This is a genomic window from Komagataeibacter oboediens (assembly GCF_018491655.1).
GTDB classification, from domain to species: Bacteria; Pseudomonadota; Alphaproteobacteria; order Acetobacterales; family Acetobacteraceae; genus Komagataeibacter; species Komagataeibacter oboediens.
Genome location: NZ_JABLUU010000019.1, coordinates 1 through 57,671 on the forward strand (window position 1 = coordinate 1; position 57,671 = coordinate 57,671).

At 64.2% G+C, this 57,671-nt stretch carries 48 protein-coding genes (1 of these 48 running past the window's edge); 28 read left to right on the top strand and 20 right to left on the bottom strand.

What is annotated here, in order from left to right:
• Window positions 1-205: 205 nt before the first annotated feature.
• Window positions 206-1,435, top strand: a complete 1,230-nt coding sequence (locus tag HNO79_RS13845; RefSeq protein ID WP_010514047.1) for a mechanosensitive ion channel family protein — start codon at window positions 206-208, stop codon at window positions 1,433-1,435.
• A 141-nt stretch (window positions 1,436-1,576) separates the two neighbouring features.
• On the opposite strand, the gene HNO79_RS13850 is transcribed toward HNO79_RS13845, so the two are convergent.
• On the bottom strand, window positions 1,577-2,419 hold the full coding sequence (locus HNO79_RS13850; RefSeq protein WP_010514046.1) for an undecaprenyl-diphosphate phosphatase: 843 nt from the start codon (window positions 2,417-2,419) through the stop codon (window positions 1,577-1,579).
• Window positions 2,420-2,542: 123 nt separating this feature from the next.
• Between HNO79_RS13850 and HNO79_RS13855 the strand changes: the two genes are divergently transcribed.
• Window positions 2,543-3,001, top strand: a complete 459-nt coding sequence (locus tag HNO79_RS13855) for an MlaD family protein (protein ID WP_042658820.1) — start codon at window positions 2,543-2,545, stop codon at window positions 2,999-3,001.
• 21 nt (window positions 3,002-3,022) lie between these two features.
• On the opposite strand, the gene HNO79_RS13860 is transcribed toward HNO79_RS13855, so the two are convergent.
• Window positions 3,023-4,117, bottom strand: a complete 1,095-nt coding sequence (locus HNO79_RS13860; protein ID WP_200409454.1) for a D-alanine--D-alanine ligase — start codon at window positions 4,115-4,117, stop codon at window positions 3,023-3,025.
• The gene (locus tag HNO79_RS13865) at window positions 4,114-4,689 is read right to left on the bottom strand and encodes a DedA family protein (RefSeq protein WP_010514042.1); all 576 of its coding nucleotides are present in this window, start codon (window positions 4,687-4,689) and stop codon (window positions 4,114-4,116) included. Before HNO79_RS13865 ends, HNO79_RS13860 begins: the two co-directional genes overlap by 4 nt.
• Window positions 4,690-4,957: 268 nt before the next feature.
• On the opposite strand from HNO79_RS13865, the gene HNO79_RS13870 reads away from it, so the two are divergent.
• From HNO79_RS13870 to HNO79_RS13915, 10 genes are all read left to right on the top strand, one after another.
• Window positions 4,958-5,983 carry a lytic murein transglycosylase gene (locus HNO79_RS13870; RefSeq protein ID WP_244987554.1) on the top strand — a complete coding sequence of 342 codons (1,026 nt, stop codon included), beginning with the start codon at window positions 4,958-4,960 and terminating at the stop codon, window positions 5,981-5,983.
• Complete coding sequence (locus tag HNO79_RS13875; RefSeq protein ID WP_214164740.1) at window positions 5,980-7,257, top strand: D-alanyl-D-alanine carboxypeptidase family protein; 1,278 nt, start codon at window positions 5,980-5,982, stop codon at window positions 7,255-7,257. Before HNO79_RS13870 ends, HNO79_RS13875 begins: the two co-directional genes overlap by 4 nt.
• 3 nt (window positions 7,258-7,260) lie before the next feature.
• Window positions 7,261-7,905, top strand: a complete 645-nt coding sequence (gene tmk / locus HNO79_RS13880) for a dTMP kinase (RefSeq protein ID WP_214164739.1) — start codon at window positions 7,261-7,263, stop codon at window positions 7,903-7,905.
• The gene (locus tag HNO79_RS13885; protein ID WP_214164738.1) at window positions 7,898-8,860 is read left to right on the top strand and encodes a DNA polymerase III subunit delta'; all 963 of its coding nucleotides are present in this window, start codon (window positions 7,898-7,900) and stop codon (window positions 8,858-8,860) included. The genes tmk and HNO79_RS13885 overlap by 8 nt, the downstream gene beginning before the upstream one ends.
• Window positions 8,857-10,395, top strand: coding sequence for a methionine--tRNA ligase (metG, locus tag HNO79_RS13890; RefSeq protein WP_214164737.1), 1,539 nt, complete (start codon window positions 8,857-8,859; stop codon window positions 10,393-10,395). Before HNO79_RS13885 ends, metG begins: the two co-directional genes overlap by 4 nt.
• Window positions 10,392-11,189, top strand: a complete 798-nt coding sequence (locus HNO79_RS13895) for a TatD family hydrolase (RefSeq protein WP_214164736.1) — start codon at window positions 10,392-10,394, stop codon at window positions 11,187-11,189. The genes metG and HNO79_RS13895 overlap by 4 nt, the downstream gene beginning before the upstream one ends.
• Before the next feature lie 3 nt (window positions 11,190-11,192).
• Complete coding sequence (locus HNO79_RS13900; protein WP_048856678.1) at window positions 11,193-11,978, top strand: MBL fold metallo-hydrolase; 786 nt, start codon at window positions 11,193-11,195, stop codon at window positions 11,976-11,978.
• Between the two features lie 216 nt (window positions 11,979-12,194).
• Window positions 12,195-13,697, top strand: a complete 1,503-nt coding sequence (gene guaB, locus HNO79_RS13905; protein WP_214164735.1) for an IMP dehydrogenase — start codon at window positions 12,195-12,197, stop codon at window positions 13,695-13,697.
• Between the two features lie 37 nt (window positions 13,698-13,734).
• Window positions 13,735-15,030: an RsmB/NOP family class I SAM-dependent RNA methyltransferase gene (locus HNO79_RS13910; protein ID WP_214164734.1), complete on the top strand. Its 1,296-nt coding sequence runs from the start codon at window positions 13,735-13,737 to the stop codon at window positions 15,028-15,030.
• A gap of 113 nt (window positions 15,031-15,143) precedes the next feature.
• Window positions 15,144-17,009, top strand: a complete 1,866-nt coding sequence (locus tag HNO79_RS13915) for a cation:proton antiporter (RefSeq protein WP_214164733.1) — start codon at window positions 15,144-15,146, stop codon at window positions 17,007-17,009.
• On the opposite strand, the gene HNO79_RS13920 is transcribed toward HNO79_RS13915, so the two are convergent.
• Window positions 16,996-17,451 (bottom strand): L,D-transpeptidase family protein, encoded by a 456-nt coding sequence (locus tag HNO79_RS13920; RefSeq protein WP_010514031.1) that lies wholly within the window; start codon window positions 17,449-17,451, stop codon window positions 16,996-16,998. The two genes, HNO79_RS13915 and HNO79_RS13920, sit on opposite strands and share 14 nt — an antisense overlap.
• A 220-nt stretch (window positions 17,452-17,671) precedes the next feature.
• Here HNO79_RS13920 and HNO79_RS13925 point away from each other — a divergent pair, with 220 nt between their 5' ends.
• On the top strand, window positions 17,672-18,391 hold the full coding sequence (locus tag HNO79_RS13925; protein ID WP_026018684.1) for a response regulator transcription factor: 720 nt from the start codon (window positions 17,672-17,674) through the stop codon (window positions 18,389-18,391).
• An 80-nt stretch (window positions 18,392-18,471) separates the two neighbouring features.
• Here HNO79_RS13925 and HNO79_RS13930 read toward each other — a convergent pair whose 3' ends face one another.
• On the bottom strand, window positions 18,472-19,266 hold the full coding sequence (locus HNO79_RS13930) for an exodeoxyribonuclease III (RefSeq protein WP_029329403.1): 795 nt from the start codon (window positions 19,264-19,266) through the stop codon (window positions 18,472-18,474).
• A 379-nt stretch (window positions 19,267-19,645) separates the two neighbouring features.
• Here HNO79_RS13930 and uvrC point away from each other — a divergent pair, with 379 nt between their 5' ends.
• The 7 genes from uvrC to HNO79_RS13965 all read left to right on the top strand — a co-directional run bounded on the left by uvrC (window position 19,646) and on the right by HNO79_RS13965 (window position 26,964).
• Window positions 19,646-21,532 carry an excinuclease ABC subunit UvrC gene (uvrC, locus tag HNO79_RS13935; RefSeq protein WP_214164732.1) on the top strand — a complete coding sequence of 629 codons (1,887 nt, stop codon included), beginning with the start codon at window positions 19,646-19,648 and terminating at the stop codon, window positions 21,530-21,532.
• Between the two features lie 92 nt (window positions 21,533-21,624).
• The gene (pgsA, locus tag HNO79_RS13940; RefSeq protein ID WP_010514028.1) at window positions 21,625-22,224 is read left to right on the top strand and encodes a CDP-diacylglycerol--glycerol-3-phosphate 3-phosphatidyltransferase; all 600 of its coding nucleotides are present in this window, start codon (window positions 21,625-21,627) and stop codon (window positions 22,222-22,224) included.
• A 92-nt stretch (window positions 22,225-22,316) separates the two neighbouring features.
• Window positions 22,317-22,814 (top strand): hypothetical protein, encoded by a 498-nt coding sequence (locus tag HNO79_RS13945; RefSeq protein WP_232275652.1) that lies wholly within the window; start codon window positions 22,317-22,319, stop codon window positions 22,812-22,814.
• Window positions 22,815-22,863: 49 nt separating this feature from the next.
• A complete protein-coding gene (gene moaD / locus HNO79_RS13950) occupies window positions 22,864-23,118 on the top strand; it encodes a molybdopterin converting factor subunit 1 (RefSeq protein ID WP_010514026.1) in 255 nt (84 codons plus the stop codon).
• Between the two features lie 7 nt (window positions 23,119-23,125).
• Entirely contained in the window at window positions 23,126-23,590 is a 465-nt protein-coding gene (locus HNO79_RS13955) for a molybdenum cofactor biosynthesis protein MoaE (protein ID WP_010514025.1), read from the top strand.
• Window positions 23,591-23,815: 225 nt separating this feature from the next.
• On the top strand, window positions 23,816-25,747 hold the full coding sequence (locus HNO79_RS13960) for a ribonucleoside-diphosphate reductase subunit alpha (protein WP_048856672.1): 1,932 nt from the start codon (window positions 23,816-23,818) through the stop codon (window positions 25,745-25,747).
• Window positions 25,748-25,956: 209 nt separating this feature from the next.
• The gene (locus tag HNO79_RS13965; RefSeq protein ID WP_214164731.1) at window positions 25,957-26,964 is read left to right on the top strand and encodes a ribonucleotide-diphosphate reductase subunit beta; all 1,008 of its coding nucleotides are present in this window, start codon (window positions 25,957-25,959) and stop codon (window positions 26,962-26,964) included.
• An 87-nt stretch (window positions 26,965-27,051) separates the two neighbouring features.
• Here the strand turns inward: HNO79_RS13965 and HNO79_RS13970 are convergent, their stop codons facing one another.
• Entirely contained in the window at window positions 27,052-27,804 is a 753-nt protein-coding gene (locus HNO79_RS13970; protein WP_214164730.1) for a tRNA1(Val) (adenine(37)-N6)-methyltransferase, read from the bottom strand.
• Window positions 27,805-28,003: 199 nt separating this feature from the next.
• On the opposite strand from HNO79_RS13970, the gene HNO79_RS13975 reads away from it, so the two are divergent.
• Entirely contained in the window at window positions 28,004-29,008 is a 1,005-nt protein-coding gene (locus HNO79_RS13975; protein ID WP_010514021.1) for a polyprenyl synthetase family protein, read from the top strand.
• Between the two features lie 200 nt (window positions 29,009-29,208).
• On the opposite strand, the gene murI is transcribed toward HNO79_RS13975, so the two are convergent.
• Window positions 29,209-30,036, bottom strand: a complete 828-nt coding sequence (gene murI / locus HNO79_RS13980) for a glutamate racemase (RefSeq protein ID WP_200409444.1) — start codon at window positions 30,034-30,036, stop codon at window positions 29,209-29,211.
• 15 nt (window positions 30,037-30,051) lie between these two features.
• Entirely contained in the window at window positions 30,052-30,813 is a 762-nt protein-coding gene (locus HNO79_RS13985; RefSeq protein ID WP_010514019.1) for an orotate phosphoribosyltransferase, read from the bottom strand.
• Window positions 30,814-31,039: 226 nt separating this feature from the next.
• Here HNO79_RS13985 and HNO79_RS13990 point away from each other — a divergent pair, with 226 nt between their 5' ends.
• Window positions 31,040-31,294 (top strand): hypothetical protein, encoded by a 255-nt coding sequence (locus HNO79_RS13990; protein ID WP_010508037.1) that lies wholly within the window; start codon window positions 31,040-31,042, stop codon window positions 31,292-31,294.
• A gap of 160 nt (window positions 31,295-31,454) precedes the next feature.
• Here HNO79_RS13990 and gltA read toward each other — a convergent pair whose 3' ends face one another.
• From gltA to HNO79_RS14010, 4 genes are all read right to left on the bottom strand, one after another.
• Window positions 31,455-32,753 (bottom strand): citrate synthase, encoded by a 1,299-nt coding sequence (gene gltA, locus HNO79_RS13995; protein ID WP_010514018.1) that lies wholly within the window; start codon window positions 32,751-32,753, stop codon window positions 31,455-31,457.
• 219 nt (window positions 32,754-32,972) lie between these two features.
• Window positions 32,973-33,524: a SixA phosphatase family protein gene (locus HNO79_RS14000; protein ID WP_214164729.1), complete on the bottom strand. Its 552-nt coding sequence runs from the start codon at window positions 33,522-33,524 to the stop codon at window positions 32,973-32,975.
• Window positions 33,525-33,530: 6 nt separating this feature from the next.
• Window positions 33,531-33,848: a chorismate mutase gene (locus tag HNO79_RS14005; RefSeq protein WP_010514016.1), complete on the bottom strand. Its 318-nt coding sequence runs from the start codon at window positions 33,846-33,848 to the stop codon at window positions 33,531-33,533.
• Window positions 33,849-33,898: 50 nt separating this feature from the next.
• Entirely contained in the window at window positions 33,899-34,669 is a 771-nt protein-coding gene (locus tag HNO79_RS14010) for a metallophosphoesterase (RefSeq protein ID WP_244987555.1), read from the bottom strand.
• Window positions 34,670-35,218: 549 nt separating this feature from the next.
• On the opposite strand from HNO79_RS14010, the gene HNO79_RS14015 reads away from it, so the two are divergent.
• Window positions 35,219-36,736, top strand: coding sequence for an acetyl-CoA hydrolase/transferase family protein (locus tag HNO79_RS14015; RefSeq protein WP_010514013.1), 1,518 nt, complete (start codon window positions 35,219-35,221; stop codon window positions 36,734-36,736).
• A 260-nt stretch (window positions 36,737-36,996) separates the two neighbouring features.
• Here the strand turns inward: HNO79_RS14015 and HNO79_RS14020 are convergent, their stop codons facing one another.
• The 6 genes from HNO79_RS14020 to miaB all read right to left on the bottom strand — a co-directional run bounded on the left by HNO79_RS14020 (window position 36,997) and on the right by miaB (window position 46,356).
• On the bottom strand, window positions 36,997-41,547 hold the full coding sequence (locus tag HNO79_RS14020; protein WP_214164728.1) for an AAA family ATPase: 4,551 nt from the start codon (window positions 41,545-41,547) through the stop codon (window positions 36,997-36,999).
• 16 nt (window positions 41,548-41,563) lie between these two features.
• The gene (locus HNO79_RS14025) at window positions 41,564-42,187 is read right to left on the bottom strand and encodes a thioredoxin domain-containing protein (RefSeq protein ID WP_010514011.1); all 624 of its coding nucleotides are present in this window, start codon (window positions 42,185-42,187) and stop codon (window positions 41,564-41,566) included.
• 141 nt (window positions 42,188-42,328) lie between these two features.
• A complete protein-coding gene (locus HNO79_RS14030; RefSeq protein ID WP_010514010.1) occupies window positions 42,329-43,243 on the bottom strand; it encodes a hemolysin family protein in 915 nt (304 codons plus the stop codon).
• The gene (ybeY, locus tag HNO79_RS14035; protein ID WP_010514009.1) at window positions 43,240-43,752 is read right to left on the bottom strand and encodes an rRNA maturation RNase YbeY; all 513 of its coding nucleotides are present in this window, start codon (window positions 43,750-43,752) and stop codon (window positions 43,240-43,242) included. Before ybeY ends, HNO79_RS14030 begins: the two co-directional genes overlap by 4 nt.
• A gap of 52 nt (window positions 43,753-43,804) precedes the next feature.
• A complete protein-coding gene (locus tag HNO79_RS14040; RefSeq protein WP_010514008.1) occupies window positions 43,805-44,953 on the bottom strand; it encodes a PhoH family protein in 1,149 nt (382 codons plus the stop codon).
• Window positions 44,950-46,356 (bottom strand): tRNA (N6-isopentenyl adenosine(37)-C2)-methylthiotransferase MiaB, encoded by a 1,407-nt coding sequence (gene miaB / locus HNO79_RS14045; protein ID WP_214164727.1) that lies wholly within the window; start codon window positions 46,354-46,356, stop codon window positions 44,950-44,952. The genes HNO79_RS14040 and miaB overlap by 4 nt, the downstream gene beginning before the upstream one ends.
• A 411-nt stretch (window positions 46,357-46,767) precedes the next feature.
• Here miaB and HNO79_RS14050 point away from each other — a divergent pair, with 411 nt between their 5' ends.
• The 3 genes from HNO79_RS14050 to HNO79_RS14060 are packed head-to-tail and all read left to right on the top strand — an operon-like array spanning window position 46,768 to window position 54,185.
• Window positions 46,768-48,726: an autotransporter assembly complex protein TamA gene (locus HNO79_RS14050; RefSeq protein WP_214164844.1), complete on the top strand. Its 1,959-nt coding sequence runs from the start codon at window positions 46,768-46,770 to the stop codon at window positions 48,724-48,726.
• On the top strand, window positions 48,726-52,949 hold the full coding sequence (locus HNO79_RS14055; protein WP_214164726.1) for a translocation/assembly module TamB domain-containing protein: 4,224 nt from the start codon (window positions 48,726-48,728) through the stop codon (window positions 52,947-52,949). The genes HNO79_RS14050 and HNO79_RS14055 overlap by 1 nt, the downstream gene beginning before the upstream one ends.
• Window positions 52,950-52,997: 48 nt before the next feature.
• Window positions 52,998-54,185: an MFS transporter gene (locus HNO79_RS14060; protein ID WP_408885686.1), complete on the top strand. Its 1,188-nt coding sequence runs from the start codon at window positions 52,998-53,000 to the stop codon at window positions 54,183-54,185.
• 112 nt (window positions 54,186-54,297) lie between these two features.
• Here HNO79_RS14060 and HNO79_RS14065 read toward each other — a convergent pair whose 3' ends face one another.
• Together HNO79_RS14065 and HNO79_RS14070 are read right to left on the bottom strand one after the other, a co-directional pair.
• Entirely contained in the window at window positions 54,298-54,894 is a 597-nt protein-coding gene (locus HNO79_RS14065) for a CarD family transcriptional regulator (RefSeq protein WP_026018640.1), read from the bottom strand.
• 144 nt (window positions 54,895-55,038) lie between these two features.
• Window positions 55,039-55,914, bottom strand: a complete 876-nt coding sequence (locus HNO79_RS14070) for a bestrophin family protein (protein ID WP_029329397.1) — start codon at window positions 55,912-55,914, stop codon at window positions 55,039-55,041.
• A 242-nt stretch (window positions 55,915-56,156) separates the two neighbouring features.
• Here HNO79_RS14070 and HNO79_RS14075 point away from each other — a divergent pair, with 242 nt between their 5' ends.
• Window positions 56,157-57,272: an S-(hydroxymethyl)glutathione dehydrogenase/class III alcohol dehydrogenase gene (locus tag HNO79_RS14075; protein WP_010514001.1), complete on the top strand. Its 1,116-nt coding sequence runs from the start codon at window positions 56,157-56,159 to the stop codon at window positions 57,270-57,272.
• Between the two features lie 3 nt (window positions 57,273-57,275).
• A protein-coding gene (gene fghA, locus HNO79_RS14080) for an S-formylglutathione hydrolase (protein WP_214164724.1) crosses the window boundary here: on the top strand, window positions 57,276-57,671 show its start. It continues 459 nt past the right edge of the window; the window shows 396 of its 855 coding nt (coding positions 1-396); its start codon is at window positions 57,276-57,278; its stop codon lies beyond the right edge, outside the window.

The following is a 57,671-nucleotide window of genomic DNA, read 5'->3' on the forward strand; positions in this document are numbered from 1 at the left end:
CCCCTGCTCTACCGCTGAGCTACACCGCCATCGCGTTAGGATGAGTGCGAAATACCCGCGCTGATGGGGCAAGTCAACCCGTGTTTTGAAAACAGGACTGAAAAGACGCAAAAACCGTCCCGATTTGTCACATCCCCCCAACAGGGGGTACTAGTGATGATCCACACATACCCCGCAAACAACCGGAAAAGGCTGCGCATCCTTCGTGAAAACAGAATTCCTGGCACTCCTGACCAAGATCCGGCACCTCTTCGGGTGGCTGCCGGGACTGCTGTCCTCCATACTCATGCTGTGCGTGGCGGGACTGGTGGCGGAGATGTTCAGCCGGTTCATCACGAAGCTGATCCTGCGCATACCGGGACAGAAGCGCGGGGCCTTCGTGCGGTCGTTCACCATGGCCATGCAGCGCCCCGTGCGTATCATGCTGGTGATCGTGTTTGTGGGCACGGCGCTGCCGGTGTCGGGCCTGCCCTATGACATCATGCAGGCCACCACGCATACGCTGGTTGTGCTGTTCGTGCTGATGCTGGGATACGCGGCGGTGGTCGCCACCCGCATCCTGTCCGATGCTTACCTCAAGCGGATCAATGGCAAGGACGACAAGGACGACATCCTGCTGCGTACCCACATGACGCAGGTGCGTGTGCTGCGGCGCACGACGGACCTGCTGATCGGGCTGCTGACCATAGGTGCGGCGCTGATGACGTTCGAACCGGTGCGGCAGTATGGCCTCAGTCTGTTCGCCTCGGCGGGGGCTGCGTCACTGGTTGTCGGTCTTGCGGCCCGTCCGCTACTGACCAACCTGTTTGCGGGCATGCAGATCGCCATGACGCAGCCCATCCGCATGGAAGACCTCATCATCATCAATGGCGACTGGGCATGGGTGGAGGAAATCACCTCCACCTATGTCGTGCTGCGGGTGTGGGACTGGCGGCGGCATATCGTGCCGATTTCCTATTTTCTTGAAAACACGTTCCAGAACTGGACGCATAATTCCGCCGCGCTGATCGGGGTTGTATTCCTGTATGTGGATTTCAACGCGCCCATGGACCGCATTCGCGAACGCCTGCGCGAAATCGTGCATTCCGCCCCGTTGTGGGATGGCAAGGAATTCGCGGTGCAGGTGGCGGACTGCAATGCGCAGGTCATGACGATCCGCGTGATCGCCAGCGCACGCTCGGCCATGCAGAGCTGGGACCTGCGGTGCGAAATCCGCGAGCAGATACTGGCCTTCCTGCGCGATGAATGTCCCGAGGCCCTGCCGCGTGAGCGCATATCGCACGTGGCCTCGGCTTCCGGGCTGGATGTAATGGGGGATCCGGGCATGCTGTCGCCGCCCATCAGGCGTCCGCCGCCCGGCGCCTATTTGGGGCCGCGTAACGGCGCGGGCGGGGGCGGCATGGGATCGAGTGACGGCGGGCAGGGCCACGGCTGAGCGCGCCGCCCCCGAACCATCAGGTCGGTAATGAAGACGTTTCTGGTGATGCGCGTTCAGACAGCTTCCGGGAACCGCCCTTTCTGACAAAAAGGCGGCACCCTGGAAACCTGTCTCGGTGACCTGTCCTGATGCTGCCTGTCAGAAAGACAGGTAAGCAAACGCGGCCACACCGGCCACGATGCAGTACCAGCCGAACGGACGCAGGGCCCAGTCCTCATGGTCGCGGAAATACCGCATGAGGATGCCGGTGCACACCAGCGCCACGACCGCCGCCACAATGGAGGCGATGATGGCCATGTGCATCTGTTCGGGCTGGGGGGGCGCATGGCGCAGCTTCAGCGCCTCCAGCACGGTGGCGGCCAGGATGACCGGCTGCGCCATGAGGAAGGCGAACCGCGCCGAATTCTCATGTGACAGCCCGCGCAGCAGCCCCCCCACGATACATGCCCCCGAACGCGACAGGCCGGGGAAGAACGCCAGGCACTGGAACAGTCCGATCACCAGCGCTTCCCCAAACCCCAGCGAGGCAAGGGAGCGGTTGCTGGCGGGCAGCAGGCCGGCGCGCATCCGGTCCACCAGTAGCAGCATGACACCGTTCAGCGTCAGGAACACCGCCGCGTACCGCGCCGTGCCGAACAGGCTGCGGATGGCGTGTTCAAACAGTCCGCCAATCAGCACGGCGGGAATGGTGGCCACGATCAGCAGCGCAAGTATGCGGATGCTGTCCATCTGTATGGTGACGCCATGACGTCCGGCAGCCCCTGTGAACAGCGCCACCCAGTCGCGCCAGAAGAAAACCAGAAGTGCAATGCATGTGCCCAGATGCAGCATGACCAGCAGGGGCAGGAACATTTCCCCATGCAGGTCGAGCGGCCAGTGCAGGATGGCGGGCACGATGGCCGCGTGCCCCAGGCTGCTTATGGGAAACTGTTCTGTGGAACCCTGAATGATTGCAATGATAATAGCTTGGATGAGTGTCATTGTCCCCCCGTCCATGACGCAGTAGGATGAAAAGAGAAGGCAAGGCGTAGCGCCGGTCCCACATTGCCCGGCATTGCGGCGGATTTCGGGATGGCGCGTGGCCGTATCGGGCGGGGAGCCATCATGGCAAGGCAGAGAAGTGGCGCGATCATATCCAGCGGGCTTGTCCTTCTGGTTGCGGGAGGGTTCTGTATCTACGCCCGGGCATCGCAAAGTGGTGGATCACAGGACCGTTATCCTGTCACCGCGCGCTTCATTTCCGCAAACGGGCTGGCGGTCGGGGCCGATGTGGACATGGATGGCGTGCCCGTGGGGCGCGTGACCTCCATCGCGCTGGACCCGACAACCTACATGGCCAATGTCGGCTTCACGGTGGACCGTACATTGCCGCTGCCGGAAGACACAACCCTTTCGATAGGTAGCCCGACGCTGACGGCGGACACCGCCCTGCTGGTGCAGCCGGGGCAGTCGGCGGACCGGCTGAAGCCCGGCGCGGTCATTACAAATACGCGTGAGCCGCTCAGCCTGGAACAGCAGGTCAGCAATTACATCTTCGGCAACGGCGGCCTGCCCGCCAACTGATGGCGGGCGCCTCCGTCCCGTTCAGTCATTCAGCGGGTAGGACGCCATAAGCCTGCGCTGGCGCAGCCACGCGCGCAGCATGGCCATGGCCCCGCTGCTTTTCCATCCCTCGCGCCGCTTTTTCGCGCCGATGCGGAAGGTCTCGCGGTAATGCATGAACTGCGTGGTGTAGGCATCGCGCAGGGTGGTGCGTGCGTCCCAGATATGGGTGGCTTCGGAGCCGACGCCGTTGATTTCGATGATCTGGAAATCCTCGCCCTTGCGCAGGCTGGCCAGGCTGCGGGCCTTGGCGTCGATCCGGCCGAAATGGAAATCGGGAATATCGCGCATGATGGCGTTCACCCGCGCGCTCAGTTCGGGGGTAATGTCCACCGCGCGGTCGTGGAAGATAGAGCCCTTGCAGTGATTGCCCGCGAAGACCAGCGGCAGCGACTGGCCCGCTGGCGGCACTTCATGCAGCCGCGCCTTCAGCCGGGGCAGGTAGATGTGTGGGACAAGGCGGGTGCGGGCATCGGCGTGGACCAGTTCCTCCACCGTGGAGGTGCCATCCCCCGTCAGGCACGGCACTTCCTTGTAGGTCAGGGAGGTGATGCGGCCTTCCGCCTCGTCGGGGTGGCGGATGTAGAACAGCCCGACCTCGTGCCCGTACGGGATCAGGTGCTGCAGCATGACCGGCACGCCGCGCCCGAACGCGGCCAGCCCCGCGCGCAGGCTGTCCTCGTCGCGCATGATCCGCACGCCGGTACCATTGCACCCGATGTCGGGCTTGAGCACGACGGGAAAGGACAGGCCCGCCCCCTTCATCGCCGCCAGCGCGCGCGGCAGGTCGTCGTGCCCCGTGGTCAGCACGGCATAGGGGGCGATCCATCTGCGGGCCTCGTCCCCCGCCATGTCCAGGATCGAGCTCTTGCTTTCCCCGCACAGGCCGCCGGTCTCGATACGCGGGTTGGCGGCAGTGGGCAGGCTGAAATCACGGTGCCACAGCCCCAGTATGATCCAGTACAGCACGATGGGCGTGTAGAAGATCCATCCCGGCCAGAATTCAAACGAGGAAACCGTCGGCCCCCCGGCCTGCTTGGCTGACCTGCTGTCAATGGCTGTGGTTACGTCGGTCATCGGGTCTCATTACTTTGCAAACGTGCGATCATGCGGCTGATCAGGAAAATGGTCAGGACGAAACCGGCCATGCCCGCCCATTTCCACGTTCCCAGATGATCGATCAGGAACTGCCCCACCTGCAGCGAGACAAGGAACAGCATGGAGGTCCATATCAGGGTCGCCAGTACCGCCGCGATACAGAACAGCCCGAACCGCGCGCGGAAGAAACCACACGCGGTGTAAAGCGGCAAGCGCGCGCCGGGCACGAAGCGGCTGATGAACACGATACGGAATACGTTGCGGTCGAACCACTGCCCTTCCTGCGCGCCACCGGGCAGGGTGATCCACCGCCGGGCGGGGGGCCACAGCGCCGCCAGCCTGCCCATGCCGTACAGCCCCATGTCCCCCACGACGATGCCGATATACAGCGCCACAAGGGCGACCATGACATCGACATGTCCTGTGCGCACCTGCATGGCGGTCATGATGGTCGCGGCGTCTTCCAGTATGAACGTGCCGATGATGATGGCCAGCGCCTGCATGACGGGCGACGCCCCGGCCGCCATGAGGTAGGCGGTCAGCGTTGGCATGCGGACAGTTCCAGCGCGTCCCGATCATGCGGGAAAGGAAAACCGTAACTACGCAAGCACAAGCCCTTCAGTCGGCCCGGCATGCGGGCAGGGGAAAACATTGGTCATGAACCGACCAACGGGAAATAGCGGTGGGCGTTCTTGTGACATGCTTCGCCTGTCGTCACAAACGCGAAATTGTATCGCAGGGTGTCTCATGGCCATGGCCGCCGGGCGTGGATGCAAGTCAGACATTGAAACGGGCGCAAGGCCGTGGCACAGCATCGGTATGCTTGTACGTCGCCGCCTTCTCCATGCCGCCGCCGCCTCGATTGCCGGGGCCGGTGCCTCATGGCTGCTGCCCGCGCGTGCGGCGCACCACCATGCGCCGGCCACGCCCACTACGGGCGGCGGAACGGGTGATTACGCCACGTTTCTCGCCACCGTGCGGCGTGATGCGATTCGCCAGGGGCTGACGGCGGATGCCGTGAAGCGGGCGCTGGATCTGTCCGCGCCCAACCCGCAGGTCATACAGCGTGACCGCACCCAGCCTGAATTCCACCTGACATGGGCGCAGTACCGCGACCGTGTGGTGACGCAGCGCAAGATTGCGGATGGCCGCGCCGCCTTCGCGCAGCAGCGCACGATTCTGGAACAGCAGGTCCTGACCCGGTACGACGTGGCCCCGGGCGCGGTGATGGGCATATGGGGGCTGGAATCGGCCTATGGCGCGCTGACCGGCAAATTCGCGGTGGTGGATGCGCTGTGCACCCTGGCGTTCGAGGGACGGCGCGCGAAATTCTTCCATGACGAACTGTTCCACGCCCTGTCGATCCTTAATGCAGGCGACATTACCCCTGACCTCATGACCGGCAGTTATGCCGGGGCGATGGGACAGCCGCAGTTCATGCCGTCGGCCTACCTGAAATACGCCGTTGACATCGATGGTGACGGACGGCGTGACATCTGGCATTCCGTGCCGGACATATTCGGCTCCATCGCCAACTATCTTGCCGGGTCAGGCTGGGTGGGGGGCGAAAGCTGGGGCCAGCAGGTGATCGTGCCCGATAGCGTGGCGCAGTCCATGCTGGGCCGTACCCAGACGCGCACGCTGGCGGAATGGATGGCCATGGGCGTGCGCCAGATGGGGGGCGCACCCTTTGACCGTCCCGCCGATACCGGCGCCGTGCTGCGGCCCGACGGGCCGGGGGGCGAGGCCTTCATGGTCTATCGTAATTTCGCCGCGATCCGTCGCTATAATCCATCTGATTTCTATGCGCTGGCCGTTGGCCTGCTGGGGAACGAAATCGCGTGACGCACCCTGTCACCCCGGCCGTGGCCGCGCGCCCGGCCGGTACCTACCGGACCAAGGATACAATGCACACCCGACGTTTCCTTCTGGCTGGCGCCACCAGTCTTCTTGTATCCACCCCGGCATGGGCCGCCAGCCGCCGCCGCCATCCCGCAGCCACCGCGGCGGCCGCACCGGCGCCCGTAATCCCGTCCTCGCCGGCCAACAGCCTGATCGGGCCGATCGACACCATCGCGCGGTGGGCGTGCATCGTCGATTACACTACGGGCGCGGTCATACTGGAAAAGGCGGCGGATGAACGCATGCCGCCGTCCTCGCTGACCAAGATGATGACGGCCTATGTCGTGTTCAGCATGCTGCGTGCGGGCAGGCTGACGCTGGAGCAGATGCTGCCGGTCAGTGAAAAGGCGTGGCGTATGCAGGGGTCGAAAATGTTCGTACCGCTGCGCGGGTCGGTTGCGGTGTCCGACCTGATACAGGGTATGGTGATCCAGTCGGGCAACGATGCCTGTATCGTGCTGGCTGAAGGCATTGCCGGGTCGGAAGACCAGTTTGTCGGTATGATGAACGCGCAGGCTGCGCAGCTGGGCATGACCAACAGCCATTTCCTGAATGCCACGGGCTGGCCGATGGATGGGCATTACATGTCGGCACGCGATGTGGCGACCATTGCCATGCACCTGATCCACGACTTTCCTGAATATTATCATTTCTTTTCGGAAAAAAGCTTTACCTTTAACAAGATATCGCAGGAAAACCGCAACGCGCTTGTGGTCAGGGGTGTCGCTGACGGACTGAAGACCGGCCATACCGATGCCGGTGGCTTCGGCCTGTGCGCCAGTGCCGAACGCAGCGGTAACCGGGTGGTCATGGCCATTAATGGCCTGCCCAGCAGCAATGCCCGCGCCAATGAAGGCGAGCGGCTGTTTGAATGGTCGTTCGTCAATTTTGAAAACGCGACCCTGATTCATAATGGTGCGGTGGTGGACAACATTCCGGTCTGGCTGGGACAGTCCCCGACCGTGCCGGTGATCGCCACCCGTGACGTGACCCTTACGCTGCCCCATGGCTGGCAGAACCGGGTGCATGTCAGCATGGATTACCGCAGCCCGGTGCCGGCCCCCGTCACGGCGGGACAGCAGCTTGGTGAACTAGTCATTGCCAATACGGGCCTTGCCGAAATCCGGGTCCCGCTGGTCGCGGGGGCTGCGGTGCCCAGGCTGGGGCTTATGGGCCGTGCGACGGCGGTACTGGGTCGCAAGCTGGGCCACGGATAGGCCATGTCCGGTCTGTTCATTACGTTTGAAGGCGGCGAGGGGGCGGGCAAGTCCACGCAGGCCCGGCTGCTGGCCGATCACCTGCGCGCGCTGGGGCTGGATGTGGACCTGACGCGGGAGCCGGGCGGCACGCCGGGGGCAGAGGCCCTGCGGGACTTCCTGCTGTTTGGCGGCCACGACCTGTCGCCCCGGGCCGAGGTCATGGCCCATTTCGCCGCACGCGCCGACCATGTCGACCGCCGCATCGCCCCGGCGCTTGCGGCGGGAAAGGTGGTGGTGTGCGACCGCTTTACCGATTCTACCGAAGCGTATCAGGGATACGGCCTGGGGCAGGGGGATCCGGCGCTGCTGGACATGATTGCCCGGCTGCGCGCGTTGATTCCGGCCGTGCCGGAACTGACCCTTGTCCTGCAGGTGTCGCCCGCCATTGCCGCCGCCCGCATGGCCGCGCGCGGCAATGGCCGCACGGACCGGTATGAGGCACTGGACACCGCCTTTCACGCCCGGGTGGCGGCGGGATTTGACGCCATTGCCCGGCGGGATGACACGCGGTGCCGCCGGATTGACGCCAGTGCGGCAACCGTAGCGGTGCAGGACGACATTCGCGCCATTGTGGCCCCGTACCTGAACCGGGTCGCCAATGCCTGACCCGCGCGCCTGCCGCCGGCTGCTGGGGCATGACGCGGCGTGGCAGGAATTCCTGTCGGTCATCCGCACCGGCAGGCTGCACCATGCCTGGCTGCTGACCGGGCCAGAGGGGATCGGCAAGGCCACCATGGCCTTCATGATGGCGCGTACCCTGCTGGGCGCGCAGGACCATGACAGCCCTGTGGGCCGGCGCGTTACGGCGGGCACCCATGCCGACCTGCTGGTGGTCGCGCGTGGCATGGATGAAAAGCGCCACCGCCCGCGCCGCGAGATCGTGGGTGATGACATCCGCCCCATATCGGCCTTCCTGCGTCGCACGGCGGCGGAAGGGGGATGGCGCGTCGTGATTGTCGATGGCGCGGAATACATGAACCGCACGGCGGCCAATGCCATCCTCAAGATCCTTGAGGAACCGCCAGAACGCGCGATCCTGATCCTGACCACATCGGTGCCCGGCCGGTTGCTGCCCACCATCCGCAGCCGCTGCCGGGTGCTGGCGCTGTCCCCGCTGGATGACGCGGCCATGCGTGCGGTGCTGGTGGACATGCCATCCGCCCCCATGGCGGAACAGGTCGCGCGTATCCTGCCGCTGGCCCACGGCGCGCCAGGGCGGGCGGCTGGCCTGCTGGCGGGGAATGCGGCGGAACTGGCCGATATCGTGGCTGCCGTGATGGATGGCACGGTGGGCGACGCGGCCGGATATGACATTGCCGAACAGGTGGTCCGGCGCGAAAATGGCTTTTGCGTCTTTTTCGATCTGCTGTGTGATGCCATATCAGACAGGACGCGTAATCTCGCCCTCGGCGCGGAGCGGGGGCGCGAGGGGGATCCGCACCCGGCCCGACTGGCCCTGCTGTGGCAGGACATGGTACGGCTGCGCGCGGAAACCGAACAATTCAATCTGGATAAACTGCAGGCGGTCCTGACGGCGCTTGCGCGGGTGAGTGGAACATGACACGGCGCTACTACGTCACAACACCAATTTATTACGTGAACGGGGCGCCGCATATTGGCCACGCCTATACATCGGTCGCGGCCGACGTGATCGCGCGGTTCAAGCGTCTGGCGGGGTTTGACGTCTTTTTCCTGACCGGCACGGACGAACACGGGCAGAAGGTGGAACAGGCCGCACAGGCGGCGGACATGACCCCCATTGCCTTTGCCGACAGGGTGGCCGCCGATTTCCGTGACATGTACGATAAAATGGCCATTTCGTACGATGATTTCATCCGCACTACCGAACCGCGCCATGCTGATGGGGCGCAGGCGCTGTGGAAGAAGCTGGAGGAAAACGGCCACATCTACCTTGGCGCGTATGAAGGCTGGTACGCCACGCGCGACGAGTGCTTCTATGGCGAGGAAGAACTGGTCGACGGCCCGGACGGCAAGAAGGTCGCCCCCACAGGTGCTGCCGTTGAATGGGTGAAGGAGCCGTCATATTTCTTCAGGCTGTCCGACTTTGCGGACAGGCTGCTGGAACTGTATGAAACCCGCCCCGGCTTCATCGAACCAGCCAGCCGCCGTAACGAGGTGGCAAGTTTCGTGAAGCAGGGCCTGCGCGACCTGTCCATCAGCCGCACCAGCTTTAACTGGGGCATTCCCGTGCCGGGCGACCCGAAGCATGTGATGTATGTGTGGGTGGATGCGCTGGCCAACTACCTGTCCGCCGTGGGCTATCCCGATGAGACCGCCTCGCGCTGGGATTTCTGGCCCGCCAACCTGCATCTGGTGGGCAAGGACATCCTGCGTTTCCATGCCATTTACTGGCCTGCCTTGCTGATGGGGGCGGGGCTGGAGCTGCCCCGGCGTGTGTTCTCGCACGGGTGGTGGACCATCGAAGGCCAGAAGATGAGCAAGTCGCTGGGCAACGTGGTGGACCCGCGCGACTTGGTGACGGAATTCGGCCTCGACCCGATCCGGTTTTTCCTGATGCGCGAAATGCCCTTTGGCGGGGACAGCGACCTCAGCCGCCGCGCCATCATCTCGCGCATGAATGTCGAACTGGCCAACGACCTTGGCAACCTGGCCCAGCGCACCCTGTCGCAGATCGCGCGCAACTGTGACGGCAGGCTGCCGGCGCAGGGCACCCGCACGGCCGAGGACACGAAGCTGCTGGCCGCCGCCAGCCTGCTGCCGCAGATCATGCATGACCAGATCGACCGGCAGGCCCTGACCGATGCGCTGGAAGAAGTGTGGAAGGTCATCCGCGCCTGCAACGCCTATATCGACCATCAGGCCCCGTGGAAGCTGAAGAAAACCGATGCCGCCCGCATGGGCGACGTGCTGCGCGTGCTGGCTGATGCGCTGCGCATCATCGCGACCGTGCTGCAGCCCTACATGCCCGGCAGCATGGATAAAATGCTGACCCAGCTTGGTGTGGAAGAGGGCGCGCGGGATTTCGCATCCCTCGACACGCCACTGCCCGCGGGCCGCGAACTGCCCGCGCCACAGGGCATTTTCCCCCGTTATGTCGAACCGGAGGCTTCATGACCCGTTCGGGACTGACCGACTCCCACTGTCACCTTGACCATTTTTCCGATGAGGAAATGCCCGAAATCCTGGCCCGCACGCGTGAAGCCGGGGTGGATGGCATGGTGACCATCGGCACCCGCCTGTCACGCGCGGACCAGCAGAAGAAGCTGGCCACGCTGGATACGCCCGACCTGCGGGTGTGGTGCACCATCGGCACCCATCCCGACCATGTGGATGAGGAAGCGCTGCCCGACGTGGCGGAACTGGTGGCGATGGCCGATGACCCGCGCGTGGTGGGGATCGGGGAAAGCGGGCTGGACTATTTCCATGGCCAGCCCGACATCCGCCCCAGACAGCATGAAAGCTTCCGCGTGCATATCGACGCTGCCCGGCGCACCGGGCTGCCGCTGGTGATCCACACGCGTGAAGCCGATGACGATACGCTGGGCATCCTGCGGGACGAGACTGCGCGTAACGGGGCGTTTCCGTTCCTGATCCACTGCTTCTCATCCGGGCCGGACCTTGCGCGCGGGGCGCTGGAACTTGGGGGATATATCAGCTTCTCCGGCATTGCGACGTTCAACCGTGCGCAGTCGGTGCGTGATGTGGCGAAGGACGTGCCCGCGGACCGGCTGCTGGTCGAAACCGATTCCCCCTACCTTGCCCCGGTGCCGCGCCGTGGCAAGAGGAACGAGCCGGGATACGTGGCCTACACGGCCCGTATGCTGGCGGAACTGCGTGGGGTGGAGGATGCCGCGTTCGCGGAACTGACCACGCGCAATTTCAGCCGCCTGTTCAGCCGGGCGGTCTGACACATGGAAATGATCATCCTTGGCTGCGCCGGTTCGGCTGGCGTGCCCATGCTGGGCGGCCCGGACGGGGCAGGGGACTGGGGCGAATGCGATCCGAACGAGCCGCGTAACCGTCGCACGCGCTCATCCGTGATCATAAGCGACGGGCCGGGGCGGGTGCTGCTGGTGGATACGGGGCCGGACCTGCGTGACCAGCTGCTGGCGCAGCGGGTCGGCGTGGTGGACGCGGTGCTGTACACCCATGCCCATGCCGACCATATCGCGGGGCTGGATGAACTGCGGACCATCAACCGCATCATCGGCGGCGCGCTGCCGGTTTACGGCACGCGGCAGGTGATGGATGAAATCAGCGTCCGCTTTGACTATGCCTTCCGCCCATGGACGCCGCCCCACATCTTCCGTCCCATTCTGGAGGTCAATCACGTGATTCTTCCCTCCACGCAGGTCATGGCGGGGATGGAGGTCAGCGTGTTCGGGCAGTGCCACGGCAGGACCGAAACGCTGGGCCTGCGCGTGGGGCCGATGGCCTACTGCACCGACGTGGCGGAAATGGATGATACGGCGCTGGAGACGCTGCGGGGCGTGGATACATGGGTTGTGGACTGTTTCCAGCGTGATGCCCATTCCTCCCACGGGTGGCTGGCGCGGGTGCTGGAATGGCGTGACATCATCAGGCCGCGCCGCACGGTGCTGACCCATATGGGGCCGGACATGGACTGGGGCTGGATGCAGGCCAACCTGCCCGATGGTGTCGAGGCCGCGTATGATGGCCTGCGCCTGCATGCGTAAGGGTGCGTGACAGGCAATGATGATGGCTTCCGGGGGCTGCCTTTTATGGCAAAGGCGGCATTCCGTGCCAGATTTATGCAATAAAGCGCATAATAAAGCGCATCAGGCCTGCGCGTAAGGCTTGCCAGCGGGCACGCAGCCCCGTAAGAGGGAGCGCCAACGGTCGGTGACCCGAGGCGCGGGGAAGCCGCCATCTGCTGACGAGGCCCCTGCATCATGTCTTCCATCCCCAAAAACACATCTGTTCCCCGGCTTGAGGACCGCATCCGCGAAGCCCTTGCCTTTGATGACGTGCTGGTTGTTCCCGACGAATCGAATGTGCTGCCGTCGCAGACATCCACGAAAACCCGGCTGACGCGCAGGATTACGCTCAATATCCCGCTGATTTCGTCAGCCATGGACACCGTGACCGAGGACAGCATGGCCATCGCCATGGCCCAGAATGGCGGCCTTGGCGTCATTCACAAGAATCTCACGATCGAACAGCAGGCCGAGCAGGTCCGCCGCGTAAAGCGTTTCGAATCGGGCATGGTGGTCAATCCCGTCACGGTCTATCCCGACCAGACCCTGGCGGAAGTCAATGCCACCATGTCCCGTCACGGGATCAGTGGCCTGCCGGTGGTCGAGCGCGAGACAAACCGCCTGGTCGGTATCCTGACCAACCGCGATGTCCGCTTCGCCACCGATCCGGCGCAGCGGGTCTATGAACTGATGACGCGAGAAAACCTGGTGACCGTGCGCAACGGTGTGGATCGTGATCAGGCCCGTCAGCTGCTGCACCGCCACCGTATCGAGAAGCTGCTGGTCGTTGATGACGAAGACCGCTGCATCGGCCTGATTACCGTCAAGGACATGGACCGCGCGGTGCAGTACCCGCAGGCGAACAAGGACAGCCTTGGCCGCCTGCTGTGTGCGGCGGCCACCGGCGTGGGTGATGATGGGGTGGCGCGTGCGCGCGAACTGATCGCCGCCGGGGTGGACGTGGTGGTGATCGACACCGCGCATGGCCATTCGTCCGGTGTGCTGAAAAGCATTGAGCGGATCCGCGCGATTGAAAACGACATCCAGATCATCGCGGGCAATGTTGCAACGCCCGAGGCCGCGCAGGCGCTGATCGGCGCGGGCGCCGACTGCGTGAAGGTGGGGATCGGGCCAGGGTCGATCTGCACGACCCGCGTCGTTGCCGGCGTGGGCGTGCCGCAGTTTTCCGCCGTGATGGAAACCTCCGCCGCCTGTCATGAACTCGACGTGCCCGCCATTGCCGACGGCGGCGTGCGGACATCGGGCGATATCGTCAAGGCGATCGGGGCCGGGGCCGACGTGGTCATGATCGGCTCGCTTCTGGCCGGGACGGAAGAAGCCCCGGGCGAGGTGTTCCTGTACCAGGGCCGGACCTACAAATCCTATCGCGGCATGGGGAGCCTCGGGGCCATGTCCCGCGGGTCGGCCGATCGCTATTTCCAGCAGGACATCAAGGATACGCACAAGATGGTCCCCGAAGGGATCGAGGGCCGCGTGGCCTATAAGGGGGCCATGGGCGCGGTCATCCATCAGCTGGTGGGCGGGCTGCGCGCGGGCATGGGCTATACCGGTTCGGCCACCATTGCCGACCTGCAGCAGCGCGCGCGCTTCCGCCGCATTACGGGGGCGGGCCTGCGTGAAAGCCATGTGCATGACGTGTCCATCACACGTGAAGCCCCCAACTACCGGCAGGACTGATCCTGCCGGTTTCATGACAGCAACGGTTCAATAATCCATGACACCCAGCGCACGGCTTTCCGCCGCCATTGACCTTCTTTCCGCAATGGAGGAGACGCCGCAGCGGCCTGCCGATGCGCTGGCCAATGCCTTTTTCCGCGAACGCCGGTATATCGGCGGCGGCGACCGCCGGGCCATTTCGGCGCGTGTGTGGCGGGTCCTGCGGCACTGGCGGCGGTTGCAGTGGTGGATTGAACGTGTCGACATGAACCCGACGCCGCGCCTGCTGGCGCTGGCGATGATGGCGGTCGAACCGCTGGGGCGCGAAAACCCCGATGACCTGTTCACGGGTGAACGCTACGCCCCGCTGGGCCTGACCGGGCCGGAAAGACGGCTGTACGACCAGATTCGCGACAAGGAGATGACCCACCCCGACATGCCGCGCGCCGTTGCGCTGGAAGTGCCGGACTGGCTTCTGCCCCGGCTGGAGCGGACGTTTGGCGAGGGGCTGGAGGCCGAACTCGCCGCGATGGAGGGGGAGGCGACGCTGGATCTGCGCGTCAACCTGCTGAAATCCGATCGCCCCACCGCGCGCGCGGCGCTGGAGGCGGAAGGAATCGCGGCGCAGGAGACCACGCTGTCGCCATGGGGGCTGCGCCTTGCGGGGCGTCAGCCAGTGACATCGTGCGCGGCCTTCCGCAGTGGCATGGTGGAGATACAGGACGAAGGCAGCCAGCTTGTGGTGGCTGCCGTCGGCGCGCGGCCGGGCATGCGCGTGCTGGATTACTGTGCCGGGGCCGCGGGCAAGACGCTGGGCATGGCCATGACCATGGAGAATCGCGGCCATATCGTGGCATGCGATGTTTCCGAACCCCGGCTGGAGGGCGCGGTGCGCCGCCTGCGCCGCGCGGGCGTTCACAATGCCGAGCGTCATCTGCTGGTTTCGGGCGACCGCTGGGCGCGCCGGCGCAGCGGCAGTTTCGATCGCGTGCTGGTCGATGCGCCATGCACCGGCACGGGCACATGGCGGCGCAACCCCGACGCGCGCCTGCGCCTGCGCGAACAGGATCTGCTGGAACTGACGGCCAAGCAGGCCGACATCATGGACCGCGCGGCGGCCCTTGTCCGCCCCGGCGGGCGCATGGTCTACGCCACATGCTCCGTCCTGCGTGAGGAAAATGGCGATCAGATCACCGCCTTCCTTGCGCGCAACCCAGCCTTTTCACCGGTCACTCCGGATGGGGTGCACGATGACCTGCCACCGGGGCTGGCACAGGGGGGGCAGGTGTGCCTGACGCCGCGACAGCACCACACGGATGGTTTTTTTGCTGCCATCATGCAGCGCGATTCCTGATATAATCCAACAGGCGAAACGACACGCTACGATCGCATTCCAGGGCCATGACATAAATCTGGCGCGCGGCAGGGGCGTTTGCGTTTGCACATGCAACAACGCGGGACATGGGAATGCAGGCAACAAACCTGGCAATTGGAATTCTGTGCGTGCTGGGCGGCGGGATCGCGGCACAGTGGGTGGCATGGCGGTTCAAGCTGCCGGCCATCGTGCTGCTGTTTTCCCTGGGCCTGCTGTTCGGGCCGGGGCTGGGCATCCTGCACCCCGGTGCGGCGATCGGGCCATATTTCCATCCGCTTGTGTCCATGGCCGTGGCCTTCATCGTGTTCGAAGGTGGCCTTGCGCTTGATTTCCGCCAGTGGCGTGAATCGGGCGAGGGCGTGCTGCGCCTGACGGCGGCGGCCCTGCCCATCAACTGGGTGCTGGGGTCGCTGGCCGCGCATTATGTCGGGCACCTGCCATGGGGCACGTCATGGCTGTTTGGGGCGATCGTGGTGGTTACGGGGCCGACGGTGGTGCTGCCGCTGCTGCGCCATACCAAGCTGCGGCCACGGGTCGCGGCCTTCCTGCGGTGGGAAGCCATTGTCAATGACCCCATTGCAGCCATTCTGGCGACGCTGGTGCTGGAATGTCTGCTGATCCGGCCGCTGCATACGGGGGGCATGTCGCTGGCGGCAATGGAAATCGGGCCGCACCTGCTGTTTGCCACCATGTTTGCCATTGCGTGCGGCATCTTCCCCGCCGTGCTGATCAAGTTCCTGTCCGCGCGCGACATGCTGCCCGAAATCCTGCGTATTCCCATGATCCTTGCCTTCGCCATGGGGGTGGCGGCGGTGTGCAACCTGCTTATGCAGGGGGCGGGGCTGATGGCGGCCACCGTGTTCGGCATGGCGCTGGCCAACCTGCATGTGACCGGCATGTCGGAACTGCAGCGCATCAAGGAATCGCTGGGGGTGATCGTGGTGTCGTGCCTGTTCGTGCTGCTGACGGCGGACCTGCCGCGCGCGCTGCTGACCGAACTGTCGCTGCCCATCATGGCGCTGACGTTCACCGTCATGTTCGTGGTCCGGCCGCTGGGCATTTTCCTGTCCACGATCGGGGCCAGCATGTCATGGCAGGAACGGCTGTTCGTGGGCTGGATCGCGCCGCGCGGGATCGTGGCTGCAGCGGTGGCGGGTGTCGTGGGCCTGCAACTGCACGAAGCGGGGTATCCCGGGGGGGATCTGATCACGCCCGCCGTGTTCGCGCTGATCGCCTCGACCATGATCCTGCATGGGTTTTCCCTCCGCCCGCTGGCGCGTGCGTTGCGGCTGACCCTGTCGGATGAACCTGCGCTGGCCATAATGGGGGCCAATGCATGGTCCACCAGCCTGGCCCGCGCCGTGCATGACCGTGGCGTGCCGGTGCTGATGGTCGACACCTATGCCCCCGCCCTGAACAAGGCGGCGGGGTTCGGCATCCCGATCCTGCGCGCGGAGCTGCTGTCGGTTGAAGGGCAGGAAAGCCTGGAGGAACGTCCGGCGGACTACCTGATCGCCACCACACCGGACGCGATCTATAACGGGCTTGTCTGCGCGCGCATGGCGCCCGATCTGGGGCGGCAGCGTGTGTTCCAGGTCAGTCCCGGCCTGGCGCGGCTGGACCTGTACCATGGGCTGAGCCGGGATTCGCGCGGCAAGGTGCTGGGGGAACCGGGGTGGAATTTCTCCTACATCGATTCCCTGTACGCAAAGGGCTGGCGTTTTGGCAGCCATGTCATGGAAGAACATGTGGAGGAAGCCGACCTGCTGGATGGGCCGGGGATGCTGTTCATGATCATCCGCAAAGGCAGCGCGATATGGATATTCTCTGCCGAGGACGCGATTCCGGCGGAACCGGCGGCGGGCGACATCATCGTCATGCTGCTGCCGCCTGCGGTGGCTCCGGCGACGCCGGTGGCCGCAGTCGTGCCACCGGCCCCCGAACCTATACCGGCCTGACGTCAATTTCCCCCAGTCCCGCCGCCAGCAGGCGCCGCAGCACGGGTTCGGGCAGGGCGATGCAGCCTTCCGTCGGCCGCCCCCCGTCGGGCGGCAGGTGAAGGAAGATTGCAGACCCCGCGCCAGAATGAACCGGGTCGTCGTTATAACCAAGGACCACCACGATGTCGTAAACGTGATCTTCACGCCACAGCCGTTCATGTCGGGCGGGGTGGGGCAGGCTCACATATCGGTTATAATCAGGATGATCGGGATCATCACACCATCCATCCAGAGGGGAGAGCGGTTCCACGGGCAGATGACAAACAGGTGATGGCACCCGGTCGGCGCGATAGAATACGCGCCGTAACGGCAGAATACCGCAGGGAGTGGCGTGATCTCCCTCTGTTTTGCGGTTTTTGACGCCACCCGCGCCGATAATGGCGGGGATGATTTCGCGCATGCAATGCAGTTGTGCATCCAGCCCTGTATTCGTTTGTAAAATAGCGCGTATCATGAATTCCTCTGGATCGGGTCGTATTTATGTTACTCCGGCCTAATCCGGCAGCATACGGCATTATGGCCGTCGGGTCGGTGGCCTGTCGGTGGTGTGGCCGGACATGAACAGCAAGACAGAGACCGCCCCGCTAACGGGACGGGACTAAAGTGATAAAGAGGGTTCGATGGCAGGAGCACGTCCCATACTGATAGCGGACGACGATCAGACGTTACGTCAAATGCTCGTTGAACAGCTGCAGATTGATGGTGAATTTGAAGCGATCGAGGCCGGCTCCGTCGCCGAGGCCTGGGAAAAACTGCAGAAACCGGGGGCGCGTTTCGATGCGATCATCCTCGATGTTTCCCTGCCGGACGGGGATGGCCGCGATTTCTGCGCCGACCTGCGCCGCAAGGGAAAGCGTATTCCCATCATCATCCTGACCGGTTCCGATGACGAGACGGACGTCGTGCGCGGCCTTGACGCCGGTGCGAATGATTACGTCGCCAAGCCGTTCCGCATTGCCGAGCTTCTGGCCCGGCTGCGCGCGCAGATGCGTATTTTTGAAAACAGCGAGGACGCGGTCTTTGCGATCGGGCCGTACATTTTCCGCCCGTCCGCCAAGCTGCTGCAGGAAACGGCCAAGAATCGTCGTATCCGCTTGACGGAAAAAGAGGCCGCGATCCTGAAGTTCCTGTACCGTGCGGGCACGCGCCCCGTGCCGCGCCAGGTGCTGCTGAACGAGGTGTGGGGCTACAACGCCGCGGTCACCACGCATACGCTGGAAACGCATATTTACCGCCTGCGCCAGAAGATCGAGCCTGATCCCACCAACGCCACCCTGCTGGTGACGGAAGGGGGCGGCTACCGCCTTGACCCCGAAGGGGGCAAGACCGCCATCGCCTGATGGATGATGGCCCGCATTGCAGGCTATCCTGACGGGCCGCCCGGTTTCGGGCGGCCCGGTCGCGTTCAGGGCCGTTTTTTTCAGGCGTCCAGGTCGATCATGACCGGTACGTGATCCGATGGCTTGTCCCAGTCGCGCGCCGCGCGCAGCACCTGCATGCCGCGCAGGGCGGGTTGCAGGTCGGGCGTGATCCAGACATGGTCCAGTCTGCGGCCGCGGTTGGATTTGCTCCAGTCCCGGTTGCGGTAGGACCACCACGTGTACAGCTTCTCGGTCGCGGGCACGAAATGACGCATGGCATCGACAAAGCCGGTCTGCTGCCATGCCATCAGGCGTTCGGTTTCCGCAGGTGTGTGACTGACGATCTTCAGCAGCTGCTTATGGCTCCACACATCCTGTTCCAGCGGGGCGATGTTCAGGTCGCCCACCAGCACGGTGCGCCGCATGTCCCGGCCGGAAAACCACTGGCGGGCTTCTTCCACGAATGCCAGCTTGTGCGCGAATTTGGGATTTTCCACCGGGTCGGGAATATCGCCGCCCGCCGGGACATAGAAATCATGCACGTCAATCGCGTCAGCGCCCGTACCGTGGCGCACGGCGATATGGCGGCAGTCCCCACGCTGGCACCAGTCCGGCGCGTCCTCCAGCACGGTTACGGGCTGGCGTGACAGGATCGCCACCCCGTTATAGCCCTTCATGCCGCGGAACACGACATGGTCAAACCCCAGCGCCCGTACCGCATCAAGCGGGAACAGGCTGTCGGGTACCTTGGTTTCCTGCAGGCAGACGATATCGGGGGATGTGTCCTGGCATAGCTGGGCCAGCAGGGGCATCCGCAGGCGGAGGGAATTGATATTCCATGTCACAATACGCATATCGGGTGCATTGCCGATCGGGCGCGGGCTGACAAGAATATTTTTGCCCGTCTGTTGCGCGGCGGGGGACAAAAACAGGAACGAATTACAAAAGGCGGCTGATATTCCGCATAAAATGGAAACCGGGTTTTCCACCACGGAGATGCCACAATCTGTCCACCTGTGGGGTTGACAGGGCCTTTTGGGGTCCATGTGGGGTGGGATTTTTTTTCCGGCCCTTGGGGCGTGGAATATAATCTTTTTAAAACAATAGGTTATCGTTAGTGATGTTTTTTTGGGCAATCCAAGTGCAGGAAAGGAAAACCGCCATCCGCACGTTTTTTTCTGCTGCTGCTCCACAGACTTATCCACACCTTCGGTGGATGAACGGCTGCCATCCATGACAACCGCCATTTCGACCGCCCCCGTCCGTCCCGTGGGGGTGGAGGCGATTCACCATGCCCTGCAGACCATGCCGCAGTCCCCGGGCGTGTACCGCATGCTGGGGCCAAAGGGTGACGTGCTGTATGTCGGCAAGGCGCTGAATCTGAAGAAGCGCGTCACCTCCTACACCCATGTCGGCCGCCTGACCGAGCGCCTGCGCCGGATGGTGTCCGAAACCCGCAGCATGGAAATCGTCACGACCCATACCGAGGCCGAGGCCCTGCTGCTGGAGTCCAACTACATCAAGCGCATGCAGCCCAGGTACAACATCCTGCTGCGTGACGATAAAAGTTATCCATGGATCATGCTGACGGACAAGCATGATTTTCCCCAGATCAGCAAACATCGCGGCAAGCCGGTAAAGGGGGCGTCGTACTGGGGGCCGTTTGCATCCGCATGGTCGGTCAACCAGACGCTCAACCTGCTGCAGCGCACGTTCCTGCTGCGGTCATGTTCCGACAGCGAGATGCAGGGCCGCACGCGCCCGTGCCTGCTGCACCAGATCCACCGCTGTTCCGCCCCGTGTACCGACCGCATAAGCCGCGAGGACTATGCCGACCTGGCCCGTCAGGCACGTGACTTCCTGGCGGGCCGGAACCCCCACATGCGCGAGGAACTGGGGCGGGAGATGGAAGAAGCGGCCGAGGCGCTGGAGTTCGAACGCGCGGCCGCCATTCGTGACCGCATACGCGGCCTGTCGGCGCTGCAGCAGGATTCCAGCGTCATCAATCCCTCCACCGTGACGGATGCGGACATCATCGCGATCTGGCAGATCGCGGGGCAGTCGTGCATTCAGGTGTTCTTCATCCGTGCCGGACGCAACAACGGCAACCGCGCGTTTTTCCCCAGCCATGCGCGCGACGAGAACGCGCCCGACGTGCTGGCCGCCTTCATTGGCCAGTTTTATGACGACAAGCCACCGCCGACCCATGTGCTGGTCAACCAGGACCTGCCGGAACTCGATGTCCTGACATCCGCCCTCACGCTGCGCCGGGGCCGCAAGGTGGAGATCACGCATCCGCAGCGCGGGGAAAAGCGCGCGGTGATCGAACATGCCGAACTCAACGCGCGCGAGGCGCTGGAGCGGAAGCTGGCGGAAAGCGCCGGTCAGGCGCGGCTGCTGCAGGGGGTGGCCGACCTGTTCGGGCTGGATGCGCCGCCGCGCCGGATCGAAACCTATGACAACAGCCATATCCAGGGGGCGAACGCCTATGGCGTGATGGTGGTTGGCGGGCCGGAGGGGTTTGACAAGCGTGCTTACCGCAAATTCTCCATCAAGGGACCGGTCACGCCGGGCGACGACTTCGCGATGATGCGTGAGGTGCTTGAACGTCGCTTCCGCCGTGCGCTGAAGGACCGGGAGGAAGGCATGCGGCCAGAGGACTGGCCCGACATCCTTCTGATCGATGGCGGCGCGGGACAGTACACGGCGGTGCGTGGCGTGCTGGATGAACTGGGGGTGACCGGGGTGACGCTGGTCGCCATCGCTAAGGGGCCGGACAGGGATGCAGGGCGCGAATGGTTCCATACCGAGGGCCGTCCCCCATTCCAGCTGCCCCCGCGCGACCCGGTGCTGTATTACCTGCAGCGCCTGCGTGATGAAGCGCACCGCTTCGCCATCACCACCCATCGCGCCGGGCGGTCCAAAACGCTGGTGCGTTCGGAACTGGACGATATTCCCGGCGTTGGGCCTGCACGCAAGCGCGCGCTGCTCAACCATTTCGGATCGGCGCGCAGCGTGCGGCAGGCCGGCCTGGGGGAACTGGAAAATGCACCGGGCATCAATCGCGACATGGCACGCGCCATATACGGATATTTCCATCCCGGCTGGACAGGGGAGTGATCGGCTGTCATGCAGATGTGAGCATATGACCTGCCTGACAGGCGTTATCAGTATTTCGGTTTTTCCCCATCTTTCGTTATAGCAGTACCAGCATGCTTACCGACCTGCCCAATCTCCTGACCCTGTCCCGCATTGTCGTGGTCCCCATTGTTGTCGGGCTTGTCGTCATCCATACGCCGCAGACCGACTGCGCGGCGTGCGTGCTGTTCGTACTGGCGGGCATCACCGATTACCTTGATGGCAAGCTGGCGCGGGCATGGAACCAGAATTCCGACCTGGGCCGCATGCTCGACCCCATTGCGGACAAGCTGCTGGTGGGCGCGTCGCTCATGGTGCTGGCGGGGCTGGGGCGGCTGCCTTATGGCTGCCTGTATCCGGCCATCATCATCCTTTCGCGTGAAATCCTGGTCAGCGGGCTGCGGGAATACCTTGCGGCGACGCGGGTGGGCCTGCCGGTAACGCGGCTGGCGAAATGGAAAACCGGATTCCAGATGACCGCCATCGGCTTCCTGCTGGCGGGGGACAGTACGGCGGGGCTGCTGCATATAGGCTGGTTGCCGGTTGACGTGATGGGCGCGGTCATGATGTGGATCGCCGCCGTGCTGACCCTGATTACCGGGTGGGATTACCTCTCCACCGGCCTGCGCCATGTCAACCGTGGCACGACAGGGGCCACGAAATTATCTTCCTGACCTACATGAAAAATTAACGCGCGACGTGGTTGCTCTCTCCTGTGCGGGCCGTCTGGTCCGTCCGGTGCCAGACAGGTCAGGGGGAGAACGCGGTGCGCAACGCAATGGTGCTGTCATTGCTGGTGGGGCTGACGGGGTGTGGGGGTTTTGGCCATATCCTGTCCGGGAATACGGAACTGCCCGGCAGCCTGCCCAATACCCCGCATGCAGAGGTCGAGAACATGCGCCGCGTGGCGGGGCAGGCGCCACAGGTGCTGCCCATCATGCCGCAGGAACGCAATATCTGGCCGGTCGTGCGCTCGGGCCAGTCGGTGCTGGTTGCGATCGGGGCGGATGGCGTCAGTGCTGGTGCACGTTCGCAACTTGTGGAACGCGAGGTCGACCTGCCCGCCGGGGGCGAGATGCGGATCGGCAACGATGCGGACCCCGATGGCGTCCCGGCCGGCGGGGGGCACGTTTCCGCATTGTCTTCGGGCCCTTCGGCAACGCATAAGGGCGTATCGGATTCGGCCATTGTCGTCCCGAACGGCGATGGCACCACCACCGTGGTCGCGTCTGACGGCACGGTTCAGGAACAGCAGGCCCCATGACGCGGACAGGCCGCACGGGGACGCTGTGGCACAGGGAGATGAAACCGGAATGCTGCGCATTCTCTATTTCGCATGGCTGCGCGACCAGCTGGGCTGCCCCGGGGAGACGCTGCCCCTGCCGCAGGGCGTGCGGTCCGTGCAGGACCTGATCGACCGGCTGCGCGCGCGTGGCGGAGCGTATGGGGAAATATTCGCCAGGCCCGAACTGATCCGTGTCGCGGTGAACCACAGTTTCGCCACGATTGACGCCCCTGTTGCCGCCAATGACGAAATTGCCTTCTTCCCACCAGTCACGGGGGGCTGACGCCATCATGTCCTGCGTTACGGTCCGTGTTCAGGCCGAAGCATTCGATGTCACCCATGAAACCGCGCTGCTGCTGCGCGGGCGTGAAGACGTGGGGGGCGTGGGCGCGTTTACCGGCATTGTCCGCGGGGGCGGCGGTCTGGTGGCGCTGGAGCTGGAACACTACCCCGGCATGACCGAATCCATGATGCGGCAGATTGCCGAATCGGCCTGCACGCGATTCGGCCTGACCGGCTGCACCGTCATCCACCGCGTGGGCCGGCTGGAGGTCGGGATGCCCATCGTGCTGGTGCTGTGTGCGGCGGCACACCGCAAGGCGGCGCTGGACGGGACGGAGTTCATGATGGACTGGCTCAAGACCAGCGCACCCTTCTGGAAACGCGAAGAATTCTCAAACGGGCGCAGTGAATGGGTCCAGCCCCGCGCGCAGGATGATGCCGCGACGGCACGGTGGGGCACGCTGGGGACATGATGGGGAGGGGGAAGAAAATTTAAAAAATATTCTGCCCCTTTCATGTCTTGACGCAAGCTTGTCCGCTGATTCGGAAGATCAGTCCACAATTTGTCCCCACACATTATGTAGTGCAATGCGGTACCGTTTACTCCATATATAGGGGACAAAATCATAAAACCTCACCGCACGGCACAGGATCGAAAGGCCCTGTGCATTGGCGTGAGCCAATGACGGAGAATGTAAATGGTCCTGGATGACGTATCTGGAGGCATGCCCGATCGTTCGGCCAGTGTGGACGGGACCATCCAGGGAAAGGACAGTACGACGATGTCTGAAATGTCTGACATGCTGGATAACGTGGTCCAGTTGCCTGGCCACCATCCCGTGCGCGTGGACCATTCCCGTGATGCGCTGCTGACGGCCTTTGGCAAGGCAACCCTGGACAACCGTTATCTGCTGCCCGGTGAAAGCTATCAGGACCTGTTCGGACGGGTTGCGTCCTATTACGGGGCGAATCCCGCCCATGCGCAGCGGCTGTATGACTATATCTCGCGTCACTGGTTCATGCCGGCGACGCCGGTACTGTCCAATGGTGGCACCACGCGCGGCCTGCCGATTTCGTGCTTCCTGAATGAAGCCAATGACAGCCTGCGCGGCATTGTGGACCTGTGGAACGAAAACGTCTGGCTGGCGTCCAAGGGCGGGGGCATCGGTTCCTACTGGGGCAACCTGCGTTCGATTGGTGAAAATGTCGGCCGCAATGGCAAGACATCGGGCGTCATTCCCTTCATCCGCGTTATGGACAGCCTGACGCTGGCGATCAGTCAGGGGTCGCTGCGTCGCGGGTCGGCTGCGGTGTACCTGCCGGTCTGGCATCCCGAAATCGAGGAATTCATCGAACTGCGCCGCCCTACGGGTGGCGATCCCAACCGCAAGGCGCTGAACCTGCACCACGGCGTGCTGGTTCCCGATGCGTTCATGCGCGCGGTGGCCGATGATGATGAATGGGCGCTGCTGTCGCCCAAGGACAATACGGTCATCCGCAAGATCTCGGCCCGTTCGCTGTGGATCCGGATCCTGACCGCGCGGATGGAACAGGGTGAGCCGTACATCATCTTTTCCGATCATGTGAACAACGCCCGGCCCGAACACCACAAGCTGGCGGGGCTGGAGGTCAAGACATCCAACCTGTGCGCGGAAATCACGTTGCCTACGGGCATGGACCAGCACGGGCGCGAACGCACGGCAGTGTGCTGCCTGTCGTCGCTCAACCTTGAGACGTGGGATGAGTGGAAGGACAATCCGCAGTTTATCGAGGACGTGATGCTGTTCCTTGACAACGTGCTGCAGGATTTCATCGACCGCGCGCCGGACGATATGGAACGCGCCCGCTACGCCGCCATGCGCGAACGCTCGGTCGGGCTGGGGGTCATGGGGTTCCATTCGTTCCTGCAGGCCCGGGACGTGCCGTTTGAAAGCGTGGTGGCCAAAAGCTGGAACCGCCGGATTTTCAAGCATATCCGTGCGCAGGCCGATGCCGCGTCGCGCAAGTTGGCGGAAGAACGCGGGCCATGTCCCGACGCCGCCGATTATGGCGTGATGGAACGTTTTTCCAACAAGATGGCGATCGCCCCCACCGCGTCAATTTCCATCATCGCAGGCAATGCCAGCCCGGGGATCGAACCGATCGCGGCCAACGTGTTCCTGCAGAAAACGCTGTCGGGATCGTTCACGGTGCGCAACCGCCACCTTGATCGCCTGCTGACGCAGAAGGGCCAGAACACGAACGAGGTCTGGTCCTCCATCACCCTGAACAAGGGCAGCGTGCAGCACCTCGACTTCCTGACCCAGCAGGAAAAGGATGTGTTCAAGACCGCGTTCGAACTGGACCAGCGCTGGGTGATCGAACATGCCGCTGACCGCGCACCCTTCATCTGTCAGGCGCAGTCGATCAACATCTTCCTGCCAGCGAACGTACACAAGCGTGACCTGCACCAGATCCACTACATGGCGTGGAAGCGGGGGGTGAAATCGCTGTATTACTGCCGTTCGCTGTCCATCCAGCGCGCCGACGCCGTCAGTGACGGACAGGAAAAGCGCGACATGACGAAAAAGGAAGGCGAGACGCCACCGGCCGCGACCACGGATTACGAGGAGTGCCTCGCCTGCCAGTAAGGCTGAAGTTTATGTATTGATCTGAATTGATTTATATAAATTTCTGGTTTTCAGTATATTGAATGATGTGAGCAGACTGTCCGCATGTATGGGGCAGTCTGTTTTTGAATCATTATTGTGTCTGGACACTGGCTTGACATGCTGTCTATCGTTTTGGGCGTCGGGATTCTGCCCGGCGCCCCGGAAACATGCACAGGACAGGCATGGCCATGACCGATACAGCCCCCGGCGCGGATGACAGGACGCAGCACGCCCCCAGCCTGCTGACCGCCAGTCCCGTCTACAAGCCGTTCCGTTATCCCTGGGCCTATGATGCGTGGCTGACGCAGCAGCGTGTCCACTGGCTGCCTGAAGAGGTGCCTCTGGCTGATGATGTGAAGGACTGGCACCGTACGCTGACGGATGGCGAACGGCATCTGGTGACCCAGATCTTCCGCTTCTTTACCCAGTCGGATGTGGAAGTGAACAACTGCTACATGAAGCACTACAGCCAGGTGTTCAGGCCGACTGAAGTGCTGATGATGCTGTCAGCGTTTTCAAATATCGAGACGATCCACATTGCCGCCTACAGTCATCTGCTTGACACCATCGGCATGCCTGAGACCGAGTATTCCGCGTTCCTTAAGTATAAGGAAATGAAGGATAAATATGACTACATGCAGCAGTTTACCGTCAGCGACACCTACCAGGTCGCCCGGACGCTGGCTGCCTTTGGTGCGTTTACCGAAGGGCTGCAGCTTTTTGCGTCCTTCGCCATCCTGCTGAACTTCCCCCGCCATAACAAGCTCAAGGGCATGGGGCAGATCGTGTCATGGTCGGTGCGTGATGAATCGCTGCATTGTGATTCGATGGCCCGCCTGTTCCGCGTGTTCATTCAGGAAAACCCGGAAATCTGGACCGATACCCTGCGTGACGACATCCGCCAGATCTGTCGGGATATTGTCGAACATGAGGACGCATTCATCGACCTTGCGTTTGAGATGGGCGCGGTCGAGGGGCTGGATGCGGCGCAGGTCCGGCAGTACATCCGCTTTGTCGCCAATCGCAGGCTGGGCCAGCTTGGGCTGGATGGCCTTTATGACATTGCCGCCAATCCCCTGCCATGGGTGGATGAAATGGTGAACGCGGTCGAACATACGAATTTCTTTGAAAATCGCGCGACTGAATACAGTCGCGCCGCGACCACCGGATCGTGGGACGAAGCATTCGCGGACTGAAAAACAAAAGTTTCGGGTGCTGCCTTTTTCAAAAAAGGCGGCACTTCCCGAATCGTTGTGGCGTGCAGGACATTCCGCAACGCAGCCTTACTGCAGGGCTGCGCCATCTTCCAGCACCGCACGGGCGGCGGGGGTGAATTCACCATTTCCTTCATGCAGGACCAGGCCGGGCAGCATTTCGCTGCCTGCGCGGGAATTCACGCGACCCTGCACCAGTACGATCCGCGCGGCATGCCCCTGACGCGGCCAGAAGGGAAATATCCGGATACGGCCAAGCCGCGCACGTTCCATTGCCGCAATGCCTGCGGACAGCAGGCTGGCGGGCAGGGCGAGTGTCAGGGTGCCGTGGTGGCGCAACTGGTCCGACAGCGTACCCACCCATGCCGCCAGCGTGCCTGCGGGCAGGCGACGGGCAAGGTCACGCTGCATGTGTGGGGAAGGTGACGAGTCATGCCCATGCCATGGCGGGTTGGCGAAGGCATGGTCGATGCGCCGGATGCCCGGACCCGACAGGAGCGGGTCATCGGGCAGGGCCGGAATGGCTGCCACCCGCACGCGCAGGTCGTGGCGCCCGTTCAGTGCCAGGTTGTGCCGGGCCAGACTGGCGGTGGCGGGATCCTGTTCCAGCCCGACTCCCGCAAGGCGGGGCACCCGATTCGTCAGGCACAGCAGTCCCGCGCCCGCGCCGCATCCGCCTTCCAGCACGACCTCTCCGGCACGTGCTGGCACGAAAGCAGCCATCAGAACCGGTTCCAATCCAGTCCTGTTTCCGGTCGGAAACTGGCGATAGACCACCTTTCCCCCCAGCAAAGTGCCCGTCGTGACCGGAGCGTCGCCCATGGGGGGCAGGGACTGCGCACCATCAGTCCCATGCGGTGTGTGTGCGTGGTCTGGCTTGACCGTTATTCCAGCGCCGCCCATATACTCATATCTATGTTCATACATTCGGAACCGGGAGAGTAACCTTTTGGCCCTAGCAGTTAGTCTGCCGGAATCCGACGAAACGGCAAGTCAGAAAGACGAAGGGGCTCGCCGCCCGATGGCAGATGGATCAGAAGTCGCCCTGCGTGACCTGGCGGAATATCTTGCAGACGACATGGCCGCGTGCAATCGCGCCATTGTCGAGCGGATGGACAGCCCGGTTGCGCTTATTCCCCAGTTGGCAGCCCATCTGGTCGCTGCGGGTGGCAAGCGGTTACGGCCGCTGCTGACGCTGGCGTCAGCACGGTTGTGTGGCTACCGGCCCGACGCCACGCACCAGCGGCACGTGGCGCTGGCGGCGTGCGTGGAATTCATTCATACCGCGACCCTGCTGCATGATGACGTGGTGGACGAAAGTTCGCTGCGTCGCGGCATGGCCAGTGCGAATGCGGTGTTCGGCAACAAGGCATCGGTGCTGGTGGGCGACTTCCTGTTTGCCCGTTCCTTCCAGCTCATGACGGATGATGGCTCGCTCAAGGTCATGAATATCCTCTCATCCGCTTCCGCCACGATTGCGGAAGGGGAAGTGCTGCAGATGTCCACCCAGAATGATCTTTCCACGCAGATTGATCAGTATCTGGAAGTCATTCATGGCAAAACTGCGGCGCTGTTCGCTGCCGCCTGCCGTGTTGGCGCGGTCGTGGCCAACCGGGAAGGGGCGGAGGAGCACGCCCTGGAGTCCTATGGCACCAATCTGGGCATGGCGTTCCAGCTGGTGGATGATGCGCTGGATTACGCAGCCGATCAGGCCCATCTGGGCAAGACGGTGGGCGATGATTTCCGTGAAGGCAAGATTACCCTGCCGGTGCTGGCGGCCTATGCCGCCGGGTCGGAAGAAGACCGCGCCTTCTGGCATCGCGTGATCGAGGAAAGTGAACAGCGTCCCGAAGACCTCGATCATGCGCTCAGGCTGATCGAGCAGACCGGGGCCATCCGCATTACCCTTGACCGGGCGACGGAATACGCCACGGCCGCACGTGAGGCGCTGGCCATCTTCCCGCCCAGCCGTCTGCGCCAGCTTCTGCAGGATACGGCCAGCTATACCGTCAACCGCCTGCGTTAAACGGACGTTTCAGGCTGACCGGCCGACAGGAACAGACAGTTTCCGGATGCCGCCTTCCTTCGGGAAGGCGGCATTTTTTATGGGATCATCTGAAGAGCCAGCCAGCAGGTTATTGAAAAGTTTCTGATGACGCATTTCCCGGAAAGATTCGGGAAACGTCGTTTTTTTGAAACAAGGTGACCCTCTCAGCGCCAGCCCTTTCAGGACCGGACAGTCAGGTCTTCTCCGAACGGGCAGGGTGCATCCGCTGCGTAACCCATCCTGCGCAGGCCGGGCTGCAGGGCAGGGAGGTCGGGTGGCATTGCGGTAAAAAAGACCTGTTCCGGTTCCGGAGACGGGACGGATGGGGCTGCGCCGCACTGGGCCAGGACACGGGCGGTCTGGCGCGCGACGGCCGGGGCAGGGTCCAGCCACATGATATGCGCAGGCCCGATGTCACGCATGGCATCCAGCAGGAAGGTGTAGTGCGTGCAGCCCAGGCCGACCACGTCAATCCGGTCCCCGCCCGGCTGGCGGAACAGGCCATCAAGTTCCGTCTTCAGTTGTCGCCGGTCCGGTGGCGTGCCGCGGAAGGCTGCTTCCGCCATGTCGGCCAGCCCCCGCGCGCCATAGGCCAGCAGGGTGCAGTCGGGCGCGAAGCGCATGCTCAGGTCATGCAGGTAGGGACGCCGCACCGTGGCGCGCGTGGCCAGCAGGCCGATCGTGCCGGTGCGGGTATGGTCCGCCGCCCATTTTATGGGGGGCACGCAGCCCACGAACGGAACGTCATAGGTGGCCCGCAGGCTGTCCAGTGCCAGCGTGCTGGCAGTATTGCAGGCAACTACCACCACATCGGGATGCAGGCGGGCGATGGCCTGTCCCAGCAGGCGGACGATTCGCTGCCGCAGCGGACCATCAGCCTGTTCGCCATAGGGAAAGACAGCCGTATCCGCCAGATAATCGACCGTGATCCCTGGCAGGAGGTCGCGGATGCGGGCGACAATCCCCAACCCCCCGATACCGGAATCAAAAGCGAGGATACGCGCCATCGACCCGTCCGCGGTTCAGGCCCCGGCGTCCCGTCTGGCCTTCAGTTCCAGGGCTTCTTCCGCGCTGCCCACGCCGCCATGCTTGGCTGACCATGCACAGGGATCTTCCAGGAACCGGCGGACTTCGGCTGCATCCTGTTCCGAGAAGTAGGGCTTGCCCGCGCAGGCTTCCAGCACATCCCACCACGTGCACAGCGCATGCAGGCTGATGTCCATGTCCGCCAGCGTGCGGTATGCACCAGGGAACACGCCATAGAAGAAGACCACGAACGTGTGGTCCACAATGGCGCCCGCCTTGCGCAGGGCATTGGCGAACTGCACCTTGGACGACCCGTCGGTCGTCAGGTCTTCCACCAGCAGGGTACGCATGCCTTCGGGCACATCGCCTTCGATCTGGGCATTGCGGCCAAATCCCTTGGGCTTTTTGCGCACATAGGCCATGGGCGCCATCATGCGGTCGGCAATCCATGCGGCGAAGGGAATGCCCGCCGTCTCGCCCCCCACCACGGCGTCAATGCTTTCGTATCCCACATGGCGGCCGATCTTTTCCACCGCCAGTTCCATGATCTTCTGCCGTGCGCGGGGGAAGAAGATGATACGGCGGCAGTCGATATAGACCGGGGATTTCCAGCCGGATGTCAGGGTATATGGGTCATCGGGGCGGAAGTTGACGGCCTTGATTTCCAGCAGCAGGCGCGCCGTCATAAGTGCGGCGTCGCGATCCCATGCGGTTGTGCCTGTTGAAAGTCCAGCCCCGTTCCCCGTGGCGTCGTGCATACCCTGTCTCCGGCCAAATGATATGTGGTGTCGTCAATGACAGCACAGACGATTAACCGCAACAGATGCGAAAATCCATCTATGTGCGGGGGGTGTGGGCGGAATTGCCAAAAAAAGCCATGTCGGAAACATAACGTGACCCGATCAGCGGAGTGTGAGGCCATGCGTACCTTGCCCCATGGGGGTATTCGATCTAATATCCCAATACTGATAATCATTCTCACCAATGGGTCATCGCATCGTGTCTGTTGAAAACAGTCGCATCTCTCGCAAGTGCGAGCGTGCCGTAATCACCGCCTATCAGGAACTGCGTGGCGTAGGGACCAGCGATGTGTCGGCTTTTCACGCCTGCACCACCCTGTACCGTATCCACCATCCCGAATCTTCATTGAACGAGGCACGGCGCCTGGTGTCGGAATGGATCGACCACCACGTGATCCAGAAACGCCCCGGTCCCACCAATGGCTGTGAATGTGACTGATCCGTTCGGATTGGGAAGGCTCATATGAAAAAAGGCAGGCCAGTATATGGCCTGCCTTTTTTATGTACCGGGCATGATGCTGCAGGATGCCCTGCCACGCTCCGGTCCGTTCTTCATTCCCTGCCGGACGGATGTGATATCCGTCCGGCAGGGGCTTCAGTCAGCCCCGCTTGTCAAACGGCACGAAGTCGCGTTCGGGCGATCCGGTGTACAGCTGGCGGGGGCGGCCGATCCGCTGGCCCGGTTCCTCGATCATTTCCTTCCACTGGCTGATCCAGCCGGTGGTGCGGGCCACCGCGAACAGCACGGTGAACATGCTGGTGGGGATGCCCATGGCCTTGAGGATGATGCCGGAATAGAAATCGACATTCGGATACAGGCTGCGCTTGACGAAATATTCGTCGTGGATGGCGATCTTTTCCAGTTCGATCGCAAGGTCCAGCAGCGGATCGTCCTTGATCCCCAGTTCGCCCAGCACTTCATGGCAGGTGGCCTGCATGATCTTCGCACGCGGGTCGAAGTTCTTGTACACCCGGTGGCCAAAGCCCATCAGGCGCACGCCGCTGTTCTTGTCCTTCACCTTGGCGATGAATTCGGGAATGTTGTCCTTGTGCCCGATTTCGGCCAGCATTTTCAGCACGGCCTCGTTGGCGCCGCCATGGGCAGGCCCCCACAGTGCTGCGATACCGGCGGAAATGCACGCGAACGGGTTCGCCCCGGTGGAACCGGCCAGACGCACGGTGGATGTGGATGCATTCTGTTCATGGTCCGCATGCAGGATCAGGATACGGTCCATGGCGCGCGCCAGAACCGGGTTGATCTTGTACGGTTCGCTGGGAACGGCGAACATCATGGACAGGAAGTTTTCCGCATACGACAGGTCGTTGCGCGGATAGATGAAGGTTTCGCCCTGCGTATATTTGTAGGCCCACGCCGCAATGGTCGGGATCTTGGCGATGATGCGCATGGCCGACTGGTAACGGGTGGCCGCGTTCGAGACATCCAGCCCTTCATGATAGAAGGAGGACAGCGCGCCGACCGTGCCACACAGGATGGCCATGGGGTGGGCGTCACGACGGAAACCGTTGAAGAAATTGCGGATCTGTTCGTGCAGCAGGGTATGGTGCTTGATGGAATTCACAAACCCGTCATACTGCGCCTTATCCGGCAGTTCCCCGTTCAGCAGCAGGTAGGCCACTTCCATGAAGGTTGCCTGTTCGGCCAGTTGCGCGATGGGGTAGCCGCGATGCAGCAGGATACCCTTTTCACCGTCAATGAACGTGATCTTGCTGGAGCATGAAGCCGTTTCGCCATAACCGGGGTCATAGGTGAATACCCCTGCCTGCGCCGGCAGCTTGCGGATGTCGATGACATCCGGCCCCAGCGTGCCTGACAGCACCGGCAGGGCAACATCCTTGCCGTTCAGCGAGATTGTGGCGCTTTTTCCGGACTCGCTCATCTACAACACTCCTCTTGGGTGCCGGTCCCGCGCACATCGGGGCAGGGCGGCACATGTCTCCAACCTCCGGGCATCCTGTCGTTCGTGCGACAGTTGGTATGTCTGCCCAAATTTATATACCCGTGCGCCGCAGGTGCGGCGGTCAGCGGGCCTTGGCACTGACGATAGGAACGAAAGCCCCGTCGTGGCAATCCGTCCCCCCCGCCTGCGGCAATGACATTATTGGCAAGACAGGTCCTGCAGGCGGATATCCCCGTCTTCTGCCTGATTCCAGGCTTTCGTGGCGGTAAAGCAGGCCATTGCGGCCGGTGGGAAGCCCTGTTGCAGCGCATTTTCCGCGTCGGGTGGACAATGGCGCGCAGCCCAGTGCGCAACCAGTGCCTGCAGGCCGGGATTGTGTGCTAATATCATGATATTGTTTACTTTATCCGGCACCTCATACAGCAGGTCACGAATGGTTTGTGGGGCCGCGTCATACAGCGCGTTCACATATCGGATATCGGGTTGCCGATCGCCATAAAATGATCCGATTGCCTCCAGCGTCTGGCACGTGCGCACCGCCGGACTGACCATGATCAGGTCCGGCACGAAATGCCGAGCCCGCAGCACAGCGCCCTGACGGGCTGCGCCCTGGCGGCCATGTGGCGTCAGGGGGCGGTTCAGGTCCGCCTGTATGCCCATTTCACCAAATGGGGCAGGGGCGGCCTGCGCGTGGCGCATCAGCACCATCCGCCGGGCGACTTGCGGGCTGCCCGCGGGCATGTCGGTCATGGGGGATTACCGCCCTTCGCTGGCGGCAATGGCTTCGTGGTGGCGGATGACCTCACGGATGATGAAGGCCAGGAATTTCTCGGCAAAATCTGGGTCCAGCTGGGCTGACTGGGCCAGCTGGCGCAGGCGCGCGACCTGGCGGGCTTCCCGCGCGGGGTCGGCGGGGGGCATGTGGTTGGTTGCCTTCAGCTTTCCCACCGCCTGCGTATGGCGGAAACGCTCGGCCAGCATATAGATCAGGGCCGCATCGATATTGTCGATGCTGCGGCGCAGTTCCTCCAGCTTGGACTGCGCGGCATCCTGCGTGGCCTGGGTGGTGTTCATGGGGGAAGGCTCTCCTGAAGGTATGGGAATTCTTGTGGTCCGCCGGGTTCTTACACGACGGGCGGCAGGTCGATCCATGCCAGATGGCCACCCTTGCCCGCGCCGGTATCGGTAAAGATGGCCCGCCCGCCCATTCTGCCCTGCCGGACCCATGGCCGCCCGTCGGTGGACCGGCGGTCATGCCCGCAATAGACCGTATAGCCCGCCGGGATATGATCGACCCAGTTCAGCCGGCGTTCAGGATAGCCGTCCTTCTGCATCCGGCCCGTTGTCTCGCCAAACAGCGCGCGCGACAGCAGCGGCGTCACGGTGCCCAGCCCCGGTGGCGGCAGTTCGCCCAGCATGCGCACGTGAAACCCGCCATGCACGAATATCGACTGTCCCAGCACGATCCACGCGGGCGCATGCGACAGGTCCGCCAGCGCACGCTGGAACACGTCGCTATTTTCTTCCGCCGTGAACTGGGTCAGCGTTTCCATCAATGGCGGGTCGCGGCGCATCTTGCGGCCCTGCAGCGCACGGGCCAGCTTGCGGTCATGATTGCCCAGGATGAACAGCCCGCGCCGTTCATCAATCAACTGCTGCATCAGGCGGAACGCCCCCGCGCTGTCGGGACCGTAATCCACCAGGTCTCCCAGCTGTATGACGAACCGGTCGGTCGCCGCGGCGTGGCGGAAGGCATACAGGTCGCCATGCACGTCCCCCACCACGCGCAGGGGGCGTCCGGCCAGCAGGTCCTTCAGCGGGTGCGTCGGCAGGGTGGGGAATGGGGGTGGCGGCTCCCTCGCCGGGGCGGGCGGGGGCGTGCCTTCCCGTGCCATGACAGGCCTGTGAGAGGGAAATCGGCGTCTCAAACGAAAATCCTCTCCTGCTTTTATGGCGGTGCCGGGTACCGGTGCCCCCTGATTGTGTCCTGTTGCCTATTATTCACAAGATTGGCCGCCTTGCACTAGGGGACTGGCCAGGAATGTATCTTTAATGACACAAAACGGTTGCATACGGGTAACGACAATTCTGCCGTGCAGCGAGGCATATTGCTAAAAATACATACCAAAAATACACCCCGCGCATACCCGCTTCGTGATGGAGCAAACGTGAAACCAGTCACCGGAGTCAGGGCGCCGTGTCACACTCTTTTGTTGTGACGTCGCCTGCCGGAGGGAGAACAGATGATGGCGTCATGCTGAAGTGAAACGCAACGCCTGCGTATGTGGTGCAAAGGGAATACCCACACCGCATGTGGCGGCTAGGCATATCGGACCGGTGCAAGGCAGTATGGGGGCAACGCAGGCCCCGCCCGACCGTGGCTGAGGCATACGACATATCCGGCGCAGGCTGGACATAACGATAAAAGTTTTGAGGGAAAGTTCATGATCGACCACACCCGAATCCGGAATGCGGCGCTCCGGGCCAAGATCACTACCGCCGAGCAGGCGGCCTCCCTTGTCCGTCCGGGCAGCACGGTTGGCACCAGCGGCTTTACCGGCGCGGGTTATCCCAAGGCCGTGCCGCAGGCGCTTGCCGCCCTGATGGAGCGTGAACACGCCAAGGGCAATGAGTACCGCATCCGCCTGCTGACCGGGGCATCAACCGGGCCGGAACTGGATGGCGCGCTGGCCAAGGTCAACGGCATCTCCTTCCGTATGCCGTACAATTCCGATCCCGGCCTTCGCGCGCGCATCAACAAGGGCGAGACGGAATACCTCGACATGCATCTCAGCCATGTGGCCCCCATGGCATGGGCGGGCTTCTTTGGCGAGATCGACACCGCCATCATCGAAGCCACCGCCATCCGTGAAGATGGCAGCATCGTGCCGTCTTCTTCCGTCGGGAATTCCAAGACATGGCTCGACACTGCCAAACAGGTGATCATCGAGGTCAACAGCTGGCAGGACGCGGCGCTGGAGGGGATGCACGACATCTGGTACGGCGCGGCCCTGCCGCCGCACCGCCAGCCGATCCCGCTGCTGCGCCCCGATGACCGGATTGGCGGCACGTCGCTGAAGGTGGACCCCGACAAGATCGTGGCGATTGTCGAAACCAACGCGCCTGACCGCAACGCCCCGTTCTCGCCGCCTGACGAGACCGCGCGCGGCATCGCGGGCCACCTTATGGAATTCTTCCGCCACGAAGTGAAAATGGGCCGTCTTCCGCCGTCGCTCCTGCCACTGCAGTCCGGCGTGGGCAACGTGGCCAATGCCGTCATGGGCGGGCTGGAAGAGGGGCCGTTCAATGACCTGACCGCCTATACGGAGGTCATTCAGGACGGCATGCTGGGCATGCTGGAAACGGGCAAGATGCGGGTTGCGTCGGCCACCGCGTTCTCCCTCAGCCCAGAAGCTGCGGAATCGCTCAATGCCCGCATGCGGGAGTTCCAGAAGAAGATCATCCTGCGCCCGCAGGATATCAGCAACCATCCCGGCCTGATCCGTCGCCTTGGCTGTATCGCCATGAATGGCCTGATCGAATCGGATATCTATGGCAACGTGAATTCGACCCAGATCATGGGTTCGAAAATCCAGAACGGCATCGGCGGGTCGGGTGACTTTGCCCGCAACGCCTATATTTCCGTGTTCATGACGCCGTCCACCGCCAAGGGTGGCAAGATTTCGGCCATCGTGCCCATGGCGTCCCATGTTGACCACATCACGCAGGATTCGCAGGTGCTGGTGACCGAGCAGGGCCTGGCCGATCTGCGTGGCCTGTCACCCAAGCAGCGCGCGGAAGTCATCATCGCCAACTGCGCGCACCCCGACTACCGCCCGATGCTGCAGGATTATTTCAAGCGCGCCCGCGCGGGTTCGTTCGGCCAGCAGTCGCCGCATCTGCTGAACGAAGCCCTGTCGTGGCACCAGCGTTTCATCGATACCGGCAGCATGATGCCGTAAGCACAAATCCCTGTTTCCACATGGAAACGGGATGCCTGCGGGAAGGGGGAGCGGACGGCGCAGGCACGTCGTCCCTCTCTCGTTCATACACGCCGTACTGTAAAACAGGCCTGTGGGAGAATGGTTCCCACAGGCCTGTTTTTATTACGGACCGGATGCCGGTTTGAAATTCAGAAGTTGTTGGTGAAGCTTTTTTCAAAAAGCTTCGAAAGCATGCCGCCGTTTTTCCAGAAAGGCGGCACCCAAAAACGTTCATTCAGTTACAGAAGCGGCGTAGCCGGCGGGGTATCCACCATTTCGGTGGCGCGTTCCAGATCGACCGACAGCACGCGGCTGACCCCGCGTTCCTGCATCGTCACGCCATACAGCCGGTCCATATGCGCCATGGTCAGCTGATGGTGGGTCACGACCAGGAAACGCGTGCCCGCTTCGGCCACCATGTCACCCAGCAGGGCGCAGAAACGTCCCACATTGGCGTCATCCAGTGGTGCATCGACCTCGTCCAGCACGCAGATGGGGGCCGGATTACAGCGGAAAACCGCGAAAATCAGCGACAGTGCCGTCAGCGCCTGCTCCCCACCCGAAAGCAGGGACAGCGTCGCCAGTTTCTTGCCCGGTGGCTGGGCATAGATTTCCAGCCCGGCCTGCAGCGGATCATCATTGCCCACCATGCCCAGATGCGCGCGCCCACCATTGAACATGCGCGAAAACAGGGACTGGAAATGCTGGTCGATCTGGGAAAACACGGCCATCAGCCGTTCGCGCCCTTCACGGTTCAGTTGCCCGATCATGCCACGCAGGCGGGCAATGGCCGATTGCAGTTCATCACGTTCATGCAGGATGGTGTCGATCCTGCCGGACGCGTCCTGCGCCTCAAGTTCGGCACGCAGGTTGACGGGGCCAAGATCATCGCGCTGGCGTGTCAGGCGGGCCACCTTGCGGCGCAGGCCGGTTTCGGCATTCACGCTCAGATCCGTGGGGATCACGCCTGCAGGTGGCTGCGATTCCGCCTGTAGCTGCGCCAGAAGCACCTGCGCCTGTTCGCGCCTGCCTTCGGCACGGACCAGTTCCTCACGCGCGGCGGTCAGGACTTCCTCCGCCGTGCGACGGCCTGCCTGCAGTTCAGACTGGCGGTCCTGTGCCTGCTGCAATGCGGTCGCCGCCACGTCGTGGCTGGCCGCATACTGTTCCAGTTCGGTTGCAATGGCATCGCGCCGCGCACGCACGGCCACGGGTTCTGGGGCCAGACGTTCGTATTCAGCCTGCGCATTGCCCAGCCGGGCCCGTGCGGCCTCCGCTTCCAGTGTCGCCGCTTCGACACGGGCGGTCCACTGCGCCATTTCATGCGCTAATGCTTCGAAACGCTGGTGCAGGCTGGCGTCTTCCGCCTGCAGGCGCGCCAGCGTGTCGCGGCGTTCGTGGTCCTGTGTGCGCAGGGCGTCATCCTGCGTGCGCAGTTCGGCCAGCGCGTGTTCCAGCCCGGCAATATCAGGCAGCGCCGCCAGTCGCGCCCGTGCGGTGCCCACCGCCTCATCAGCCTGCTGCACGGCAAGGGACAGGTCGGCCATCCGTGCACGGCGGGCGTCCAGCCGGGTGCCGGTTTCGCGCATTTTCTGTTCCATGGCCGCGCGGGTGGCGCGTGCATGGTCCAGTTGCGCGGTCGTGGTGTCCACCGCGTCGCGGGCCTGCCGCAGGGCCCGTTCCGCGTCGGTGGCGGCGGTCGCGGCCTGCTGTGCGGCCCCTTCGGCAATGTCGGGGGCGGGCAGGGCAGCAAGGTGTTCGCGACGGGTGGCCAGTTCGGCCGCCAGCGCATCGTGGTCGGTTTCCAGCCGCGCCAGTTCGGGCTGCATGGCCTGCAGGCGGGTTTCGGCCTCGCTGTGGCTGGACATGGTGGCCTGCAGGGCCTGACGGGCCTGTTCCACCCGGGCTTCGGCCTGCTGCCGGGCGGTGCGCAGCCCGCTTTCATGCGCCTGTGCCTGCGTGGCCTTCGTGCTGGCGGCCTGCTGCGCCTGTTCCAGCTGTGCAAGATCCGGCAGGCTGGCCTCCTGTGCCAGGGCGCGGGCGCAGGCAGCTTCGGCTTCCTTCAGCGCGGCGGTTGCCGTGTCCTGCTGCACGGCCAGCGTGTCGATCTGGGCTGCGACTGTCGCGTGCCGCCGTGACAGGTCGGCTTCCTGCGTGCGGCAGGTTTCCAGCATGTTCTCGGCATCCGCGCGGGACGTGCGGGCGCTCTCCAGTGCCTGCGCCGCCTGCTGCCGGGCCTGGCCTGCGGCGGTGGCGGCCTGTTCCAGCACCGGGATTTCGGTGCGTGCCTGTTCCAGTTCGGCGCGCAGCGTGCGCAGGCGGCCAAGCTGCTTCAGCCGCAGTGCCGCACGTCCGGGCAGGTTGGGGGCCTGTGCATAGCCATCCCACCGCCACAGCGCGCCATCGCGCGTGACGAGGCACTGCCCCGGCGCAAGATCTGCCTGCAGTCCGGCCCCATCCATGCCATCGGGCAGCAGCCCGGCGGCACCCAGTGCGCGTGACAGGGCGGGCGGCGCGTCCAGCAGGGCAGAGAGCGGCTGGATGCCAGCCGCGGGGAAAGGAGCGGGCGCGGTCGCGGGCAGGGCGTGCCATTCACGCAGGCCCTTGCCCTTCAGTGTCGCATTCAGCCCGTCCGACAGCACGACGGCCAGCGCCGTTTCCAGCCCGGTCGGCACATGCAGGCTTTCCGCCAGCGTTACCCCGGCCGCCGGCGCATGGTCCGTATCGCTATCGCTCTGCAATGCACGGGCAAGGCCGTCAGATTCCGCTTCAAGGCCCGACAGGGTGGCACGTGCCTGCGAGAGGCGGCTGGCGCAGGCTTCGTCGTCGCGCGTGGCGGCAACGGCGGCGGCCTCGGTCGTGGCCATGTGCTGGCGTGCGGTTTCCAGCGCGGCTTCGGCAGCTTTGCGCCGGGTGACAAGGGCCTGCAGGTCTGCATCCGGCACTGCCTGTGCGCGCAGGCGCTCCATGCTGGTGGCCAGCGTGTCCACTTCACCCTGCGCGCGCTGTCGCGCCGCGCGTGCCGTGCGCAGGGCTTCCTCCGCGCCCTGCCGGGTGGATCGGGCGTCCTTCAGCCGGGCATTGGCCTGTATGTCCGCCTGTGTGGCCTGCGCGCGGGCTTCTTCCGCGCCCCCCAGTTCCGCGCGGATGGTGGCGAGCGCGCGCTCCGCATCCTCCACCACCTCTGTCAGGCGCTGGCGCTCGGTTTCGGGTACAAGGCTGGCGCGGGCCTTTTCCACATGCGTGCGCACGCTGGCGATGTTGCGTTCCAGCGCGTCCAACCGGTCGCGCACCGCATTGGCGTCATGGGTTGCCTGTTCATGCACGCGACGGCTTTCGGTGGCGGCATTGCGGGCAAGGCCAGCCTGCAGCACGGCTTCCGAATGGGCGTGGATTGCGGCTTCACGCGTGGCCAGCGCCCCGGTCGCGTCCTGTTCGGCCCGGGCTATCTGCGCGTCATGTTCAGCAATTGCGGCCTCGGTCGGCATGGCGGCTTCAAGGTCCGCGATTTCGGCAGCCAGTTCCGTCTGCTGGGCCACAAGGCGTTCATGCGCCGCAGTCGCGGCGTCCAGCACGCCGCGCGCCTGCGTGGTCTGGAGCTGGGCTTCGCGCAGGGTGGTGGTCGCCTGTTCCACGCGCGCGGCCATATCCGTCAGGGCCTGCGCCAGTTCCGCGCGTTCCGCCTGCGCCGTGTCACACAATGCGGGCAGGGCGGACAGGCGCTCTTCCACCTGCGTGCGTTCCGCCGCCAGCCGGTCGCGCATGACGGTGGCATCATCGCGCCGGGCAAGGGCGGCTGCATGCACGGTTTCGCATTCCGCAAGCCGCGTGCGGGCGGTTTCCAGCGCGGATTCGGCGCGGGCCAGTTCCTCGGCAATGGTTTCGGCGCGGACCTTGAAACGTTCAAGTTCGGTGCGGCGTGTGTCCAGTTCCTCACGCAGCGCGGGCAGCGTCCGGGTGACTTCGTAATCCGCGATCACCGCACCTTCGGTCACTTCCTCGGCGGCCTTCAGGTCGCAGCGTGCGGCATGCAGTGCGGTTTCGCTGTCGGCCACGGCCTTGTGCGCGCGGGCATGCAGCAGGGCCAGCAGGGCGGTTTCCGATTCCCGCAGCCCCTGCGACAGTTCCCGGTAACGGCCCGCCTGTTCGGACTGTTCCTGCAGGTCGCCCAGCCGGGCCTCAAGCTGGATGCGCAGGTCTTCGGCGCGGGCAAGGTTGGCTTCGGTCGCGCGCAGCTTCAGTTCGGCTTCGTGCCGGCGGCCATGCAGGCCGGTAATGCCTGCGGCTTCTTCCAGAATGGTGCGACGTTCCTCGGGGCGTGCGTTGACCAGCGCGGAGACGCGGCCCTGGCTGACCATGGCCGATGACCGGGCACCCGACGCCAGATCGGCAAACAGCGTCTGCACGTCGCGCCCGCGCGTGGTGCGGCCGTTGATGCGGTAGCCGCTGCCTGCGCCCCGTTCGGCCCGCCTGCAGACCTGCAGTTCGTCCTGCCCCTGAAAGGGCGGGGGGGCGACGTCGGCCGCGCCATCCAGCGTCAGGGTGACCTCGGCCATGTTCCGTGCCGCACGCGCAGTGGTCCCGGCGAAGATCAGGTCATCCATCTCCCCGCCACGTAGTGAGCGGGCATTGGTTTCCCCCATGACCCAGCGCAGGGCCTCGACCACGTTGGACTTGCCACAGCCGTTCGGCCCGACAATGCCCGTAAGTCCCGGCAGGATATCGACGGAAACCGGGTCGGCGAAGCTTTTGAACCCTGCGATGCGCAGCCGGACGAAACGGGCGGTCATAACGGAATGGCCCCGGTCACTGTGCCGCCGCTTCGACCTTCTTGGCGAACTCCTCGTACGTCAGTTCCTGCGCCACCTGCTCCCTGTCGTTGAAGCGGAAGGTGGGTGTGCCGTCGATCTTGTACTGCGCCTGCGCGCGGTCTTCCTCGTCCATGATGGCGTGGCGCAGCTTGTCGTCATGAACGGTCTGCTGGAACGTATCGGCGGACATGCCGGCCAGTGCGGCCATTTTCTGGATCTGTTCCTCGGGGTTCACGTCCTTGCCGAATGCCCAGCGGTCCTGGCTGGACAGCAGGGCCAGCACGAAGGGTTCATACCGTTCGGGCGGCAGGGCGCGCGCCACCATGGATGCGGTCAGCGCCACCTGGTCCAGCGGGAAATCACGGAAAATGTAATACACGCGTCCCGTATCGACCAGCTTCGTGCGGATTTCGGGAAACACTTCTGCGGCGAAGCGCGCGCAGTGCGTGCACGTCAGGGAGAACCATTCCTCCACATGCACCTTGGCCGACGGGTTGCCCACCGCACGGATGGACAGGCGCGGGTCGGCGGCCTGCGCCACGGCCCTGCCGGACAGCAGGCCACCGCTGGTGATCAGCGCGGGGGCAAGGGCAAGCAGGGTGCGGCGTTTGATGGGCATCACGGGTCACTCTCCGGTGTGGGACTGGGTGGGGGATAAATCCCCGGCGCGGCGAGTGTAAAGAGGCGACGGGCGCACGTAAATCCATTCCACGCGGCAAGGGCACGCCCGCGGGTACGGGCGCGGGCGTGCCGGGCTGTGTCAGGTGGCCGGCGGCGCCTCGGGCGGGGGCAGGCGCACACGCACGCGGCGGATATGGCGGGCATCCGCATCAAGGATGCGGAAAACCATGCCGCTTTCGTGGGTGACGACCTCGCCACGCGTCGGCACATGACCGGCCAGACGGAAGACAAGGCCGCCCACCGTCTCGATCTCGGCCTCGCGTTCCTCGCGCGTCAGGATCGGGCCGACCTTTTCCTCGAACGCGGCGACGGGGGTGCGGGCGTCCACATCCAGCGTGCCATCCGGCCTGTCACGCATCATGTTGACCGTCGGTTCGTCATGTTCGTCCGATATGTCGCCCACGATCGTCTCGATCAGGTCCTCGATGGTGACCAGACCGTCGATGCCGCCATATTCATCAATCACCAGCGCAAGGTGGACGTGGCGCTGACGCATCTGTAGCAGCAGGTCCAGCACCGGCAGCTGCGGGGCCACCATAAGCGGCTGGCGCAGCAGCGGTTCCATGCGGAAGGCTTCGGACGTGCCGACATAGGCGATCAGGTCCTTCACATGGATCATGCCCACGATGTCATCAAGCTGCTCACGATAGACCGGCATGCGGGAATGGTTTTCCCGGCGCATCATGGCCAGTGCCTCGTCCAGGCTGATATCGACGGGCATGGCCACGATATCGGCGCGCGGGATCATCACGTCATCGGCCGTGATCCCGCGCAGGCGCAGGACATTGGCCAGCAGGGCGCGTTCCTGCCGGTCCAGTTCGGATGACCGGGGATCGGCCTCGTCCCCCGCCGCGTCATCGGCTTCCTTGACCAGCGCGGCAATGGAATGGCGCAGTCCCTGTTCGCCGCGTTTGCGGCTGAACAGCGACAGGAATCCCTTGCCGCGCGACCCGGACGGAGGTTCCCCGCCCGGCTCGCTGCCATTGCGGCTCATGATCGCATCCCCCGTGCGGTGGCCATGCGGCCCTGTTTCCACGGATTGGCAATGCCAAGGGTGGAGAGGGTGCTGGCCTCAAGCATCTCCATCTCCCGCGCTTCGCCGGGGTGATGATGGTCATACCCGGCCAGATGCAGGACGCCGTGAATGACAAGGTGTGCCAGATGGGCCGCAACCGTGCGGCCGGCCGCACGGGCTTCGTGCACCACCGTTTCGAACGCGATGATGATGTCACCACCCCACAGGCCGCCACCCGCATGGGCGGGGGCATATTCGAATGTCAGGACATTGGTGGGTTTGTTGCGCCCGCGATGGCGCCAGTTCATCTGCGCCACCGTGCGGTCATCGGCCAGTACGACCGTGACCGGCCCGTGGCGGCCCGTGGCCCGCAATGCTGCATCCACCGCGCGCGCCACCAGCCGTGCCGGATGCCGGACGGCACGGTTCCACCGCCGGTCCGCCACGGTTATGTCGGGGCCGTCCAGTCCGGCCGGAAGGACGGGCATGTCAGCCCGTCCCGCTGCATCCGCGACCCCGCCGGAATGGGCGGGGCCTGTGCTACTTCGAGGTTTCATCGTTCTCCTGCTGCGATCGCGCGTGCCGGGGGCGGTGCTGTGCCCCGGCGCGCTGATCGTAAGCCTCCACTATACGCGCCACCAGCGGGTGGCGCACCACGTCACGCGATTCAAATCGCATCATGCCGATCCCGGGCAGGCCGTCCAGCGTTTCGACGGCTTCCCGCAGGCCGGATGTCACGCCACGCGGCAGGTCAACCTGGCTCAGGTCGCCGGTAATGACCATGCGCGTGCCTTCCCCCATGCGGGTCAGGAACATCTTCATCTGGGCGGGGGTGGTGTTCTGCGCCTCGTCCAGAATGACAAAACAGTGCGCCAGCGTCCGCCCGCGCATGAACGCCAGCGGCGCGACCTCGATCTCCCCCGTGCCCATGCGCCGGATCACCTGGTCGCCCGGCATCATGTCATGCAGCGCATCATAGAGCGGGCGCAGGTAGGGATCGATCTTTTCCTTCAGGTCGCCGGGCAGGAAGCCCAGCCGTTCGCCCGCCTCGACCGCAGGCCGCGACAGGACGATCCGGTCCACCTGTCCCGCCTGCAGCATGGCCACAGCCTGCGCCACGGCCAGATAGGTCTTGCCCGTGCCGGCAGGCCCCAGGCCAAACACCATTTCCTGCCGCGCCAGCATGTCCATGTACTGCCCCTGGCCCACGGAACGCGGGGCGATGGGACCGCGGCGGGTCATGATGGTGGGCAGGTCCGCAAGCGACGGGCGGGCGGGGGCCACGGGGGTGCGGGCATCTGTCATGGCGGGCATGTCCGTTGTCGCGGGGGATGGGGCCGACAGGGCGTGGGCGGCGATGCGGATGGCGGTATCCACGGCGGCCGTGTCCACCACCTGTCCCGCGCGGGCGCGGCGGTAGAGTTCGGTCAGCGTGCCCTGGGTCAGCCCCACCCGCTGGGCCGCGCCCGTAATGGCGATGCGGTTGCCACGGCAGGACAGCCGGACATCAAATCCACGTTCAAGATGGAGGAGATGACGGTCATGATCCCCCACAAGCTGCGCCAGAAGCGCATTATCCTCAAACTGCAGGGTTACGGTGCGGTCATTCGCCGCAGCCGTGCCGGGGGAGGGAGGACGCCGTCCGCCGCGACGGGGCGCGTGGAGCGTGGATTGTGTCTGTTCTCTCAAGCCCTGTCTGTCTCCTCTGTCAGGACACCGCCCAGCGAGTTGGTGTAACGGTGGCGGATATCCACATTGGCGATACGCCCGATCAGGCTGTCCGGCCCGTCCACGTTCACGGCCTGCAGCCACGGGCTTTTCCCCGAAAGCTGGCCCGGCTTGCGCCCGCGCCCGGTAAACAGGACGGGCGCGGTCAGGCCGATGGCCGCATCATTGAATGCATCCTGCTGCACGCGCAGCACGGCCTGAAGTTCCTGCAGGCGGGCATCCTTTACGTCCTCGGGCACGTGGCCGCCGGCACCTGCTGCGGGCGTGCCGGGGCGGGGCGAGTATTTGAAGGAATACGCCTGCGCAAAGCCGACATCGTCGATCAGGCGCATCGTCTCGGCGAAGTCGGCATCCGTCTCGCCGGGATGGCCCACGATGAAATCGGATGACAGCGCAAGATCGGGCCGCGCATCGCGCAGGCGGGCGACCAGCGTGCGGTATTCATCCGCCGTGTGCCCCCGGTTCATGGCCGCCAGCACCCGGTCGGACCCGGACTGTACCGGCAGGTGCAGGAACGGCATGAGCTGCGGCAGGTCGCGATGGGCGGCGATCAGGTCATCTTCCATGTCGCGCGGATGCGACGTGGTGTAGCGGATGCGCGCGATTCCCACCTCATCGGCCAGCACGCGGGCAAGGCGCGCCAGCCCCCATGTGCGGCCATCGGGGCCTTCGCCATGGTAGGCGTTGACGTTCTGCCCCAGCAGGGTGATCTCGCGCACGCCCGCCGCCGCCAGCCGCCGTGCCTCCGCAATCACGGCCTGCGCCGGGCGGCTGCTTTCGGCCCCGCGCGTATAGGGCACGACGCAGAAGGAGCAGAATTTGTCACATCCCTCCTGAATGGTCAGGAACGCCGCCCCCCCTGCGGGGGCCATACGGTCGGCGGGCAGGAAGTCGAATTTCTGCTCGACGGGGAAATCGGTTTCGATCACCGCCCCTGCCGCACGGGCCGCGCGGGCGACCATTTCGGGCAGGCGGTGATAGGTCTGTGGCCCCAGCACGATATCGACATACGGCGCGCGCGACAGGATTTCTCTGCCTTCCGCCTGTGCAACACAGCCCGCCACGGCCAGGACCGTGCCTTTGCCCCGTTCGGCGCGGGCTTCCTTGACCTTGCGCAGGCGACCGAGTTCGGAAAAGACCTTTTCCGCCGCACGGTCACGGATGTGGCAGGTGTTGAGGATGATCATGTCCGCATCATCCGGCGTGCCTACGGCGCGATAGCCCAGCGGGCGCAGCACGTCGGACATCCGCTCGCTGTCATACACGTTCATCTGGCAGCCCCATGTGATGACATGAAGCCCCCTTGTGGACGATGTGCTGGGTTGCGGCAGGGTCGCGCCGGAAGGGGGAGACAGGCTGTTCACGGGTCAGGTATCCTCGGGCATCATCGCGGGCACGTGCCCGCACAACGGGCGCAAGACATCGTTGTTCGATTGCGCGCGGTCAAGTGCCTTGCCGCGGATATGCCAAGGAACAAACGGTTGGCCCATCGACGCTCCCGGTTTGCATGTGGCGGGGTGCCGGGCACGGCAACCCTTCCTGCCCATGGCGATCATGCCCGGCGGAATCGGGGGTATGTCAAGACAAGAACCGTGTGATGGAGACAGTTTGCAACACGATCCGACCGTTTTGGGCACCGATATGACATATTCGGAACTTATTAAGGCAGCGACGTTAATATCGGTTTGATCATGCATGCCGGGAATGGCAGTTATCACACAGTGGGAAGCTAACCGCACGGAAGACAGGAACAGGGGCGGCACCGTTTGACAGGATTGCGTCATTCCCGCCAGGCACGCAGCCATCATGCCCGTGCCAGGCGCAGTGCCGGTTATGCAAGTCTGTGTGCCGTCGTGACGGTCCTCGTATCATGGGGGCCTGCGGCGCGCGCGGCCGACCCGCAGGACTACACCACCACCCTGCGCCCGACCGGCAACGCCGACCTGGATGATGCGCTGCGGGCGTCGTCCGACCTGCTGTCGCTGCAGAAGACACAGGCCGTCAGCCCCTTTGCGCTGACCGGGCGCATCCATAACGACTATTCCCGCCTGATCAGTGCGCTGGAAAGCTATGGCTATTACGCGGGCGCCATCACCATCACCGTGACCGATGGCGGCGGGAAGTCCGGTGCCTCCGCCGCAGGTAGCCATGACGGGCGCGATCCCGACCTGCCCGAATGGATGCAGTCCATCCCGGCGGGGCACAGGGCACAGATCACCATCAGCGCGCAGCCCGGCGTGCAGTTCCGCATCGGCGTCGTGACGCTGAACCCCGATAAAGGTGATCCGCCCGTCAACCTGAATGCGGATGAGGTCAAGGCCTTCGCCATGAAGTCCGGCATGCCTGCGCAGGCCGAAAACGTCCTGTCCGCAGGCGTGACCCTGCAGACCGCGCTGACGGAAGAAGGCTACGCGCTGGCCCATGTCAGCAAGCCACAGGCATGGCTGCGGCCCGCGACGCATACGCTCGATATCGCCTATACCGTCCACCGCGGGCCGGTGGTCAATCTGGGAGCGTTCGATTTCGCGGGGCTGCAGCGCACGCATCCGGCCTATATCGCACGCAGGCTGACCATTGCACCGGGGGAACTGTACCAGCCTTCGCGTATTGAACGCGCCCGGCAGGATATTGCATCCACCGGGCTGTTTGCCGATGTGCAGGTCAACCATGGCGACACGCTGGCATCCGATGGTTCCATGCCGCTTGATTTCGCGTTCCGGGAGGGCAAGCGCCACAGCGTGGGCGCCGAAGGCGGCTATTCCACCGACCTGGGCGGTCGCGCGGGCGTGACGTGGACGCACAATAACCTGTTCGGCAATGCCGAGCGGCTGCGGCTGACCGCACTCATTACCGGGCTTGGCGGTTCGGCGGAGCAGGGGCTGGGCTATGATTTCTATGCCGACCTGCTGAAGCCCGATTTCGGATCACGCAACCAGAACATGAGCGCGCGCCTGGAAGGCATCAAGCAGGAACTCTATTCCTACCGCCAGACCGCGCTGCTGGCGCGTATCGGTATTGTCCGCCGCGTCAACCGCCACTGGAACGTGTCCTTTGGCGGCCAGATCGAGCAGGAACAGATCCAGCAGATGGGCACCACCAACAGCTATTTCATCGCTGCCCTGCCGCTTACGGCCAATTACGATGGGACGGGGGTGGACAACCCCATCACCCCCGCGACCCACGGGGTGCGGATGGGGACCAGCATCACGCCTTCCGCGTCGCTGACGGACGGCACGTCGTTCTTCGTGATCATGCAGGCGACGGTCTCGACCTATTTCGACCTGAAGAACTTCGGCCTGTCGCGTCCCGGCCGCAGCGTGCTGGCGTGGCGTGGCACCATTGGCAATGTGGAAGGTGCATCGACCTTTGACATTCCGCCCGACCAGCGTCTGTATGCCGGTGGGTCCGCCACGGTGCGCGGCTTCCGCTATCAGGGGGTGGGGCCGCAGTTCGCCAACACGCGCTACGCCATTGGCGGCACGTCCATGGATGCGGGGTCGTTTGAATACCGCCAGCGCATCATGCAGAAATTCGGCGCGGTCGGCTTTATCGACGCAGGTCAGGTCACGGCGGACCGCACACCGTTCCAGGGCACGCTGCGCGTGGGCGCGGGCGCGGGGGCACGCTATTACACGCCCATCGGGCCGGTGCGGCTGGATGTGGCCGTGCCGCTCAACCGTCCCGCGCGGGGCGACAAGTGGGAACTGTATGTGGGTCTGGGGGAAACGTTCTGATGCCTGATCCGACATCCACCCCGACACCGTCGCCAGCACCGCCGACCGGGCGCGGCACGGCCCGGCGGATCCTGCGGGCGGGCGCTTTCGCGCTGGGCATTCCGGCGGGGCTGGTGGCCGTGGCGCTGGGCGTGGTGCTGGTGGCGGCCAATACGGGCGCGGGCCAGCATGAAATCGAACGCCGCCTGCCGGGACTGACCGGCGGCAGCGTCCACCTGTCGGGTCTGGGCGGCCGGTTTCCCGATGCGCTGCATGTCCGGCATCTGGAACTGGATGACTACAAAGGCGCATGGCTGTCGATTGATGACCTGCAACTGGACTGGTCACCGCTTCGGCTGCTGACGCGGCACGCGGTCATCAGCAACCTGTCCATGGCGCGGCTGTCCATTCCACGTCTGAGCGAGGACGATCCCGCCCATCCGTCTAAGCCGGAAAAGGACTCTTCGGGCAGCGTCCATATGGGGGTCGACATCCGTGCGGTGCATGTGGCGCGGATTGACGTTGGCGCGGCCATTGCCCGGATACCTGCGGCCTTCAGCCTGAACGGCCATGCCAGCCTGGATGATGTTGCCCCGGTACTGGATCATTTTTCCATCGCCACCCTGCCGCCCGCCAGTATCGCGCTGGACCTGAAGCGGCTGGACCAGCCCGGCGCCCTGTCGCTGACCACGCGGCTGGACCGCAGCACTGTCGCGCTGGACCTGCATGCGCATGAGGAGGCGCAGGGCTTCGTCGCGACATTGAGTGGCCTGCCCGCCCTGTCGCCGCTGGACCTGTCGCTGGGGCTGCATGGCCCGCGTGACGCAACGGCACTTTCCCTTGCGGCAGTGGTTGGGGCCATCCACCTTCAGGCGGCGGGTCAGGTCGGGCTGGTCACGCACCGCATGGCGCTGGATGTGTCCGGCAAAAGCGACCCGGTCACGATCAGCGGCGCGAACTGGCAGGGCATGAGCCTTGCCGCACATGTGGGTGGCACGGTGGACCGGCCGACCGGCAATGGCACGCTGGATATTGATCGCCTGACCTATGACGACGCCGGTTTTTCCACGCTGCACATGGTGGCCGAGGGGTTGAGCGGGCAGGCGGACGGACAGGCGGAGCATGCCGGCCTGCATGCCACCGTAACGGGCCTGCGCATTCCGGGCAGCCAGCCCACGCTGTTTGCGTCCGATCCGCTGCGGCTGGACGTGCTGTGGCACCCCGACGCGTCGGGCGGGCCGGTGGACCTGTCGCTGTCGCATCCGCTGGCGCAACTGACCGGACGGGTCACCACGGCCCGACCCATGGCGGCGACCTTCCATGCCGACCTGCCTGATCTTGCCCCGCTGGCGGCGGCGGGCGGCACGCAGTTGCATGGCCATGCCGGGCTGGACGGCAGCATGACGCTTCCTGCAACCGGGCGGCCCGGGCCGTTCGCGCTGGACAGTCATATCGTGCTGGATGGCGGCCTGCCGGTGGCTGTCGGCCTGATCGGGAATACAGGACACCTGAACGTGGCGGGCACCATCGCCAGCGGGCCGGGTGGCGGCAATACGGTCACGTTCACGTCGCTGCTGGCGGAAGGGCGGACCCTGCATCTTGATGCAACGCCAACCCGTCTGGTGACGGGCGACCCGATGCAGGTGGATGCCACGGCCCATCTGGCCCTGTCGGACCTGCATGTGCTGGCCCCCACGCTGAAGGGGCAGGCGCAGGCGGACCTGCATGCCGCAGGCCCGGTTACGGACCTTGCAGCCAGCCTGAAGGCACAGGCCAGCATGGCGGCCAGCAACACGGCGGCGGGCAATGTGCAGGCCAGCCTGACCATGCGCCATCTGCCGCAGGTCAGGGAAGGGGATCTGGATATATCGGGCACGGTGGACCGCGCGCCCATTCAGGTGACAGCCCATCTGGACAGCAATGGCGGTGATGACAGCCGCCACCTCCAGCTTGCGCACCTGAACTGGAAAAGCCTGACGGGGCAGGCGGACATGACGCTGCCCGACGGACATGTTGTGCCGTCGGGTACGCTGGACCTGCGCATGACGCGTCTGGCGGACCTGCGTGACCTTGTGGGACAGGACATAAGCGGGCACCTGTCCGCCGCCCTGCACAGCACGAGCGCCACCGCCGATACCCCCGCTGCCCTGAGCGTGAACGTGGATAGCGCGCTGAGTGCCGCCATGGCGCGGGTGGACCGGCTGGTGCTGAAGGGCAGGGTGCAGGACCCGACGGGGAACGCGCCGGTCACCGATCTGGACCTGCTGGTGGATAATGCGCATTTCCGCGATATGGGCGGGCATGCGCATGTGACCGCGAAGGGGCCGTTTTCCGCCCTGAACGTTGTGGCGCAGTCGGGGCTGGATACGCCATGGACCGGTCCCGCCACCATTGATGCGGCGGTCGTGTCCAACATTCCCGCAGCTTCGGTAAACATACGCAGGCTGGAGGCACAGGCCCGGCGCGAGGTGATCCGTCTGGATGCCCCCGCCACGGTGACCTATGGCAAGGAAACCGCGATCGACCATCTGCGCGTCAGCCTGACGCCGCCGCGCGGGCAGCCGGGCAGTCTGGAGGTCAGCGGCAGGATCAGCCCCGCGCTGGACCTGCATGCGGTGATCAGCCGCCTTTCGCCCGACCTGCTGGTGCCCTTCGTGCCCACGCTGCATGCGCAGGGAACGCTGGCCGCCGAGGCACGGCTGACCGGTACGACGGACCGTCCTTCCGGCCGGGTCACGCTGCATGGCACGGACCTGAAATACCAGACCGACTACACCTCGTCCCTTGCCCCGGCATCGGTGGAGGCAACGGCCGACCTGACAGCAGGCATGGCGCGGGTGGATGCGCAGGTACGCGCGGGCACGCAGGTCAACCTTGGCCTGCATGGCACGGCCCCGGCGTACAGGGCCGGCCAGATCACGTTGCAGGCGGACGGGAACGTGGACCTTGCGGTAGCGAATGCCTATCTCGGCGCGCAGGGCATGCAGGCGGGCGGCGCACTGCAGATCGCGCTTGGCGTGCGCGGCACGCCGCAGCAGCCGCGCCTGAACGGCACGCTGGGCCTGACCAATGGCGTATTCCATGATTTCGGGCAGGGGATACAGCTGTCCAACATGCATGGCACGGTCAATGCGCTGGGGGACCGGCTGGTCATTGCCGACCTGAACGCGCAGGCGGGCAAGGGGACAATTGGCGTCACGGGCAGTTACGGGGTGCTGGAACCCGGGCAGCCGATCGACCTGCGGATCCACGCCGATGATGCCCGCCCACTGGCCAGCGACCTTGTGACCGCGACCATAAACGGGGATATGGGCATAAAGGGCCAGCTTGCCAGCCGGATCGATGCGGCGGGGGCCATCACGCTCAAGCGCGTGGATATCAACATCCCGGATTCACTGCCCACGTCGGTCGCGCATCTGGATGTCATCCGCCCCGAGGATGAGGCGGCGCAGCAAAAGGTGGTCCACACCGCCCCGCTGGTGATCGGACTGAACCTTGATGTACGTTCGCCAGGACAATTCTATGTGCGCGGGCACGGGCTGAACACGGAAATGCACGGCAGCATCCATGCCGGTGGCACCAGTGCGACGCCGGTGGTGACGGGTGGGTTCTCGCTGGTCAAGGGCGGGTTTTCGCTGGGCGGGATCTCGCTTGATTTCAGTAAGGGGCAGGTGGGCTTCAACGGCATGGGCGTGACCCATGCGATCGACCCCACGCTGGATTTCGTGGCCGAGCGCAGCACGAATGACGGCACGGCGCGGCTGAACGTGGGCGGGTATGCCAGCGCGCCGAAAATCTCGTTTTCCTCCACGCCGCCACTGTCACAGGACCAGATACTGGCCATACTTCTGTTCGGGTCGGATACGCAGTCCCTTTCGCCCACGCAGATGGCGTCCATCGCGGCAGCCGTCGCGACGCTGAGTGGCGGGTCCGCCTTCGACCCGCTGGGCATGGTGCGCAAGACCCTGCACCTGGACCGGTTGCAGATGAGCAGTTCATCCAACGGGTCGGGCAGCAATGACACCGGTTCGATCGAGGCGGGCAAATACGTCATGCGCCGCGTGTACGTGGGCGCCAAGCAGGCGACGTCGGGTTCGGGCACGCAGGCGCAGGTGCAGGTTGACCTGACCAAGCGGCTGAAGCTCAACACCACGGTGGGGACCGGCGGCAACGTGACCGGCTTCACCACGCCGGAAAACGATCCGGGCAGCAGTGTGGGCCTGTTGTACCAGTTCAAATACTGAGCATGCGCCGACCTGTTCCCCACGGAGTAAATGCATTACGGTCCCGGCATGATTTATCGTGTTACGGCCCGTGGTGGCCTGCTGCCCATCATGCTGGCCATGACCAGCGGCATGCTGGCGATGGGGGTGGCGCTGCCTGCCCTGCCGCTGGAACTCCAGTCCCGTTTCGCGCAAGGGACGACCGTGATCGGTCTGGTCATGGGTATTCAGGCCGCTGCCACCCTGCTGTCGCGCCCATGGGCGGGGCGTATGGCCGACCGGCGCGGCGGGCGTGATACGCTGCTGTGCGGTCTGTTGTGCACGGCGTGTTCGGGTCTGGCCTACAGCCTTGCGCTGGTACCCGTCCTGTCGCCCGTCATGCAGCAGGCGATGATCGTGGCGGGGCGTCTGGCCATGGGGCTGGGCGAAGGGCTGATGGTGACGGGTGGTGGCATATGGGCCGTAAGCCTGGCTGGCAGCGAGAAGGCGGGGGCCGCGATGTCATGGATCGGGCTGGCCATTTTCGCCGGGCTGGGCATGGGCACGGCGCTGGGTGACGTGATCGAGATCCATGCCGGGTTCGCCCGGCTGTGCCTTGTCGCCATTATCCTGCCGGTGGCGGGCATGGGGCTGACCGTGTTGATGCCCGCGCCACCGCGCGTGCATGGGGGCGGGCACGACGGGGGCATGCGGTGGAAGCACCTGATCGGGCATACCTGGGCATGGGGTCTGACGCTGGCTCTGTCGGCGGTGGGGTTTGCCGCGATTTCGTCGTTTCTGGTCATCTTTTATGCCGCGAAGGACTGGCATGGCGGCGGCTGGGCGCTGGGACTGTTCGGCGCGGGGCATGTCATTGCCCGACTGGTCGGCAGTGCCCATGTGGATCGTGACGATGTGCGGCCGATGGTGGCCGCCATCATGCTGGTGGAGGCGCTGGGCCTGACCCTGATCTGGCTTGCGCCGGGGGCGGCATGGGCGGCGGCAGGCAGTTTCCTGACCGGGTTCGGGTTTTCGCTGACCTACCCGCTGCTGGCGCTGCCGGTGCTGCGGCAGGCACCTCCAGGTGCAGCGGGATCGGCAATCGGGCTGTTTGATGTGTTCTTTGACATTGCCGCGGGTTCAGGCGCGGTCATGTCCGGTATTATGGCGGGGGTGGCGGGACCACGCAGCCCCTTCGTGCTGGCCATGCTGTCGGCGGTCGCGGGCAGCGTGCTCATGCTGGTGATCCGCAATCCCGATACGGACAGGGCACCATAGCCACCGCTGCCGGTGGCATCCGGTCCATGAAGTAGGGCGCGCATGGCAAAACCGCCGGCACAGGGGCCGGCGGCATGGATGGGGTTGTGACGGGAAAGGCGGCGTAGGGTGGTCAGGCCGCCTTCATGACCTCGGTCAGCTTTTCAAGCACTTCGGTCGGCTCCTTGCCTTCCAGCACGGCGACCTCGGCCACGAAGCGTTCCTGTGCCGCCTCGAACAGCTTGCGTTCGCTGAAGCTGCCGTCAAGGCTGTCCACATTGCGGCGGAGGTCACGCAGCACTTCGGCGATCTGCACCAGGTCGCCGGAATTGATCTTTTCCTGATAGGCGACCGCGCGGCGCGCCCACATGCCACGGCTGACATGCGGCTTGCCCTTGATGATGGCCATCGCCTTGTCCACGATTTCCCTTGATACGATCTTGCGCAGGCCCGACTTGCGCGCCTTGGACAGCGGGATGCGCAGCGTCATCTGGTTGCCGGGGAAGGAGATCTGGATCATTTCCAGCTTGGTGCCCGCGATTTCGTCAACGCCAATCCGGTCAACACGGCCAACGCCATGTGCCGCATATACAATGGCGTCGCCCTCGCGGAATGGATCCTCGTCTTTTACGGCCTTGCTGGACTTTGCCTCGGCTGCCGTGGCAGCTGCGGCCGTCCGTGCCATTGCATCGGTCACAGTGCCCTTCTGGGTGGTTCTGAACATGCTCATACCGCCCATATAGCATAAATCCGCCCTTCTGTCTTGCTTCCTTCATAACGCTTCCGGTCTGGGAAATATGGCACCCCGATTACGGCGCGGTACCCGGTATGCCCGGGGAGGTACCGGGCAGGCCGGCCTATCAGGCGGGCTGCGTCATGCCTGTATGCCGCCCACGGGTGTCAGCGGTGGCGGCGCGGGCAGGCCGCAGGACTGCAGCAGGTCGATTTCGATCGTGCGGGAAATGGCCAGCATCGGCATGCCGTGCGGCGTTGCGCTGAAGGGGTCCTGCAGGTCGTTGCCGATCTTGTCCAGTGCCACGAACAATAGCCCCACCAGTGATGACCCCAGTGGCGTGATCCACCCCAGCGTCTGGACCATGGACAGGGGCAGGATGATGCAGAAGACCACCGCCACCACCTTCGGCAGGACGGAAAACTGTATGGCCAGCGGCGTGTTGCGAATGCGTTCCAGCCCGCCCTGGGCGTTGCACATGTCAGACAGGATGCGGTCGATCTGTCCCTGCAGCGCGCCGTCAATGCCCAGCCTGCGTGATTCCGCATCCACCCGCAGCCCGATTTCAAACAGGATGGCGGCGGGGACGTTGACCTTGCCTGCAATGCCCGCCTTCATGGAATCGGGCAGCAGGCGCATGATGTCGTCGCTTGCATCCAGCCGCCCCAGCGCGCCCCGCAGGGCATAGGGATAGGCCGCCATGGCGCGGGCAAGGTCGGGACACCCGCGCAGGATCGTGCCCGCCTGACGTGCGAAGGACCGGCTGTTGTTGGTGACCGCCCCCCACAGCGTCCGTCCTTCCCACCAGCGGTTATAGGCGGTGTTGTTGCGAAAGCTCATGAACAGCACCAGCGCCGAGCCGATCAGCGATATGGGCAGGGTGGGCTGTTCCATCCATTCCTGATGGAAGATCTGGAACATCACCACGACGACGATGTCCCACGCGCACAGGAAAACCAGTGACAGCACGCTTTCGCGCAGCAGGATCCACAAACCAATTCTGCGATCAATGACCATGCAAGATTCCCGGTTTATCTAAGGGTGCGATACGGGGCCGTGCATCGGTCCCCTTTGTGCCGCTTATCACATCATGCCGGCGTTGCGGCACCGGGAGTGGGCGGGTGGCATGTTTTGTCACTGAAAATATCGTCAGCGCCTGCATGGCCACATGACATTGACGCAGGTGGCGATGATGCCCTTAATCATTACGGACAAAAGCCCCCGCGCGGGGCCCACGTATTGAAGGGAAGACCGGGTTCATGGACGTAAGGGCAGCTGTTGCCTTCGAGGCAGGCAAACCACTTGAAATCGAGACCGTGCAGCTTGAAGGCCCGCGCGCGGGTGAGGTGCTGGTCGAGATCAAGGCCACCGGCCTGTGCCATACGGACAAGTTCACCCTGTCCGGCGCTGATCCTGAGGGGCTGTTTCCCGCCATTCTTGGCCATGAAGGGGCTGGTGTGGTGGTGGAAGTCGGCGCAGGTGTCAGGCACCTGAAGCCCGGCGATCATGTCATCCCGCTCTATACTCCCGAATGCCGGGAATGTAAGTCCTGCCTGTCACGCAAGACCAACCTGTGCACGGCCATCCGGACGACGCAGGGCAAGGGGCTGATGCCCGATGGCACGTCGCGTTTTTCGTTCAGGGGGCAGCCGATCCATCACTACATGGGCTGTTCCACCTTCGCCAACTATACGGTGCTGCCGGAAATCGCACTGGCCAAGATCCGGCCCGATGCCCCGTTTGACAAGGTGTTCTATATCGGCTGCGGGGTCACCACCGGCATCGGGGCCGTGCTGTTCACCGCCAAGGTCGAGACCGGCAGCACGGTTGCCGTATTCGGTCTGGGCGGGATCGGGCTGAACGTCATTCAGGGCGCGAAAATGGTCGGGGCCGAACGGATTATCGGCATCGACATCAACCCCGAGCGTGAAGCCATTGGCCGTAAATTCGGCATGACCGACTTCATCAACCCGAAGGATCTCGGCCCCAATGGCGACCTGGTTGGTCATATCGTTGAACTGACCGGTGGCGGCGTGGACTATTCATTTGAATGTGTAGGCAACCCGACGCTCATGCGGCAGGCGTTGGAATGCGCGCATCGCGGATGGGGGGTGTCCACCATCATCGGGGTTGCGGGCGCGGGGCAGGAAATCAGCACGCGGCCGTTCCAGCTTGTGACCGGGCGGCGGTGGATCGGTTCGGCCTTCGGCGGCGCGCGTGGCCGTACGGACGTGCCGCGCATCGTGGATTGGTTCATGGAAAACCGCATTGATATCGACAGCCTGATTACCCACAGGCTGCCGCTGGAGCGCATCAATGAAGGCTTCGACATGATGGCGAAGGGTGAGAGCATCCGCACGGTTGTCGAGTTCTGATCCATGAGCCGGATCACGACGCTTGAAGAACATGCAAGCTGTGGCGGACGGGTGGGCTTTTACAGCCACCCCTCCGAAAGCCTCGGGCTGGAGGCGCGTTTTGGCGTGTTCCTGCCCGAACGCGCGCTGGCGGGGGAACGCGTGCCCGTCATCCACCTGCTTGCAGGGCTGACCTGCACGCAGGAGACATTTCTGGTCAAGTCCAATGCCGTGCGGTTCGCGGCCCATCATGGCATCGCGCTGGTCGCCCCCGATACCTCGCCACGTGGCGCGGGCGTTGCGGGGGAAGACGATGCCTATGACCTTGGCACGGGGGCAGGCTTCTACCTTGACGCCACGACGCCCGCGTGGCGCAGGCATTACCGCATGGGCACCTATGTCAGCCACGAACTGCCCGAA

What these genes read in the sequence shown, in the direction of transcription:
- HNO79_RS13850 (WP_010514046.1), bottom strand. Translation starts at nt 2,419, where the DNA reads ATGACACTCATCCAAGCTATTATCATTGCAATCATTCAGGGTTCCACA.
- HNO79_RS13855 (WP_042658820.1), top strand. Translation starts at nt 2,543, where the DNA reads ATGGCAAGGCAGAGAAGTGGCGCGATCATATCCAGCGGGCTTGTCCTT.
- HNO79_RS13860 (WP_200409454.1), bottom strand. Translation starts at nt 4,117, where the DNA reads ATGACCGACGTAACCACAGCCATTGACAGCAGGTCAGCCAAGCAGGCC.
- HNO79_RS13865 (WP_010514042.1), bottom strand. Translation starts at nt 4,689, where the DNA reads ATGCCAACGCTGACCGCCTACCTCATGGCGGCCGGGGCGTCGCCCGTC.
- HNO79_RS13870 (WP_244987554.1), top strand. Translation starts at nt 4,958, where the DNA reads ATGCTTGTACGTCGCCGCCTTCTCCATGCCGCCGCCGCCTCGATTGCC.
- tmk (WP_214164739.1), top strand. Translation starts at nt 7,261, where the DNA reads ATGTCCGGTCTGTTCATTACGTTTGAAGGCGGCGAGGGGGCGGGCAAG.
- HNO79_RS13885 (WP_214164738.1), top strand. Translation starts at nt 7,898, where the DNA reads ATGCCTGACCCGCGCGCCTGCCGCCGGCTGCTGGGGCATGACGCGGCG.
- metG (WP_214164737.1), top strand. Translation starts at nt 8,857, where the DNA reads ATGACACGGCGCTACTACGTCACAACACCAATTTATTACGTGAACGGG.
- HNO79_RS13895 (WP_214164736.1), top strand. Translation starts at nt 10,392, where the DNA reads ATGACCCGTTCGGGACTGACCGACTCCCACTGTCACCTTGACCATTTT.
- HNO79_RS13900 (WP_048856678.1), top strand. Translation starts at nt 11,193, where the DNA reads ATGGAAATGATCATCCTTGGCTGCGCCGGTTCGGCTGGCGTGCCCATG.
- guaB (WP_214164735.1), top strand. Translation starts at nt 12,195, where the DNA reads ATGTCTTCCATCCCCAAAAACACATCTGTTCCCCGGCTTGAGGACCGC.
- HNO79_RS13910 (WP_214164734.1), top strand. Translation starts at nt 13,735, where the DNA reads ATGACACCCAGCGCACGGCTTTCCGCCGCCATTGACCTTCTTTCCGCA.
- HNO79_RS13915 (WP_214164733.1), top strand. Translation starts at nt 15,144, where the DNA reads ATGCAGGCAACAAACCTGGCAATTGGAATTCTGTGCGTGCTGGGCGGC.
- HNO79_RS13920 (WP_010514031.1), bottom strand. Translation starts at nt 17,451, where the DNA reads ATGCGCGAAATCATCCCCGCCATTATCGGCGCGGGTGGCGTCAAAAAC.
- HNO79_RS13925 (WP_026018684.1), top strand. Translation starts at nt 17,672, where the DNA reads ATGGCAGGAGCACGTCCCATACTGATAGCGGACGACGATCAGACGTTA.
- HNO79_RS13930 (WP_029329403.1), bottom strand. Translation starts at nt 19,266, where the DNA reads ATGCGTATTGTGACATGGAATATCAATTCCCTCCGCCTGCGGATGCCC.
- uvrC (WP_214164732.1), top strand. Translation starts at nt 19,646, where the DNA reads ATGACAACCGCCATTTCGACCGCCCCCGTCCGTCCCGTGGGGGTGGAG.
- pgsA (WP_010514028.1), top strand. Translation starts at nt 21,625, where the DNA reads ATGCTTACCGACCTGCCCAATCTCCTGACCCTGTCCCGCATTGTCGTG.
- moaD (WP_010514026.1), top strand. Translation starts at nt 22,864, where the DNA reads ATGCTGCGCATTCTCTATTTCGCATGGCTGCGCGACCAGCTGGGCTGC.
- HNO79_RS13955 (WP_010514025.1), top strand. Translation starts at nt 23,126, where the DNA reads ATGTCCTGCGTTACGGTCCGTGTTCAGGCCGAAGCATTCGATGTCACC.
- HNO79_RS13960 (WP_048856672.1), top strand. Translation starts at nt 23,816, where the DNA reads ATGGTCCTGGATGACGTATCTGGAGGCATGCCCGATCGTTCGGCCAGT.
- HNO79_RS13965 (WP_214164731.1), top strand. Translation starts at nt 25,957, where the DNA reads ATGACCGATACAGCCCCCGGCGCGGATGACAGGACGCAGCACGCCCCC.
- HNO79_RS13970 (WP_214164730.1), bottom strand. Translation starts at nt 27,804, where the DNA reads ATGGGCGACGCTCCGGTCACGACGGGCACTTTGCTGGGGGGAAAGGTG.
- HNO79_RS13975 (WP_010514021.1), top strand. Translation starts at nt 28,004, where the DNA reads ATGGCAGATGGATCAGAAGTCGCCCTGCGTGACCTGGCGGAATATCTT.
- murI (WP_200409444.1), bottom strand. Translation starts at nt 30,036, where the DNA reads ATGGCGCGTATCCTCGCTTTTGATTCCGGTATCGGGGGGTTGGGGATT.
- HNO79_RS13985 (WP_010514019.1), bottom strand. Translation starts at nt 30,813, where the DNA reads ATGCACGACGCCACGGGGAACGGGGCTGGACTTTCAACAGGCACAACC.
- HNO79_RS13990 (WP_010508037.1), top strand. Translation starts at nt 31,040, where the DNA reads ATGGGTCATCGCATCGTGTCTGTTGAAAACAGTCGCATCTCTCGCAAG.
- gltA (WP_010514018.1), bottom strand. Translation starts at nt 32,753, where the DNA reads ATGAGCGAGTCCGGAAAAAGCGCCACAATCTCGCTGAACGGCAAGGAT.
- HNO79_RS14000 (WP_214164729.1), bottom strand. Translation starts at nt 33,524, where the DNA reads ATGACCGACATGCCCGCGGGCAGCCCGCAAGTCGCCCGGCGGATGGTG.
- HNO79_RS14005 (WP_010514016.1), bottom strand. Translation starts at nt 33,848, where the DNA reads ATGAACACCACCCAGGCCACGCAGGATGCCGCGCAGTCCAAGCTGGAG.
- HNO79_RS14010 (WP_244987555.1), bottom strand. Translation starts at nt 34,669, where the DNA reads ATGGCACGGGAAGGCACGCCCCCGCCCGCCCCGGCGAGGGAGCCGCCA.
- HNO79_RS14015 (WP_010514013.1), top strand. Translation starts at nt 35,219, where the DNA reads ATGATCGACCACACCCGAATCCGGAATGCGGCGCTCCGGGCCAAGATC.
- HNO79_RS14020 (WP_214164728.1), bottom strand. Translation starts at nt 41,547, where the DNA reads ATGACCGCCCGTTTCGTCCGGCTGCGCATCGCAGGGTTCAAAAGCTTC.
- HNO79_RS14025 (WP_010514011.1), bottom strand. Translation starts at nt 42,187, where the DNA reads ATGCCCATCAAACGCCGCACCCTGCTTGCCCTTGCCCCCGCGCTGATC.
- HNO79_RS14030 (WP_010514010.1), bottom strand. Translation starts at nt 43,243, where the DNA reads ATGAGCCGCAATGGCAGCGAGCCGGGCGGGGAACCTCCGTCCGGGTCG.
- ybeY (WP_010514009.1), bottom strand. Translation starts at nt 43,752, where the DNA reads ATGCCCGTCCTTCCGGCCGGACTGGACGGCCCCGACATAACCGTGGCG.
- HNO79_RS14055 (WP_214164726.1), top strand. Translation starts at nt 48,726, where the DNA reads ATGCCTGATCCGACATCCACCCCGACACCGTCGCCAGCACCGCCGACC.
- HNO79_RS14060 (WP_408885686.1), top strand. Translation starts at nt 52,998, where the DNA reads ATGATTTATCGTGTTACGGCCCGTGGTGGCCTGCTGCCCATCATGCTG.
- HNO79_RS14065 (WP_026018640.1), bottom strand. Translation starts at nt 54,894, where the DNA reads ATGAGCATGTTCAGAACCACCCAGAAGGGCACTGTGACCGATGCAATG.
- HNO79_RS14070 (WP_029329397.1), bottom strand. Translation starts at nt 55,914, where the DNA reads ATGGTCATTGATCGCAGAATTGGTTTGTGGATCCTGCTGCGCGAAAGC.
- HNO79_RS14075 (WP_010514001.1), top strand. Translation starts at nt 56,157, where the DNA reads ATGGACGTAAGGGCAGCTGTTGCCTTCGAGGCAGGCAAACCACTTGAA.